This window comes from Bizionia paragorgiae, from assembly GCF_900107625.1.
GTDB lineage: Bacteria > Bacteroidota > Bacteroidia > Flavobacteriales > Flavobacteriaceae > Bizionia > Bizionia paragorgiae.
In genome coordinates, this window is sequence record NZ_FNQK01000004.1 from 57,672 (window position 1) to 115,342 (window position 57,671).

The 57,671-nt window shown below is 34.3% G+C and carries 51 protein-coding genes and 1 tRNA gene (2 of these 52 cut by a window edge); 21 read left to right on the top strand and 31 right to left on the bottom strand.

Features of this window, described 5'->3' with window-relative positions; all coding sequences use genetic code 11:
• Positions 1-698: the 5' portion of an N-acetylmuramoyl-L-alanine amidase family protein gene (locus BLV64_RS03630; protein WP_092132577.1), read on the bottom strand. Its footprint begins 418 nt before the window's first position; 698 of the gene's 1,116 nt are visible here — the first part of the coding sequence; it begins with the start codon at positions 696-698; its stop codon lies off the left edge, out of view.
• A gap of 87 nt (positions 699-785) precedes the next feature.
• On the opposite strand from BLV64_RS03630, the gene BLV64_RS03635 reads away from it, so the two are divergent.
• On the top strand, positions 786-3,560 hold the full coding sequence (locus BLV64_RS03635) for a putative LPS assembly protein LptD (RefSeq protein ID WP_092132580.1): 2,775 nt from the start codon (positions 786-788) through the stop codon (positions 3,558-3,560).
• A gap of 72 nt (positions 3,561-3,632) precedes the next feature.
• A complete protein-coding gene (locus BLV64_RS03640) occupies positions 3,633-4,013 on the top strand; it encodes a RidA family protein (RefSeq protein ID WP_092132582.1) in 381 nt (126 codons plus the stop codon).
• A gap of 7 nt (positions 4,014-4,020) precedes the next feature.
• Here the strand turns inward: BLV64_RS03640 and BLV64_RS03645 are convergent, their stop codons facing one another.
• From BLV64_RS03645 to BLV64_RS03660, 4 genes are all read right to left on the bottom strand, one after another.
• Entirely contained in the window at positions 4,021-4,878 is an 858-nt protein-coding gene (locus tag BLV64_RS03645) for an N-acetylglucosamine kinase (RefSeq protein ID WP_092132585.1), read from the bottom strand.
• A 78-nt stretch (positions 4,879-4,956) separates the two neighbouring features.
• Positions 4,957-5,961, bottom strand: a complete 1,005-nt coding sequence (gap, locus tag BLV64_RS03650; RefSeq protein ID WP_092132588.1) for a type I glyceraldehyde-3-phosphate dehydrogenase — start codon at positions 5,959-5,961, stop codon at positions 4,957-4,959.
• Between the two features lie 14 nt (positions 5,962-5,975).
• Entirely contained in the window at positions 5,976-6,962 is a 987-nt protein-coding gene (pfkA, locus tag BLV64_RS03655; protein WP_092132591.1) for a 6-phosphofructokinase, read from the bottom strand.
• A 152-nt stretch (positions 6,963-7,114) separates the two neighbouring features.
• Complete coding sequence (locus BLV64_RS03660; RefSeq protein WP_245705865.1) at positions 7,115-11,530, bottom strand: translocation/assembly module TamB domain-containing protein; 4,416 nt, start codon at positions 11,528-11,530, stop codon at positions 7,115-7,117.
• A 148-nt stretch (positions 11,531-11,678) separates the two neighbouring features.
• Here BLV64_RS03660 and tsaD point away from each other — a divergent pair, with 148 nt between their 5' ends.
• The 7 genes from tsaD (at position 11,679) to BLV64_RS03695 (ending at position 17,702) form a co-directional block, all read left to right on the top strand.
• Positions 11,679-12,701: a tRNA (adenosine(37)-N6)-threonylcarbamoyltransferase complex transferase subunit TsaD gene (tsaD, locus tag BLV64_RS03665; RefSeq protein ID WP_092132934.1), complete on the top strand. Its 1,023-nt coding sequence runs from the start codon at positions 11,679-11,681 to the stop codon at positions 12,699-12,701.
• 146 nt (positions 12,702-12,847) lie between these two features.
• A complete protein-coding gene (locus tag BLV64_RS03670; protein ID WP_092132594.1) occupies positions 12,848-13,477 on the top strand; it encodes a peptidylprolyl isomerase in 630 nt (209 codons plus the stop codon).
• Positions 13,477-14,184, top strand: coding sequence for a 16S rRNA (uracil(1498)-N(3))-methyltransferase (locus BLV64_RS03675; RefSeq protein WP_092132596.1), 708 nt, complete (start codon positions 13,477-13,479; stop codon positions 14,182-14,184). The genes BLV64_RS03670 and BLV64_RS03675 overlap by 1 nt, the downstream gene beginning before the upstream one ends.
• Positions 14,185-14,222: 38 nt before the next feature.
• Positions 14,223-14,849 carry a DUF4159 domain-containing protein gene (locus BLV64_RS03680; protein WP_245705866.1) on the top strand — a complete coding sequence of 209 codons (627 nt, stop codon included), beginning with the start codon at positions 14,223-14,225 and terminating at the stop codon, positions 14,847-14,849.
• A gap of 17 nt (positions 14,850-14,866) precedes the next feature.
• The gene (locus BLV64_RS03685; protein WP_092132602.1) at positions 14,867-15,367 is read left to right on the top strand and encodes a TrmH family RNA methyltransferase; all 501 of its coding nucleotides are present in this window, start codon (positions 14,867-14,869) and stop codon (positions 15,365-15,367) included.
• 54 nt (positions 15,368-15,421) lie between these two features.
• Positions 15,422-16,510 (top strand): AI-2E family transporter, encoded by a 1,089-nt coding sequence (locus BLV64_RS03690; protein WP_092132604.1) that lies wholly within the window; start codon positions 15,422-15,424, stop codon positions 16,508-16,510.
• Positions 16,511-16,517: 7 nt separating this feature from the next.
• Positions 16,518-17,702 (top strand): class I SAM-dependent methyltransferase, encoded by a 1,185-nt coding sequence (locus BLV64_RS03695; RefSeq protein WP_092132607.1) that lies wholly within the window; start codon positions 16,518-16,520, stop codon positions 17,700-17,702.
• 87 nt (positions 17,703-17,789) lie between these two features.
• Here the strand turns inward: BLV64_RS03695 and BLV64_RS03700 are convergent, their stop codons facing one another.
• From BLV64_RS03700 to BLV64_RS03720, 6 genes are all read right to left on the bottom strand, one after another.
• Positions 17,790-18,596: an META domain-containing protein gene (locus tag BLV64_RS03700; RefSeq protein ID WP_092132610.1), complete on the bottom strand. Its 807-nt coding sequence runs from the start codon at positions 18,594-18,596 to the stop codon at positions 17,790-17,792.
• Between the two features lie 175 nt (positions 18,597-18,771).
• Positions 18,772-18,921, bottom strand: a complete 150-nt coding sequence (locus tag BLV64_RS14515) for a hypothetical protein (protein ID WP_177165290.1) — start codon at positions 18,919-18,921, stop codon at positions 18,772-18,774.
• Positions 18,922-19,011: 90 nt separating this feature from the next.
• Positions 19,012-19,629, bottom strand: coding sequence for a TlpA family protein disulfide reductase (locus tag BLV64_RS03705; protein ID WP_092132613.1), 618 nt, complete (start codon positions 19,627-19,629; stop codon positions 19,012-19,014).
• 40 nt (positions 19,630-19,669) lie between these two features.
• Positions 19,670-20,095 carry a sulfur reduction protein DsrE gene (locus BLV64_RS03710; protein WP_092132616.1) on the bottom strand — a complete coding sequence of 142 codons (426 nt, stop codon included), beginning with the start codon at positions 20,093-20,095 and terminating at the stop codon, positions 19,670-19,672.
• Positions 20,092-20,505, bottom strand: a complete 414-nt coding sequence (locus BLV64_RS03715) for a DoxX family protein (protein ID WP_092132618.1) — start codon at positions 20,503-20,505, stop codon at positions 20,092-20,094. Before BLV64_RS03715 ends, BLV64_RS03710 begins: the two co-directional genes overlap by 4 nt.
• Positions 20,506-20,620: 115 nt before the next feature.
• Positions 20,621-20,983 (bottom strand): hypothetical protein, encoded by a 363-nt coding sequence (locus tag BLV64_RS03720; protein WP_092132621.1) that lies wholly within the window; start codon positions 20,981-20,983, stop codon positions 20,621-20,623.
• Positions 20,984-21,145: 162 nt separating this feature from the next.
• Between BLV64_RS03720 and BLV64_RS03725 the strand changes: the two genes are divergently transcribed.
• The 4 genes from BLV64_RS03725 to BLV64_RS03740 all read left to right on the top strand — a co-directional run bounded on the left by BLV64_RS03725 (position 21,146) and on the right by BLV64_RS03740 (position 23,531).
• Entirely contained in the window at positions 21,146-21,715 is a 570-nt protein-coding gene (locus BLV64_RS03725) for a GNAT family N-acetyltransferase (RefSeq protein ID WP_092132623.1), read from the top strand.
• 274 nt (positions 21,716-21,989) lie between these two features.
• Entirely contained in the window at positions 21,990-22,526 is a 537-nt protein-coding gene (locus tag BLV64_RS03730) for an SRPBCC family protein (protein ID WP_092132626.1), read from the top strand.
• Positions 22,527-22,626: 100 nt separating this feature from the next.
• Positions 22,627-22,989, top strand: coding sequence for a DUF2200 domain-containing protein (locus BLV64_RS03735; protein WP_092132629.1), 363 nt, complete (start codon positions 22,627-22,629; stop codon positions 22,987-22,989).
• Positions 22,990-23,105: 116 nt separating this feature from the next.
• Positions 23,106-23,531 (top strand): DoxX family protein, encoded by a 426-nt coding sequence (locus BLV64_RS03740; protein WP_092132632.1) that lies wholly within the window; start codon positions 23,106-23,108, stop codon positions 23,529-23,531.
• Between the two features lie 256 nt (positions 23,532-23,787).
• Here BLV64_RS03740 and murA read toward each other — a convergent pair whose 3' ends face one another.
• From murA to BLV64_RS03755, 3 genes are all read right to left on the bottom strand, one after another.
• Positions 23,788-25,104 carry a UDP-N-acetylglucosamine 1-carboxyvinyltransferase gene (murA, locus tag BLV64_RS03745; protein WP_092132635.1) on the bottom strand — a complete coding sequence of 439 codons (1,317 nt, stop codon included), beginning with the start codon at positions 25,102-25,104 and terminating at the stop codon, positions 23,788-23,790.
• An 8-nt stretch (positions 25,105-25,112) separates the two neighbouring features.
• The gene (locus tag BLV64_RS03750) at positions 25,113-25,784 is read right to left on the bottom strand and encodes a DUF4290 domain-containing protein (RefSeq protein ID WP_092132638.1); all 672 of its coding nucleotides are present in this window, start codon (positions 25,782-25,784) and stop codon (positions 25,113-25,115) included.
• Positions 25,785-25,906: 122 nt separating this feature from the next.
• Positions 25,907-26,200: a DUF493 family protein gene (locus tag BLV64_RS03755; RefSeq protein WP_092132640.1), complete on the bottom strand. Its 294-nt coding sequence runs from the start codon at positions 26,198-26,200 to the stop codon at positions 25,907-25,909.
• 91 nt (positions 26,201-26,291) lie between these two features.
• On the opposite strand from BLV64_RS03755, the gene BLV64_RS03760 reads away from it, so the two are divergent.
• From BLV64_RS03760 to BLV64_RS03780, 5 genes are all read left to right on the top strand, one after another.
• The gene (locus BLV64_RS03760) at positions 26,292-26,834 is read left to right on the top strand and encodes an AAA family ATPase (protein WP_092132936.1); all 543 of its coding nucleotides are present in this window, start codon (positions 26,292-26,294) and stop codon (positions 26,832-26,834) included.
• A complete protein-coding gene (locus tag BLV64_RS03765; protein WP_092132643.1) occupies positions 26,834-28,735 on the top strand; it encodes a RecQ family ATP-dependent DNA helicase in 1,902 nt (633 codons plus the stop codon). Before BLV64_RS03760 ends, BLV64_RS03765 begins: the two co-directional genes overlap by 1 nt.
• Positions 28,735-29,694 (top strand): methionyl-tRNA formyltransferase, encoded by a 960-nt coding sequence (fmt, locus tag BLV64_RS03770; protein ID WP_092132645.1) that lies wholly within the window; start codon positions 28,735-28,737, stop codon positions 29,692-29,694. Before BLV64_RS03765 ends, fmt begins: the two co-directional genes overlap by 1 nt.
• A gap of 189 nt (positions 29,695-29,883) precedes the next feature.
• Positions 29,884-30,156 carry an HU family DNA-binding protein gene (locus tag BLV64_RS03775; RefSeq protein WP_092132647.1) on the top strand — a complete coding sequence of 91 codons (273 nt, stop codon included), beginning with the start codon at positions 29,884-29,886 and terminating at the stop codon, positions 30,154-30,156.
• A 124-nt stretch (positions 30,157-30,280) separates the two neighbouring features.
• A complete protein-coding gene (locus BLV64_RS03780) occupies positions 30,281-30,841 on the top strand; it encodes a YqgE/AlgH family protein (RefSeq protein ID WP_092132650.1) in 561 nt (186 codons plus the stop codon).
• Here the strand turns inward: BLV64_RS03780 and BLV64_RS03785 are convergent.
• Together BLV64_RS03785 and BLV64_RS03790 are read right to left on the bottom strand one after the other, a co-directional pair.
• Entirely contained in the window at positions 30,838-31,680 is an 843-nt protein-coding gene (locus BLV64_RS03785; RefSeq protein WP_092132652.1) for an aminotransferase class IV, read from the bottom strand. The genes BLV64_RS03780 and BLV64_RS03785 overlap by 4 nt on opposite strands.
• A gap of 56 nt (positions 31,681-31,736) precedes the next feature.
• Positions 31,737-32,123, bottom strand: coding sequence for an START-like domain-containing protein (locus tag BLV64_RS03790; RefSeq protein WP_092132655.1), 387 nt, complete (start codon positions 32,121-32,123; stop codon positions 31,737-31,739).
• Between the two features lie 136 nt (positions 32,124-32,259).
• Between BLV64_RS03790 and BLV64_RS03795 the strand changes: the two genes are divergently transcribed.
• Both BLV64_RS03795 and BLV64_RS03805 read left to right on the top strand, forming a co-directional pair.
• Positions 32,260-32,333: transfer RNA gene (locus BLV64_RS03795), tRNA-Met, on the top strand.
• A 1,763-nt stretch (positions 32,334-34,096) separates the two neighbouring features.
• Positions 34,097-35,251: a saccharopine dehydrogenase family protein gene (locus BLV64_RS03805; RefSeq protein WP_092132660.1), complete on the top strand. Its 1,155-nt coding sequence runs from the start codon at positions 34,097-34,099 to the stop codon at positions 35,249-35,251.
• Between the two features lie 15 nt (positions 35,252-35,266).
• On the opposite strand, the gene BLV64_RS03810 is transcribed toward BLV64_RS03805, so the two are convergent.
• Complete coding sequence (locus tag BLV64_RS03810; RefSeq protein WP_092132663.1) at positions 35,267-36,865, bottom strand: hypothetical protein; 1,599 nt, start codon at positions 36,863-36,865, stop codon at positions 35,267-35,269.
• A 247-nt stretch (positions 36,866-37,112) separates the two neighbouring features.
• On the opposite strand from BLV64_RS03810, the gene BLV64_RS03815 reads away from it, so the two are divergent.
• Entirely contained in the window at positions 37,113-37,859 is a 747-nt protein-coding gene (locus tag BLV64_RS03815; RefSeq protein WP_092132666.1) for a hypothetical protein, read from the top strand.
• Between the two features lie 89 nt (positions 37,860-37,948).
• On the opposite strand, the gene BLV64_RS03820 is transcribed toward BLV64_RS03815, so the two are convergent.
• The 14 genes from BLV64_RS03820 to BLV64_RS03885 form a co-directional block, all read right to left on the bottom strand.
• Positions 37,949-38,869 carry a glycoside hydrolase family 25 protein gene (locus BLV64_RS03820; RefSeq protein ID WP_092132669.1) on the bottom strand — a complete coding sequence of 307 codons (921 nt, stop codon included), beginning with the start codon at positions 38,867-38,869 and terminating at the stop codon, positions 37,949-37,951.
• 75 nt (positions 38,870-38,944) lie between these two features.
• Positions 38,945-39,280: a 7(1) septoil knot domain-containing protein gene (locus tag BLV64_RS03825; RefSeq protein WP_092132672.1), complete on the bottom strand. Its 336-nt coding sequence runs from the start codon at positions 39,278-39,280 to the stop codon at positions 38,945-38,947.
• Between the two features lie 198 nt (positions 39,281-39,478).
• Complete coding sequence (locus BLV64_RS03830) at positions 39,479-40,468, bottom strand: hypothetical protein (protein WP_092132675.1); 990 nt, start codon at positions 40,466-40,468, stop codon at positions 39,479-39,481.
• Between the two features lie 23 nt (positions 40,469-40,491).
• Complete coding sequence (locus tag BLV64_RS03835) at positions 40,492-41,232, bottom strand: HNH endonuclease (RefSeq protein ID WP_092132677.1); 741 nt, start codon at positions 41,230-41,232, stop codon at positions 40,492-40,494.
• A gap of 214 nt (positions 41,233-41,446) precedes the next feature.
• A complete protein-coding gene (locus tag BLV64_RS03840; RefSeq protein ID WP_092132680.1) occupies positions 41,447-42,967 on the bottom strand; it encodes a DUF7017 domain-containing protein in 1,521 nt (506 codons plus the stop codon).
• A complete protein-coding gene (locus BLV64_RS03845; RefSeq protein WP_092132682.1) occupies positions 42,957-45,080 on the bottom strand; it encodes an ATP-dependent DNA helicase in 2,124 nt (707 codons plus the stop codon). The genes BLV64_RS03840 and BLV64_RS03845 overlap by 11 nt, the downstream gene beginning before the upstream one ends.
• 100 nt (positions 45,081-45,180) lie before the next feature.
• Positions 45,181-46,905 carry a response regulator gene (locus tag BLV64_RS03850; RefSeq protein WP_092132685.1) on the bottom strand — a complete coding sequence of 575 codons (1,725 nt, stop codon included), beginning with the start codon at positions 46,903-46,905 and terminating at the stop codon, positions 45,181-45,183.
• A gap of 2 nt (positions 46,906-46,907) precedes the next feature.
• Positions 46,908-47,537: a hypothetical protein gene (locus tag BLV64_RS03855; protein ID WP_092132688.1), complete on the bottom strand. Its 630-nt coding sequence runs from the start codon at positions 47,535-47,537 to the stop codon at positions 46,908-46,910.
• Entirely contained in the window at positions 47,534-48,874 is a 1,341-nt protein-coding gene (locus tag BLV64_RS03860) for a hypothetical protein (protein WP_092132690.1), read from the bottom strand. The genes BLV64_RS03855 and BLV64_RS03860 overlap by 4 nt, the downstream gene beginning before the upstream one ends.
• Positions 48,875-48,877: 3 nt before the next feature.
• Positions 48,878-50,053 carry a reverse transcriptase family protein gene (locus BLV64_RS03865; RefSeq protein ID WP_092132692.1) on the bottom strand — a complete coding sequence of 392 codons (1,176 nt, stop codon included), beginning with the start codon at positions 50,051-50,053 and terminating at the stop codon, positions 48,878-48,880.
• A gap of 355 nt (positions 50,054-50,408) precedes the next feature.
• Complete coding sequence (locus BLV64_RS03870) at positions 50,409-53,384, bottom strand: type I restriction endonuclease subunit R (protein ID WP_092132694.1); 2,976 nt, start codon at positions 53,382-53,384, stop codon at positions 50,409-50,411.
• A gap of 171 nt (positions 53,385-53,555) precedes the next feature.
• Positions 53,556-54,902 (bottom strand): hypothetical protein, encoded by a 1,347-nt coding sequence (locus tag BLV64_RS03875; protein WP_092132696.1) that lies wholly within the window; start codon positions 54,900-54,902, stop codon positions 53,556-53,558.
• 5 nt (positions 54,903-54,907) lie between these two features.
• Positions 54,908-56,212, bottom strand: coding sequence for a restriction endonuclease subunit S (locus tag BLV64_RS03880; RefSeq protein ID WP_092132698.1), 1,305 nt, complete (start codon positions 56,210-56,212; stop codon positions 54,908-54,910).
• Positions 56,212-57,671 carry the 3' portion of a type I restriction-modification system subunit M gene (locus BLV64_RS03885; protein ID WP_092132701.1) on the bottom strand. The gene runs 325 nt beyond the window's last position, so 1,460 of the gene's 1,785 nt are visible here — the last part of the coding sequence; its start codon lies beyond the right edge, outside the window; the stop codon is at positions 56,212-56,214. Before BLV64_RS03885 ends, BLV64_RS03880 begins: the two co-directional genes overlap by 1 nt.

The window sequence follows — 57,671 nt, forward strand, 5'->3', positions numbered from 1 at the left end:
TACTTCCCTTCACTCGTATTAGTAATAAAGCCTGTCTCCACTAGAACACTAGGCATAACGGTTTGGTGTAGCACAATAAAACCGGCCTGCTTAACCCCTCTGTTTTTTCTTTTTAAAGAATAGGTGAAATTATCTTGAATGCGCTTAGCCAACTGGATACTTTGATCTAGGTACTCCTCTTGCATTAATGTTAAGCCTATAAACGACTCTGGGGAATTGGGATCGAAACCTTGGTAGTTTTTTTCGTAGTCGTCCTCTAAAAAAATTACTTCGTTCTCTGCTTTAGCGACATTAAAATTGGTTTCATTTCTATGAGTACCCAAAACAAATGTTTCTGCACCGTAAGCTTGTGATGTGTGGGCATTACAATGCACAGACACGAACAAATCGGCATTAGCCTTATTGGCAATTTTACCACGCTTAAATAAATCGACAAAAATATCAGTCTTACGCGTGTAAACCACTTTGATGTCTTTGTTCTTTTCCAATTCCTTACCTACAGCTAACACAATTTTTAAAGCGATATCTTTCTCTTTAAAACCGTATTTAGAAGGCTTACCAGGATCTTTCCCTCCATGCCCTGCATCTAACACAACAACAAATTTTTCATTATTATGTTGTGCGTGAGTGGTTGAGAACACAAAAAGTGTTAATATTGTTATTAGGGATACGAAAAATGTTTTTCTGTTCGTTTGCATATAAATTGTAACCTATTTTTAAAGCTTTTAGTATCGTTTTTTAAATTTTATTGAATAATAAATAATTCATAAAAAATATATGTAATTTTGGCAATTCAAAAACCGAGCCATACTTTAGCAAAAATACATTTAAAAGCATTGCATACAAATAGATTTCATATACTTTTTGCCTTAAGTTTTACAGTGTTTATTAACACGTTAAGCTATGCACAAGACAGACCCGGTTCCGGAATTCCTATTAGTCCAAACCCTAAAACAACCACTCCACAAATTGAAAAAGATACACTTTCTAGCAAAGAGGAACTCCTTATCATAAACGAAAAAGCATTGGACTCTACATTAACCGATTCTACAAAGCAAAAAAAAGGGCTTTTAGAAGGTATTGTAAGCTATAAAGCAACAGATTACACTTCCTTTAACCGCAAGGAAGAAAAATTATACCTATATAATGAAGCTGAAATCATCTATAAAGATATGCAGATTAATGCGGGAACTATTGTTATTGACTACAGTAAAAATGAGGTTTATGCTGGGCGTTTAAAAGATTCACTAGGAGAATATTCTCAGCGTCCTGTTTTTAAACAAGGTGAAAGTGTTGTGGAACCCGACTCTATCCGGTTTAACATAGATACCGAAAAAGCTTTGATATGGAATTCTAGAACAGAGCAAAATGGAGGAACTATAATCGCTGAAAAAACAAAAAAAGAAAACGATTCTGTATTTTTTATCAGTAATGGAAAATTTACGACCTCGAAAAATTTAGACGATCCCGAGTATTACTTTTTACTTAGAAAAGCTAAAATTGTACCAGATAAAAAGGTCGTTACAGGATTAACAAATTTGTTTATCTACGATGTACCAACGCCCATAGGAATGCCATTTGCTTATTTCCCATTAACAAAAAAACAAACGTCGGGAGTTATATTCCCTAGTTTTGGAGAACAGAATAATCGAGGGTATTTTTTACAAAATGGAGGGTATTATTTTGCCATTAGTGATTACTTTGACCTAGCGACTTTAGGCGATTATTACACCAATGGTAGTTATGGACTGCGTTTAGAATCTAAATATAATGTACGTTATCGTTTTAATGGTAATTTCGGGTTCCGTTACGAAAACATTATTAATAGTGAGCGCGGCTTTCCTGATTATTCAAAAAACACCATTTATAATTTGAGATGGTCGCACACGCAAGACGCGAAATCGAACCCTAGTTCTCGCTTTTCGGCCTCTGTAAACCTTGGAAGTAGTCAGTACTACCGAGAGTCGGTAAATCAGATTAACACGGCGAGTTTTTTAAACAACACCCTATCGTCTTCTGTATCTTACTCTAAGACTTTTAAGGGAGAACCTCAAGTAAACACGAGTTTAACAGCCACACACTCACAAAACACACAGACTCAACAAATTAATATGACCCTTCCAACCTTTCAAGGAAGTGTTGGGCGAATTTATCCTTTTGCTCCCTCTGAAGGCACTAAAAAGGGAATCATTAAAAACATCAACTTTCAGTATAATCTAAGAGGAGAAAACAGAATCTCTACTACCGACTCTTTATTCTTTAAACAAGAAATGTTTGATGATGCCAAAATAGGTTTAAAGCACTCTATTCCTATTAATACGAACTTTAAGGTATTAAAACATTTTAGTATTTCGGCGGGAACCAATTTTGAAGAAAATTGGACTTTTAAAACTTTTGATCGCCATTACGACCAGGTAAATCAAGAGGTTGTGATTACCGAGCAAAATAAATTTGATGCTTACCGAACGTATAATTTTAGCACGAGTATTGGTACCACTATATACGGGTTATTCAACTTTGACAAGAATAGTGAAGGTAAGGCCATCCAAGCGATCCGCCACGTTATGCGGCCCTCGGTGAGTTATAATATCAACCCCGCATTCGACAACTATTACGACACCTACGAAGTCATAGATGCGAACGGCACAACTTTAGAAGAAGTGGAGTACTCCCGTTTTCAGAACACGTTATACGGCGCCCCAAATAAAAATTATGGTAGCAGCATCGGACTTTCCTTAGCTAATAATTTGGAAGCTAAAGTCCGCGATAGAGATACCACACAGGTAGAACCTAAGAAAATTGTCTTATTAAACAATTTAAACTTCTCTACCGCTTATAATTTAGCTGGTGATTCGTTACGTTGGAGTCCTGTTAGAGTAACTGGGGGAACACAGATATTTAACAATAAAATGACTGTTAATTTCGGAGCTACATTAGACCCGTATGCTTTAGATAATAACAATAAAAAAATAGATAAATTTAACGTTAATAACGGTGGTAGTTTATTTAGAATGACGAGCGCTAACTTAACTATGGGCTATAGCTTTAGTAGTGATGGTAAAGGTGATAAAACTAGCGAAAGCAGTAGAAATGAAACCCTACAAAGTGGAGGACGCGACGATGATTTATTTGGGCGTTCTGAAGATTTTGCTGAAGACCAGTTTAATGCTTATGACGACAACGATGAAGAAGAGGAAGATGAAGAACCAAGTAAATTATATAATTTTAATATCCCTTGGAACGTTCGTTTAGCTTATGCCGTTAACTACAATAATGTCGCAAGGCAAAATGAAATCTCTTCACACTCTTTAATGTTTTCTGGAGACTTAGAAATTGCACCACGTTGGACTATTGGAGCGTCTTCGGGTTACGACTTTAAAAATCAAGGTTTCTCTTATACCCAATTGCGTTTTCAACGGGATTTATTAAGTTGGAAAATGAACTTTAGTTGGATTCCTTTTAGTACCAGAACCTCTTGGAACTTTTTTATAGGTATAAAATCTAATATTCTACAAGATGTTAAATATGAAAAAAGAAGGCAACCAGACGAGCGTTTATAATTAACCGCTGCGTTTAAAGTCTAACTTAATAGCTACAGACACCCATTTTATTTAATCTAAATATATTTTAAAATGAAAACAATAATCAATACACCAGATGCTCCTGCGCCTATTGGCCCTTACAGCCAAGCCGTTTTATCAGGAAACACATTATACACTTCTGGTCAAATCGCATTACATCCTAAAACAGGAGAATTAATTACAGGTGATATCACGTCGGAAACGAAGCAAGTTATGGAAAATATGAAAGCTGTTTTAGCTGCTGCCGGCATGACGTTCGAAAACGTTATTAAAGCCTCTATATTTGTTAGCGACATGGGGAATTTTGCAGAAATCAATAGTGTTTACGGATCTTATTTTGATGAAAGTACTGCTCCAGCTCGAGAAACTGTTGAAGTCGCAAACCTACCTAAGTATGTAAATGTTGAAATTAGTATGATTGCCGTTAAATAAATACGCATTAGTTTTTAGTATGAAAACTAACTAATCCATCTATAGGCCGTTTTATAAAGCGGCCTGTTTTAAATCCGTACTCTTTAGCCACACTATTTATCTCGTCTTGACAAAAGAACGCTAAGGAGCCAGCAAAATGTACCGGATGCTTTTTAATTTCTTCTGCATACTGCAAGATCATAGTTTCTGCAAACAAACGCATGCCCTTTAAAATAAGATTCTTTCCATAATCTGTTTCTCTATTGTGGACTAAAAACTCGGCAAACTGCGCTAGATACGCATTGGGGTTGGGTTGTTTGTACAGATTATACTTAATGGTATCGGGCGTTAAATCGTAGGTCTTTTCAAAGCTTATTTTTAAATCTTCAGGCATGCTATTAAAGTAATAATCACGTATTAGTTGCTTGCCAAAATAGTTACCCGAGGCATCATCCATTAAGGTGTACCCTAAAGACACTATTTTTTGGTGTGTGTTTTTACCGTCATAAAAACTACAATTCGATCCCGTTCCTAAAATACAAACTACGCCAGCTTCATTTTGAGAAGGCATGGTCGCGTGTATTGCAGCCATAGTATCTTCTTTAACTGAAACCTCGGCATGAGCAAACACCTGTTTTAATACCACAGTCAGTAAAGCTTTTGGCTTAGCCGTTCCGCATCCTGCGCCGTAAAAATGCACCTCAGAGATTGTGTCTCTAAGCGCCGACAAATCGGTTGAACGGGTTATAATCCCCTGAAGTTCATCGGTGTTTAATATTGCAGGATTAAGACCTTTAGTTCTTATTTTTTGAGAGGGTGAACCAGTACTTTTATCTACTACAATCCAATCACATTTTGTCGATCCGCTATCGGCAATTAAAATCATACGCTCTTATTATATTAAAAAGCAAAATGATCTAGAGCAGCACTCCAGATCATTTAGCACAATATCAAAACTAGTCAATTATTTTAAATTATGAACTTTTACCACTAAATCTATCAGTTTACTTGAGTACCCATATTCGTTATCGTACCAAGCCACTAATTTAAAGAAATTCGGATTTAGTTCGATCGCCGAGTCGGCATCAAAAACTGATGTTCTACTTTCCCCAATAAAATCTTGTGATACTACGCCCTCTTCAGTATAACCCACGATACCTTTTAAAGCCCCTTCAGACGCTTTTTTAAAGACCTCTTTAATTTCCTTCAGCGACGTCGATTTTTTAGTTCTTAGCGTTAAATCCACAACTGACACATCTACCGTTGGCACTCTAAAAGCCATTCCGGTAAGCTTACCGTCTAATGCAGGAATTACTTTCCCTACTGCTATGGCTGCTCCTGTTGATGTCGGTATAATATTATTTAAAGCCGATCTCCCGATTCTGTAATTCTTTTTCGAAGGCGAATCTACAGTAAACTGTGTTGACGTCGTAGAATGAATGGTTGTCATTAAGCCCTCTTCAATTCCGAAATTATCTTCCATCACTTTTGCTAGAGGCGCAAGGCAGTTTGTAGTACATGACGCATTAGAAATAATCGTATCTGTCGCCTTGATCACATTATCATTAACTCCCATTACAAACATAGGCACATCACTACTAGGCGCAGAAACCACTACTTTTTTAGCCCCTGCAATAATATGATAATTGGCAGATTCTTTTGTTTTAAAAATACCTGTACATTCTGCAACCACGTCTACACCGACCTCGTCCCATTTTAAATTTTTAGGATCTCTTTCGGCAGTCACACGAACTGTTTTTCCATTTACTACGAGGTGGCCTTCTTTAACATCGACCGTACCATTAAAACGACCGTGAACCGAATCGAATTTTAATAAATAGGCCAGATGATTTACATCTAATAAATCATTAATAGCTACAACGTCTACATCCTCTCTGTTTATAGTCTCTCTAAAAACAACACGACCTATTCTTCCAAAACCATTAATTCCTAATTTCACTTTTGACATATTTATATTTTATTTTAAGTGGTCATAATATCTGACACACGCATTAATTCTTTATTTATTTTCGATTTTCCTTTCACCGCATTCTCCAAGGGGGTTAATTGAATTTTATCGTTGATTAAACCCACCATAAAATTCGACTGTCCTTCTAAAATAGTTTCTACAGCTTTCACTCCCATTCTACTAGCCAACACCCGATCGAAGCACGACGGTGATCCCCCGCGTTGCATATGACCTAATACAGAAACACGCACTTCATATTCTACCATATGCTCTTCGACATAGTCTTTTAATTCGAATACGGTTTTCCCTATCTTATCCCCTTCGGCAACGATTACGATACTCGAAGATTTACCCGATTTTTTACTGCGTCTTAAAGACTCCAACAAGCGGTCTAAACCCAGGTTTTCTTCAGGAATCAAAATCTCTTCTGCTCCTGCTCCCACACCAACATTTAAGGCGATATGTCCCACGTCACGGCCCATAACTTCGACAAAAAACAAGCGGTTATGAGAACTTGCTGTATCTCGAATTTTATCGACAGCTTCGACTACGGTATTAAGTGCGGTATCATATCCTAGGGTGTGTGTTGTACCAAAGATATCATTATCGATAGTACCGGGAATTCCCATCACAGGGAAGTTAAACTCTTTATTAAATTGGAGCGCACCGGTAAAGCTACCATCACCACCAATCACTACAAGAGCTTCAATACCTTCTTTCTTGAGGGATTCATAGGCTTTCTGTCTACCTTCTGGTGTTCTAAATTCTGTAGAACGCGCTGTTTTTAAGATCGTTCCTCCTTTATTAATAATATCCTTTACACTTCGGGCATTAAAGGCTTTAAAATCCCCCTCTATCATTCCCTGGAATCCGCGATAGACCCCCGCACATTCAATATTATAATAGGCACAGGTTCTTACTACGGAGCGAATTGCAGCATTCATTCCTGGAGCATCTCCCCCAGAAGTTAGGACTGCGATTTTCTTTATTTTATTAGTCATCGATTACATATTGCGAATAGTAAAGCTAATAAAGATAATCTATATAACGCAGTCTTTAGCTAAAATTTATGACTTGAAATAAAAAAATATTGTTTAAAAAACGAAATACAAACCAGTTTCGATTTTAGAAGGTATTACCAAAGATTCAGCGCTTACTCCTCTTTTTCTTTTATGCCCATTCCTTCGGGTAGCGGTGCTACTTTTTCACCTGAATTTTCTTGACGTTCTTCGTCGTCTTCATCGAGGATAGCTTCTTCATTTTTTTTATAAAAAACTTTACGAATCAGTTCCCCAAACGTATCAAAGTCTACAGAATACGACACACCTAATCCCTGGGTGTACCCTATTTCTTCACCAAAATTCCGGATACTATTTTCTCTATTAAAGACCGTAGCGGTAAGTGTTCCATCGGCATTTAAAAGGAAGTCTATTTGCACATCTCCGGCTATTACCGACTCTGAAGCGCCACCAACGGGAACGCCTACTTTTCCGTTAATAAGAACGCGATCGGTAATTTTTGTTTGTAATGTAACCCCCAAGCGATCGTCCGATTGATAATCGGGGCTCGTTTGTCCCACTTCATAATTCAATCCGATGTTTATTTTACTATCTCCATCGGTGAAAAAACCATTTACTAATCCGTTTAATCGTTCGGTTAATGTTCCGGTAACATTAAAATCTTTAAACTGTTTATTAAATCCGCCAGTAGCTAATAAATAGATGGCTTGATTATCTTTATCTTCCTTAGATTCCAAGCGGTAATTCAACTCAGATTTTAAGGTTGAACTTACGTTAGGAAACTCAAATTCGAAATTAGGCTCTGGCTTTTCTAATTGCCCCGTTAGATTTATTTGTAAATCCACTGGAATGGTTTGAGAAATAGGATTATCTAATAACGCCGAAGGGTTAGTTCTTGTTTTATAGATGGCTTTAATATTTATTTCTGCATTTAGCGGATCGCCATTCCACTGTAAGGAACTTTCGTAAGGTTTTACGGTGAACTCTTTCTGAACAAAACCACCAAACAAGAAGTTATAAGCACCTTCCCACACAACGAAATCCCCATACATATTAAATTTACCGTTTGTATTAATATTAAATAGCAAACTCCCTACACCACGACCTTTTATAGAACTCCCCGTTTCGCGGTCCATAACGATTTCTATTAAAGCATCGTTAGTCACATCCAACTCAAAATCTAACTCTAATCCGGTAACTTTTTTGGCTTTAACCTCATTCCCTTTTTGTTTTTCTATTTTCTCTTCGGGCGTTAAAAAATGAATAAACGAATTATCACCAAACGACTCCAGATCGTTAAGCGGAATAAAAAACTCTGTACCTTTTTTAGTTTCAGCGATCGCGTTTATTCTAAGTGCTTCGGTAGGCCCTTTTATCTCGGCATAACCACCAATAAACCCTGTACCGTAATACAGAGACTCGTCGGTGTATTTAGTATTTAGAATCAACAATCTATCGGTGTTAATTGCCAAGTCTAGTTTCCAATTTGAGAAATTCAAATGACTTAAAGTACCGTCTACACTTCCTTTTGTTTGGTATTCGGTATCGGTAAGTTTAACATTATTAAAAATAAATTCTTGATCTTTTAAGGTCACGGAAGCGTTCTTCTGAAAATCAAAATCCACATTCAATTCTGAAATCCCTAAGCCCCCATTATCTACCGTTACATCGCCATTAAAACTCGGTTGTGTTAAACTTCCTATAACACTAGCTTTCCCTGTCATATCTCCTCTTACATTAAATAAAACGGGCTCTAATAGCGGCGACAGAAGATTTAAACTGAATTTATTAAAAAGCAAATCGACATTTATACTCGGATTAGCACCTGTAAAATCGATATCCCCTTTAGCTTCAAAAGAATTAGAAATATCATCCTTAATTTTAGCATTCACCGTATAATGAGTTAGGGAGTTATTCCCTGTGATTTTAGCATCAAAAGACCCTAAATACTGTCTGTTAATCTCTAAATCGTCGATCGTAATTGATGAATTAGGTTGGTAAACCCCATCCTTTTGAAGCAAATCTAACTTACCATTTACCGTACCTGCCAATGACAAACTATCAATTCTAGGCGTGATTTTTTGCAAATCGACATCTTTAAAATTAAGTTTTAAATCCTTGTAAGTCGAATCTCTTAGCACCCCGGCTAGTTTAACTTCCTCATTGAGATGATTCATTACCATCTCTTCGATTTTTATGTTTTTAAAACCGTTGTTAAACTCTATTTTATTTAGGGTGTTACCTTGCTCGTTAATATTCCATTTGTTATCCTTAAAAATAACTTCACTTTTCTTAAAACCTACTACGGAGTTATCATTTTCGTTTATGGTATGATAAAAACTCAAGTCGAATTTATCATTATTTTTATTACCACCTTTAAACTCACTTCTCATAAAAAGGGTATCGTTTAAGGTCACGTTAATTAAATTAAACTTCGAAACTTTATAGAGTTTCGTGTTTAAACTATCTATTTCTATATAGGTATTAAACAATGGGTTTTTGTTATCCACCTGCACTTCAATATCACTAGCAAAATAGTCTAAGATGGAGATTTTAGGCGATTTAAAAGTGAATTTAAACTCCTTTTCATCATTTTCCACACGACCTTTAATAAACGTGTTTGATCCTAAATTTAATTCGGGATAAAACACCTCGACAATTTTATTATAAATTTTAAAATTAAAATCGATGTACTGATCTGTTTTTATAATGTTTGGCGGCTTGCTCGTATAAATACTTTTAATAGAGTTTTCGAATAAATTATCAATATCCCTCAACTTAAAAACACCACTTAAAGCCCCTTCAATAATATCTGGGGAGTTAACGCGAATGAATCGTTTTTCGTTTTCAAAGCGAGAACTAATGGCGAAATCTTCGAAGTAGTAATCTTCAACTTCATTTTTGTACGTGGTCTTATTAAATAAGATATCCCCAACAGCATCTTCTATAGAGGTCCCTTTCATTTTCATGTCTACCGTACCAGAAAAAATAGACTTCTCGTCCTTGGTATATAAATTAAGCGCTCTTAGATTCGCATAATCTACCATAGCAACAAAATCGAAAGTTTTTATTTTTTTCGACATATTAGCCAGTCCGTTAAACTCTAGTTTTAGGTTTTTATCTTTAGAAACCAACTTACCATTAAAAACATTTTTCTCGTAAGCCCCATCGACCGTAATATTTTGGTAGCGGTACTTATTATAATCGAGAGCATACACATCTCCTTTTAAATGGGAGTTTAAGTTGTCTTTCTTAAACCCTACTCCATCAACATCTAGGTTAGATGAGATGTCACCTAGGTTTTTATTATCTAAAAACTGACCTATTTTAAACTCGTCGAATATGATATTCCCCTTGTATTTTGCGGCATCAATATCATTAATATTATGAATATTTAAATTGGATTTTATAAAGCCTAAGTCGGTAGATATATTTAAATCAGCATCTATGTTATTGGGTGTAATGTTGGATTTCCCGGTGATAACAAAAACGCCTAGCTTATCAAAAATTGTTGGAATCGTCGCGCCTAAAACATTAGGTAGTAACGCTCTTAAATCCCCATAGGTAGAGGTTAGATTTGTAAAATTTCCGGTCATAGCGAAATTATTTTCCTCACTATTAAACAGATTTTTAAAATTTAAATCCCCATAAATCTTACTTCTACTACTGGTGTTTAGCTTTAAGTTGGTCGCTGTCAGGTCGTTTAAAGTCCCCGTTATTTTAGTACTAAAAATCGCGTGTTGATTTACTCCAAATTCGTTATAAAAAATATTTAATTCGTCTAGAGCAACATCCGAATCCTTAAAATTGGCCGTAACTTTTACTTTGTCTGTAAACGCTTCAAAATCTTTACGCTCATAATCAAAGCGCAAATTCCCTTTTAACGTCGAGTGTTTGGTTTCGATTTCAAGATTATCGAAAACCATTTCCGTCAAGGTATAGTTAAAGTTGGTTGACATATTTTTCATGACCAACCCACGACTGTCTACAAAGCCCAAGGTATTAATTCGCGCACTAACATCACTCCCATTAATTAAAAAATTAGTGGCGTTAATATCTAGGTTATTAAACTCTAGAATTTTTTCGTTTTCTTTATTTTCATCTAGAAATCGGAAGGTACCGTTATAGATAGAAACGTCGCTTGAAGAGAGTAAAAAACTACTTTCTGTTCTCGGGTTATCATCGTCAAAACGCGCTACAAAAACGTCTAGATTGGTTTTATCTTCCCCCTTATAAGTTTTGATATTAAAAATTAAATCTTCGAGGTCAATATCTCCTAAATTAAGTTTTCCGTTAATAATATTCCTAAAACTTATAATCGAAGTATTTATTTCTGTGGCACTAATTAGGGTGTCTTTTTTATAATCGCGAATTAGAATTTCTTTTAGTTTAACATCACCATTAAACAGAAGCCCAATTTTCCCAATATTAATATTGGTTTTAAAATCATCATTTATGCGTTTGGTCGCGTAGCTACCCAGTTGCGTTTGAACCGCTGGAATAGACAAAAACAACACCAATATGATGAAGATCAGCAATAAGATTGCCAATAATTTCCCTACTATTTTTAGAAATTTTTTGATATTAATTAAAAATTATATAATTCTATAGAATCAATTACCTTTGTATTACGCTTATTCATCTAAAACAGATGATTTAGTTTTCAAAATTAACAATAATTATGCCCAATCTTTTATAATGTCTTCACAAAATATTTTTATCCTAGGAATAGAATCTTCTTGCGACGATACAGCGGCTTCGGTAATATCTAACGGTCGTATTTTAAGTAATGTTGTTGCGAGTCAAAAAATACACGAAGAGTTTGGTGGTGTTGTTCCAGAATTAGCTTCTCGCGCTCACCAGCAAAACATTGTACCGGTGGTACACCAAGCTTTAAAACAGGCAAATATTACTAAGTCCGATTTAAGTGCCATTGCTTTTACTCGCGGTCCAGGTTTAATGGGTTCACTACTAGTAGGAACTTCATTTGCAAAATCTATAGCTTACGGACTAGATATTCCTTTAGTGGATGTTAACCATATGCAAGCCCATATATTAGCGCATTTTATCGAGGAAGAAGGGTTTAAAAAGCCGCCCTTTCCTTTTTTAGCAATGACTATCTCTGGAGGACACACCCAAATTGTTAAGGTGTCTCATTATTTTGACATGGAAGTTATTGGTGAAACTATTGATGATGCTGTTGGGGAAGCTTACGATAAAAGTGGTAAAATTTTAGGATTAGGGTATCCTGCCGGTCCTGAAATAGACCGTCGTGCAAAATTAGGAAACCCAAAAGCATTTGCGTTTACCAAACCCAAAGTTGAAGGGTTAAATTTCAGCTTTTCAGGATTTAAAACCGCCGTTTTATATTTTATCCAACGTGAAGTAAAAAAGAATCCGAATTTTATTAGCGAAAATCTAAATGATATTTGCGCATCGATTCAGTATACTATTATTGGAATATTAATCGACAAACTAAAACTAGCTACAAAACAAACAGGCATTAAACACATCGCTATTGGTGGTGGTGTATCGGCAAACTCGGGTATTCGTGAAGCCTTGAAAAAGGGAGAAGAAAAATTTGGATGGACCACCTATGTCCCTAAATTTGAATACACTACAGACAACGCCGCTATGATTGCTATTGTTGGTTATTTAAAATATTTAGAAAATGATTTTGCCGAGGATAATGTTATGGCATCGGCACGTTTAAAAATTTAAATTTGCGAAAGGACTCGTTTTAATGTGAGTAGAACACACGACGGCCAACAGGTCTAAGCTTATGAGGTGTTAATAACCTTCTAAATAATTTTTTAAAACTACTTTTTTTCGTTTTTTTGTTTAAAATAAACCTTATTATAATTATAATGAAGCACACTTTACTCCTACTATTAATTCTTAGCACCCTATCTATTTCTGCTCAAGACGCTGTTAAAGACATTGAAAACATTTCAAATCTTGAAGACGCCGAATTATATATTGAAAAAAGTGCTTCTAAAAGAAATAAGTTAATTGCTTTTAATGAGGAAAAACACAAGTCTACCTTAGCACAATCCCTATTAGCCATGCCTGTGGGAATGACTAAAACAGTGCCTTCACAATTTAAAAAAACACATTATAAGGTTATTGATAAATCTAACGATCCGCATTACAGAATCAGTTATATTTATTTTGATGAAAGTAAAGTTGACATCAATGACATTTATGAGATGCGTAAAACCATCTTATACAAATACGAAAACGGCGTGCCTTTCGAAGATTTAGCAAAACGTTATTCTATGGATGATAACGCGCTACGCGGTGGTGATTCGGGATGGTTTAAAGACAATGAAATGCCTATAGAAATTGAGAATGAAGCCGCTAACTTAGCACATAGTGTAGGTGATATTTATACGGTTTCTGTAGAAAAAGACCGCGGGTATTACATCATATTAAAAACACATCGTGTGACTACCATTAAAGAAGTTTACGTTTTAAAAATTGAAGAGAAATTATAATGCAATTGTTTTATAACCCAGCGCTTACCGAAACCACTGAACACTTTCTTTTTCCAAAAGAAGAAAGCAAGCATATTGTAAAAGTACTTCGCAAGCAAACGGGAGATATCATGCATATTACCAATGGTAGGGGTTGGCTTTTTACAGCTGAAATCACCATTCCTAATCTTAAAAGTTGTGAAGCGGTCATAATAGGCAAAGAACTTAAACCACAACCAAATTACAATTTACATTTGGCGGTTGCTCCAACAAAAATGAACGATCGTTATGAGTGGTTTTTAGAAAAGGCAACAGAAATAGGTATTCAAAGCATCACTCCTATTATTTGCGATCATAGCGAACGCAAGGTCATTAAAGCAGAACGCTTTGAAAAGATTTTACAATCTGCTATGAAGCAATCTCTAAGTTGTTATTTGCCTAGCCTACACCCAGCAGAATCTTTTAAGTCGTTTGTCGGAAAACAACAGCATGGCGATTTATTTATTGCGCATTGTGAAGAAACTGATAAGAAATCACTAAAAAACGAAATTCAGACTAAAACCGATATTACGGTATTAATAGGCCCTGAAGGCGACTTTAGTACCTCAGAAATAAAATTAGCTATAGAAAATGGTTTTAAACCGGTAGCATTAGGAAACACAAGATTACGCACTGAAACGGCTGCTATTGTAGCATGCCACTCCGTTGCATTTAGTAATGAAATATGAAAAATAAGGCGCTAACATACATAGTAACCCTGGTGGTCATGAGTATAACTTGCTTATTCTCTACCCCTATTATAGCGCAAGACATTGCGGTTTTAAAGTATCAAGGTGGTGGTGATTGGTATAGTAACCCCACGTCATTACCTAATTTAATTTCCTTTTGCAATGCTAATATTGGTACGGCAATACACAGTAAACCTGAAGTTGTTGAAGCGGGAAGCACAGATATTTTTCAGTATCCTTTTTTGCATATGACGGGGCACGGTAATGTTTTTTTTAGCGATGATGATGCCAAAAACCTTAGACACTATTTAATTTCCGGAGGCTTTTTACATATTGATGACAATTATGGTATGGAGCCTTTTATTACCAAAGAATTAAAAAAAGTATTCCCTAACCAAGAATTCGTTGAACTTCCGGCTAGTCACCCGATATTTAACACCTATTATAAGTTCCCAAAAGGTTTACCAAAAATCCATGAGCACGATGGGAAGCGCCCCCAAGCCTTTGGGTTGTTTCACGACTCGCGATTGGTAGTATTATTTACCTACGAGTCCGATTTGGGTAATGGATGGGAAAACCCTGAGGTTCATAACGATCCGGAGTCTGTGCGCGAAAAAGCACTAAAAATGGGCGCCAATATTATTAAATACGTGTTCGAAAATTAATTTAATCCTTTTTTAGTTTGCAACTTAATCACGACACCACCAATTTTGAATCTAAAACATTCCCGATTACCATTGTATGTGAAAATGTAACCAATGCCCCTAACATTGGCAGTCTGTTTAGAATTTCGGATGCTTTTGGAGTAGCGGAACTTATTTTCTGTGGATCTCATATTCCTCTGGGTCGAAAAATGATGAAAACCTCTCGAGCGACAGAAAAAGTCGTTCCGTATAAAGTTTGTGAAAATGCGGCAGAGGTGATTGCCGATTTAAAGGCTAAAAACTATTATATCGTTGCCTTAGAAATCACTAAAGAGAGTACAGCAATAGATCATTTTAAATTCCCGACAAACCAACCCATCGCCCTTATTATTGGCGATGAGAATTTTGGCGTTTCAGAACACAATTTAAAAGCTAGTGATGCTAGTGTCCACATTACCATGTACGGCCAAAACAGCAGTATGAATGTTGTTCAAGCGGCAAATATTGCCTTATACGAGATAACGAAGCAGCTGGTTTAACCGTGTTTTTAAAATAAAAATAAATAATTCTAACACAATATGTATATTTACTAAATGGATTCAAAAACGATATCAAACGGGATACTCAAAGCACTAGCAGTAATTATTGGGGTGACCATCGGACTGTGGTTTATTTACAAGATTCAGTCCGTACTCGTATATATTGCTATTGCAGGTGTTATTTCATTACTTGGGCGCCCTATCGTTAAAGTCCTACGAGAACGCTTTAAGTTCCCCAATTTGGTCGCTGTGATTATCACAATGATTTTATTCTTTGCTACGATTTTAGGGATAGTGAGTTTGTTTATTCCATTAGTTATTGAGCAAGGAAAAAACCTATCCCTTTTAGATATTAATGCGCTGCAACGCAACGTTGAAAGCCTCTATATAGAAGGTATTAATCACTTTGGTTTAAATAGCGAAGAGGTACAAGCCTCTTTTAAGGACTCTACACTAATGTCTAAGCTTAATTTTAGTGCCATTCCCGAGTTTTTAAATTCTATTATTAGTGGACTCGGTAGTTTTGGAATTGGTCTTTTTTCCGTCCTTTTTATCTCATTCTTCTTTTTAAAGGACAGTGATATGTTTGGAAATAGTGTAATAACTCTATTTCCAAAATCAAAAGAAGCACGCTTAAGAAAATCATTATCGCAGATTCGCAATTTATTATCTCGTTATTTTGGTGGTTTACTCTTACAGCTTATCATATTATTCACGATTTACTCTATCGTTCTCCTTATTTTCGGAATTGACAATGCTATAGTAATCGCTTCCCTTTGTGCATTATTAAACGTGATCCCTTATGTAGGCCCTATTATTAGTGCTTTCTTGATTGTTCTTTTAACCATGTCTAGTAATTTAGGTGAAGACTTTAGTACCGTTATATTACCTAAAACGATTTACGTTATGATTGGTTTTATCATTGCGCAATTAGTAGACAACTTTTTCAGTCAGCCCTTTATTTTTTCACAGAGTGTTAAATCACACCCTTTAGAGATCTTTATTGTTATCGTTATAGCAGGATTACTTTCTGGCGTGGTTGGTTTAATTGTTGCTATTCCGGTATATACCGCAATAAAAGTGGTTGCTAAAGAATTTTTATCAGAATATAGAATCGTAAAAAAACTGACAAGAGGTTTATAATATTACTTTGGATTCCGCACTTTTAAATAGAGAACAGCAAGAGTTTATAGACGAGCATCTAGACTCTAATCTTACGGCATTACTGCTTAAAGAATCTAAGCATTCGACCTTTGATATAAAAGCACTGATTGAACAAATTGAAGCTAAAAAGAGGGCTCAAAAGAAATTACCAACTTGGTTTGCGGCTAAAAACATATACTATCCGAATAAGTTAAATATAGAACAGACGTCTTCTGAAGCTACGGCTTTATATAAATCTAATTTGGTCTCTGGAGATTCTTTAATTGATTTAACGGGAGGTTTTGGCATTGATTGTTATTATTTTTCAAAACGCTTTAAACAAGTGACCCATTGTGAGATTAACCCTAGATTATCTCAAATCGTAAAGCATAATTTTGCGGTTTTAAATAGAGAAAATATACGTTGTTTACCACAGGACGGCTTGGCGGTGTTAGAGCAAAACGATAGCAGTTATTCTACGATTTATGTAGACCCCTCACGTCGTAACGACAGTAAAGGAAAAGTGTTTATGCTTAGCGATTGCTTACCAAATATCCCTAAACACCTCGATTTACTTTTTAAACGCAGTAAGACTATATTAATAAAAACATCTCCTTTATTAGATATCAGTATTGGTATTAGCGAATTACAGCATGTTAAAACCATTTATTCTGTAGCACTTAATAACGAGGTTAAAGAATTACTATGGCTCCTAGAAAAAGGCTATAATGACGATATTGAAATCCGCACTGTTAATATTAACAAAGGGAAACAAGATACTTTTAATTTTGAATTAGAAGAGGAAGCTAGTCACGAAGCAGACTATAGCGTCCCTCTTAATTATTTATACGAACCTAATGCTGCCATTTTAAAATCGGGTGCCTTTAATAGCCTAGCTACCCGTTTAAAGTTGAAAAAATTACACAAACACTCGCATCTATATACTAGCGAGGCGTTAATAGATTTCCCTGGGCGCTCCTTTAAAATTGATACTACGAGTGACTATAACGTAAAACACTTTAAAAAAACCTTTAAGCTTACCAAAGCTAATGTCACCACTCGGAATTTTCCCGATACTGTAAGCAGTATTCGCAAGAAGCTTAAGTTAAGTGATGGTGGGGACATTTACTTGTTTTTCACTACGGACCCTAATAACAAAAAGATAATTGTAAGTTGTAAAAAGATCGCATAAAAAAGGTGTTTATCATTATGATAAACACCTTTTTTATTTTCTAAATAATTTATAATGCACCCTTTTTGGGGTGCCTATATTAATACCTTATTTTACAGCTTCAAATACTGCTAATGGAGCACGTCTTCCAACGTTTAAGTTTAACTCATCACCATTAATGGTATAGTTATCTGCCATTTCAAAAACTTTTAAAAACTCAGCTTCATTAAAAGTCATATCAGGACACGCTTTTAAAGTTACTGCAACACCGTTAAAAGAAATTTTATTTCCTCTATTTAGTGTATAAGAACCTGAAATGGTATTGCACCCAGCAAACCCTTCTACTCTATTCTCTACAGCATTTAGCATAAAATAGATATCTTCCTCTTCATTTTCAGCTTTCTCAATCTCTTTACCTTCAAAAGATTTTAATCTCCATTTTATTTGCGTTATTGGCTTACTATCTAATTCCGATTTACTAAAAACTGCTAATGGAGCTCTTTTCGCCTTGTTTAACATAAGTTGCTCACCATCAACCGTATAATTATCGGTCATTTCTAACACACTCAATACATTTCTTTCGTCGATCGTACTATTAGGACATGCCATACGTGTTGTTCCTAAAGCACTAAAAGTTATACGGTTATCGCCATCTAAACTATACTTTCCAGTAAATCTATTACACCCTGCGTAACCACTCACATTATTTCCTTCTGAATGTAAGGTAAAGTGAATTATTTGACCGTTCTGCTCTGCAGTCTCTAGATCATTTCCTTCTAGAGTAACTAAGGTCCACTGTGTGTTTGTAATGTCTACAGTATCTCCTTGCGAAGCTTCGTTTTCTGTTGTTTTGTCCGATTTACAACCCATAATTACAGTTGCTATCAGTGCTAATGTTGCTATTTTAAATTTCATATATTTTTATAGTTAAATAATGTTATGTACAAAATTAACATTTAAATCAGTAGCAATAAAGTAATAAATAGTAAAGTATTGTTAATGTTTATAAGGCGTAATACAAGGATATGACACCACATTCAGGTAGAAAAGACCGACTAGTAAACACCCCTTTATTTCTAGAAGTAAACGCTTACTGCGCCTCTTTTGATTTGGCAACAATAGCTTTTAAGCGCTCTTTACGAAGCTCTTTTTCCGATTTCAGCTTGTTCTTTTTTTGCGTCATTAGCTTGGTGTGCTTAGACTTATTTTTCGTGTTCTTTGGGTGTCCTTTTTTAGACATTCTTCACAGCTTTTAGTCCGCGCAAGATACATAAAAAAAGCTCCACTCGTAAAAGTGGAGCTCGTTTTGCTACCGGTTAAAGCGGTGGTATTATTTTAGTGATTTTAAAAATTCAATAAATTTCGAATCACTATAATCTGCCATTCCACGATGGGTTAAAGCTAAGTTTCCTTGGGCATCAATAACGTAGGTCGACGGAATTGAATTGGTATTATACATGGCAGGAATACCACCTGCTGGCGCATATATTGGGAAATTATATCCTTTGCGCTCGTTAAAGGCTTTTGCGGTTTCAAAATCCCTGTCTAGAGACACCATAACAAACGCGACATCATCACCTACGGTTTTATACAAAGAATCAATACTCGGCATCTCTGCAATACATGGCGGACACCATGTGGCCCAAAGGTTTATAAAAATCACCTTTCCTTTTAATTCTTGTAGTGAGGTAACCTTGCCGTTTACATCTATGAGTTTAAAATTCATATCTGCTTTAGGTCCAATTGGTGTGGGACTAGTTGTGTTATTGGATTTCATATGGGTGATCTCTTCCACATCAGGATTCATTAATCCGGTAGCCAGTAAACCACGTTGAGCGAATCCAATCACTTCGGTATGCAATCCTGTGGCATAAAGGATTACTGCAATCACAGCAAACACGCCATATTGAATCCATGTTTTCTTTTCTTTGTTTTTATCTTTTTTCATAGTTTTTACTATTTTTTATTGTAATGAATTGATTTAGGTATTACAAGCTGATGCTTTTATACCCTTGTTTTTGTAGCTGAAAGTTATAGAGAATCCCATTCTCTACAGTACGTATAGCTTTTGGTAATTTCGTAGTATCCACTTTAAATTTATTCAGTGAGAATCCACAAGCAACGATCTCTACGTCTGCTTTTTCGGCCTTTCTTATAAAGGGATACATCTTGTCTTTATACGTGAGCTCTCCACTATTTTTTCCGCAGATAATAACTATAAAACGACCAAATGCTGGACCGTCCTCCTTTTTAAGAGCCTCTGCCGTTAAAATAATTGGTGAAAGCTGAGGGATTTTAGTGGTCATAACCACATAGTTATTAGTTTTAGATTCGGACTGCTCTTGTCCGTATAAAGTAAAACTCCCAAAGAGAAGTGTTACGATTAATACTGTATTTAAAAGATGTGTTTTCATAATTTAGATTTTATTTTTAAGTGTGTTTCGGTGTCATTCAGAATAAAAAAAAGAAGTCCGCCGAGAAGGGCTAAATTTTTAAATAAAGGTCCTAGTGTATTTATTTGTCCCACCTGAACCGTAAGGGTGATAGGGATTAAAACCGCTACCAGAATAAGTGCCGCCCATTTTGTTTTATAGCCTATTAAAAACAGGATTCCTGCAACACCCATTACGATTCCTGATAGGATGACTAGCCACTCGGGGTCTCCAAAAAAATAAGCGACATTTTTAAAACTAGCGGCTTCTATACGCTGTACTGTTTTATCGGTTTGTAATAGGTGATTTGCTCCTGCAAGAAGGAATATACCACTGACTAAAACACGTAACACTAAAACAGAGCGTCTACTGACTGAAATTGAGGACGTCATTTGATGATATGTTATTAAATTAAAATAAGGATTGAGAACACTATAAATCCGCAAGGAGATGCCTATACAACGTATACCCCCTTGTAAGATTTAAAGTTCCATTTAGATGTTTAGCTTAGGCTAGTCGTGGTGGCGGAGAGTTATTATCATAATACATATACCGTAATTTAGACGTCATATATGTATTGTAATCAACACTAAAAGAAGAAGTGTCTAATGCCCAAGTAAACAGTTCCAATTGATACTGCGGCGTACAATCGCCATTAAAGGCAATCACTTCCTGAGTCTCTAATTGGGAAGATACTGAGGATTTTTGATCACTTTTTTGGTACTGGGCCTGCTCTTTTTTACACTGAAAGTGCAGCAAATTAATTCCTTCCTCGCTAAAGAGTAGGTTTAAAGCCTTAGCATCTACAGCAATAAACTTTGCTATAAATACCGTAACCATAAACACTGCTATGTAACTCTTTATATTCATACTATACAAACATAACCAATCAATTTATAAAGGCGTGTAACCTTTGTTACAGTTTTAACATTTTCACAGTGCTGGAGTTGTGTTAAGCATTGATAGGTACAATTGTTTAACTTAGCCCTACTTATTAGCTTATTTAAACTGCTATTTAGTCCACAAACGCACATGCATAAAAACTATCTATTTACCTCCAAACGACTCGGTTTTCGCAACTGGACGGCAAGCGATTTGACAGAATTTGCGAGTATGAATGCCGATAAAGCTGTAATGAAGTATTTTCCAGAACCATTAACCACAGAGGAAACTGCCGAATTAACTAAGCGCTTGCAAAAGCACTACATTAAAAATGGATATACTTATTACGCTACCGATCGCTTAGAAAACGGAGAGTTTATTGGTTTTATTGGTTTCGCTTTTCAGGAGTACCATTCAAAGTACACGCCAGCAATAGATATGGGATGGCGTTTAAAACCAAGTGCTTGGGGTTACGGCTATGCCACCGAAGGCGCAAAAAGGTGTCTTGAATTCGGGTTTAATGACTTGGGTTTTAAGACTATTATTGCTGTTTGTACGGAAAACAATAGGCCATCGGAAAAGGTGATGCAAAAAACAGGAATGACAAAGTTGGGTGCATTTAATCACCCTAAACTTAAAGACTACCCCGATTACGAACGTTGTTTGTGTTATAAAATAACGAAAGATAAATGGCAACAAAATACTAGTCACATTAAATAAATAATATGGCTTTAAAATAAATAGTGTTATAACATTCTAAACCCTAGTAGGCACAGGTGAAATCAACTACCCTTTTTGATCGTTTGTTAGCTCCCAATTTCATTCATCACAATTCGTGTTTCAAGGGTACACATCTCATAATAATCTGTTTAAAAGCTGTATACCAATCACCTTGCACCTCTTGATTCTACAGTTTTACTCTTCAACTTATATTTACTAAATTGCACACTGAATCTTAGTGTACAAATTGCTAGGTCACAATAAAAATTAAAGTATGAAATACGTAAAATATAGTCTAGGCATTTTAGCAGTTTTAGTGATTGGTTTTTTCCTTTTAGGACTCCTCAAACCTGAAATCACTTATGACTGTGAGATTATGGTCGACAAACCTCTTACAGAAGCTTGGGGGTTAAGTCAAGATCCAGAGAAAATATCGGAATGGCTAATCGGCGTTCAAAAAATGGAGCTGGTAAGTGGTCAACACGCCACGGTAGGTGCCGTCTATGATGTGTATTTTGACAATGAAGGTCAGCAAATGATTATTAGAGAAACCATAACAGAAATTGTTCCAAACGAATCTGTTTCCATGGTATTTACTTCAGATTTTATGGATATGGACTACCAACTATCTATGGAATTTATTGATGGAAAAACAAAAATTAACACCTATACTACGGCAACGGGAAACAGTATGATATCGAAGTCTATAATGGCTTTAATGAGTGGGACATTTGTTACACAGGAAGAAACCAACCTGGCAAATCTTAAAAAAGCGATTGAAAACAACACAAAAAATTACAGTCTAAATTAAAATAAGAATTTTGAAGTCTTAGTATTGACTACTTAATAGTTCTTATTTTAAGATCCAACGCCCCTAACCGTTAGGCTAACATTTACAATATATTTACCCCATGAAAGTGACTCCAGAACATAACGAACGCATAGCTAAAATGACCTTTTCGTCGGTATATCCGCATTATGTCACTAAAGTAGAAAAGAAAGGGCGCACCATAGAAGAGCTACACACAGTAATCACCTGGTTAACTGGTTTTGACAGTGTAAAAATCCAGGAGCTAATTGATGAAAAGGTTACTTTTAAAACCTTTTTTGAGCGTGCCGAAATAAACCCCAATGCACATCTTATAAAGGGTGTTATTTGTGGTTACCGCATTGAAGACATCGATAATACACTCACCCAACAAACCCGTTTTCTAGACAAGTTGGTCGATGAGTTAGCTAAAGGACGTAAAATGGAAAAAATATTACGCCAATAGCAACAGCCTATTACTCCACGACTCCCCCTGCTCTATTCGCACGCCTTTGAGGTAATAATTCAGCCGATGTCAAATGAAAACCCATTTTTAAAAACACAGTATAACCGCTTATAAATATGATAGATTTAAATAAAATTGTTAGTGCCTTTACCCTTCGTATGATTCTAGGCTTTATATTCTTAATGCAAGGCTTTGGAAAAGTGATTACCATGGGTATTGAAAAAGTCTATCAGGCGCATTACTTTATAGGGACTTTCGAAGATATTCTGCCTGATTTTTTAATTTATGCCACTGTATATTACACCTCTTATATTGAGTTGATTGGTGGTTTTTTATTGGTTATCGGATTTAAAACAAACTATGCGCTTTACGCACTAGCTTCGGTATTAATACTAGTTACTTTTGGTCATGGCCTTGCTGAACCGATATGGGATTTATCGCATGTTATGTACCGCACTATGTTACTAATTGCCCTATTACTATTACCAAAAACATGGGACCAATGGTCGGTAGATTACCTTATTAGTCACCGTAAAAAATAGCTGCTTAGAATCCGCAGTCTTATTTGTATTACCCCATAATTGAGTATAGGTAGTAGTATATTAGCGCGATCCTTCCGTAAAGCCAAGGTTTAAAACCCCTATACGTTATTAGTTCACGTCTGTTTATATTAGTCAACGGTCATCCAGCACACAAAATCTAAGTCAAAAAAAATGTTGCGATTTTGCGACTCCTCTTTCCAATAAAAAAGAAGAATTGCAATACCGCAACATGCTGTGTTATGCGTTTACTAGCGTTTTAATTGCCTTCGAAACGTTCTATTTTTGCACCTATCTTTTTAAGACGTTTAACAATATGCTCGTAACCGCGATCAATTTGCTCGATATTATGGATTGTAGACGTTCCTTTAGCAGATAAGGCAGCTATTAGTAAAGAGATTCCCGCTCTAATATCTGGTGATACCATTGTGGTTGCTTTTAATTGGGATTTAAAATCATGACCTATAACGGTTGCCCTATGCGGATCACAAAGTATAATTTTCGCCCCCATATCGATTAATTTATCGACAAAAAACAAGCGGCTTTCAAACATTTTCTGGTGTACTAGCACCTCTCCTCTAGCTTGTGTTGCCACTACTAATACGATACTTAATAAATCGGGTGTAAATCCTGGCCATGGCGCATCGGCGATGGTTAAAATAGAACCGTCTATATAATTTTGAATTTCGTAACCGTTGGTGTGTTCTGGGATAAAAATATCATCACCTCGGCGTTCTAGGGTAATTCCTAGTTTGGCAAACACATTAGGGATTTGCCCTAAATCGTCCCAACTCACATTTTTTATGGTCAGTTCACTTTTGGTCATTGCAGCTAATCCGATCCAACTTCCAATTTCGATCATATCAGGAAGCATTTTGTGCTCGGTTCCACCAAGCGCATCAACACCTTCAATGGTTAATAAATTAGAACCTACACCAGAAATTTTAGCTCCCATTCTATTCAACATCTTACATAATTGCTGTAAATAAGGTTCGCAAGCAGCGTTGTATATTGTTGTTGTTCCTTGAGCTAAAACAGCGGCCATTACAATATTTGCTGTTCCTGTTACCGAGGCTTCGTCTAAAAGCATGTCGGTACCAACGAGGGTATCGGCTTCAACACCGTAAAAATACTCTTCGCGGTTGTATCTAAATTTTGCTCCTAAGTTTATAAAGCCTTCGAAATGCGTATCCAATCGGCGACGTCCAATTTTATCACCTCCTGGTTTAGGAATATATCCTTTACCAAAACGCGCTAATAACGGTCCTACAATCATAATCGACCCGCGTAACCCACGACCTTCTTCTTTAAAGTCGGCTGACTTTAAGTAGTCTAAATTAACGTTATCGGCCTGAAAAGAATACGATCCCGGTCCTAAATGCTTCACTTTTACACCTAAGTTTTTTAATAGGGTAATTAGTTTATTAACATCTATAATGTCGGGGATATTGTTTATGGTAACAACTTCTGGAGTTAACAATACCGCACATAATATTTGTAGTGCTTCATTCTTTGCGCCTTGAGGTTGGATTTCACCTTTTAATTGATGACCTCCTTCAATTTTAAATGTACCCATAAACTTTTTTAGTATCTTTTTTTACCGCGATTGGTATTGCTTGTATGACTTTTTTTGGAGTGTGACTTTTTAGAACTAGCACTTGTAGACGTGTACTTTTTCTTATTACTATTTTGCAATAAACGCGTAGCGTCTGTTAAGTCCTCTTCCGTTTTTTTAAGATTAATCTTACCGTTAGACAGTTCGTATAAGTGATCGTAAATCACTGAATCTTCCACCGTGTCTTTATTCCAATTCAAGAAACATTTTTTCATGTGATTGGCAATGGTAAAAATCAAAGCTTCTTTTAGCTCACCTTCTTCCCAGGTATTAGCAACGTCGATCATGGTCTTAATATTGTTTCCGTAGAAACGATATTTCGGAAAATTTTGCGGGTAAGGTAATGTCTCTGGTCTTTCATTAAGCGCTTCTTCGGAAGGCATTCCGTAAGGCGAATCGACATCCAACTCAAATTTAGACATAATAAAAAGCTGATCCCATAGTTTGTGTTGAAAATCGGGAACATCGCGTAAATGCGGCTGTAGATTTCCCATTACAGAAATAATAGCCTTTGCTAATTTATTACGTTCTTCTTTATCTTCTCGTGATTTCGCGTAGTTAATCATTTTCTGAAGATGTCTTCCATACTCCGGAATAATTAAATGTTCGCGTTCTGTGTTATACTCTATAGCGTCTATCAAAATAAAATTGTGTAGAATTAATATGTTGCACTGTAGTCCTTATGCGGAAGCCAAAATACAAAAAATAGTTTATAGTTTAATACATATAAACGGTTTTATATTCTATTGGTGTGCAGCTCTTATTAAAGGGAAATAATGTCGTCTACCTTTTCTGTAACCTCTAAATACTTTGCGATAACGTGTTCTGGGCTTTCCATTATAAGGTTAATAGAGAGGCTTGTATACTTACCATTACTCGATTCTTTAGTTTTTATAACGGCTCCAGAGTTATCAAAAATAGCTTCTACTTCCGCAATTTTCTGGTTGCTTGTTTTTACAATAAATTTATATAAATACTCTGAAGGCCAACTTGATGTGTCTTCTAATTGTTCTTTTAATTTAGCGTAAAATTCGTCTTGATTTTGTTTTTTACTCATGATTCTTTTTATCTCTTACAAAGATACATTTACTTTATATTTTTTTTATATCTTTTTAATCACGAATTTTACAGCCAAAATCTTGCCAAAATTGAATACGAAAAAAATTGTCATAGCCGGCGGCCCCGGTACTGGAAAAACATCTATTATTAACGAACTCATTAAAAGAGGCTACACCTGTTATGAGGAAATCTCTCGAGAAATCACTCTCGAAGCACGTAAACAGGGCATTGAGCAACTTTTTTTAACCAAGCCATTACTCTTTAGTGAACTTCTATTAAAAGGACGTGTCAAGCAATTTAAAGAAGCAGAATCGAGTGATAGAGACCTTGTTTTTTTAGATCGCGGTATTCCTGACATAGTTGCATATATGAATTATAGTGGGGACGATTACCCTGACTACTTTACCGAAGCCTGCAAAAATCACGAATATGACCAAATTTTCGTACTAGAACCTTGGCAGGAAATATTTGTTAGCGATAGTGAGCGCTATGAAAGTTTTGAACAGGCGATAGAAATTCACAATCACCTTATTGAAGCCTATCAAAATAACAACTACACTTTAAAAAATGTACCTTTTGATACTGTAGAAGCACGTACAGATTATATTTTAAACACGGTTAAAAACTTATAATGCAGCATCCAATACACATATTGGAACGCTACTGGAATTACACCACCTTTAAACCGCTTCAAGAAGATATTATAAATGCCGTCATTGAAGGCGAAGACACCTTTGCGCTTTTACCCACTGGCGGTGGTAAATCATTATGTTTTCAAATTCCCGCATTGGCTAAGGACGGGATTTGCATTGTTATCTCCCCGCTTATCGCACTCATGAAAAATCAGGTGCAGGCCTTACAAGATAAAGGGATTAAAGCGATGGCTTTAACTAGTGGTATCAGTTATAAGGACCTAGATACCATGCTTGATAATTGTATCTACGGAAACTATAAATTTTTATACCTCTCTCCAGAACGCCTTCAGCAAGACCTTGTAAAAGATCGCATCCGACTTATGAATGTGAATTTAATTGCTGTCGACGAAGCGCATTGTATATCGCAATGGGGAAATGATTTTAGACCGTCTTATAAAAACATTGCCGAACTAAGGGCGATACAGCCAACGGCCAACGTTGTTGCTTTAACAGCAAGTGCAACGCCCGAGGTGGTTGAAGATATCATTACCCAATTGGACTTTATCGCTCCCAAAGTATTTAAACAATCGTTTGCTAGACCCAATCTAGCGTATATGGTTTTTACTGAAGAAGATAAGTTTTACCGATTAGAAACCATATTAAGAAAAAACACCGCCTCTTCTATCATTTATGTAAGAAACCGAAAGGCCACCCTCGATATCAGTCGGTTTTTAGAACATAAAGGCTTTACGGCAACACATTATCACGGGGGACTTTCTAATAAGGAGAAAGATGATGCCTTGGACGATTGGATTAACAACCGCAAGCAGGTTATGGTGGCGACCAATGCCTTTGGAATGGGTATTGATAAACCCGATGTAAAGACGGTTATTCATTTAAATTTACCGGATAGTATAGAGAGTTATTTTCAAGAAGCAGGACGTGCCGGTAGAAATGGTGAAAAAGCCTTTGCTGTTATTTTAAAAGATAAAAATGACGAAGCTTTAGTTGAAAAACAATTTTTAAACGTTTTACCATCGGTTGATTTTATAAAAGTCATTTACAAAAAACTGAGTAGCTATTTTCAGGTGGCTTACGGTGAAGGTGATTTTGAAACCTTCGATTTTAATTTCAATGTTTTCTGTAAGACCTATAAATTCAATACCATATTAGCTTATAATGCGCTTTTGGCACTAGACCGTACCAGCATTATTACTTTATCGAAACAATTCAATAAAAAAACACTGATTCAAGTGATTGCTAGTAACGCATCACTATTCAACTATTTAGAAACCCATACCGATTGCGCGCTAGTTGTAAAAACTATACTTCGTACTTACGGTGGTGTTTTCGAACAAGAAACGAAAATTAACACGGTTCTAGTTTCAGAAAAAACGAGGCTTCCGGAATTTAAAGTAATAGGCATTTTAGAGCAATTGGCAAAGGCAGAACTGATCAGCCTTCAAAATTCTAAAACCGATGCACAAATCACCTATCTCCAACCACGAGAAGATGACAAGAGCATCAACCGCATTTCGACGGTTATTAAACAGCAGAATGCGTTAAGGCAACACCAAGTACAATCCGTTTTAAATTATATTTCTAACGATACCCTATGTAAAAGCGTACAGCTCCTCTCCTATTTTGGCGAAAAGGAGGTTGCCGACTGTGGGGTTTGTAATGTCTGTTTAAAAAAGAAGACAACCCCAAAGGCAGATAGTAAATCGGTTAAACACCATATAATTGAGGTATTAGAAAAAGGAGATTTATCATCTAGAGAATTAGCCGAGCAATTGCCTTTTTCTGAGCGTGACATACAAAGCACTTTGACTGAATTATTAGAATATGAGGTTATTACCCTCACAAAAACAAACACCTATAAATTAGCACATATATAATGAAAGAGACACACAGAGATTTACGAATTGTATTTATGGGCACACCCGATTTTGCTGTCACCCAATTACAAGCCCTTTTAGACAACCACTTTAATGTCGTTGGTGTGATTACAGCACCAGACAAACCTGCTGGTCGCGGCCGCAAGTTAAATGAAAGCGCAGTAAAAGTGTATGCTAAAGACAAAGGCTTAACTTTATTACAACCAACAAACTTAAAGGACGACACTTTTTTAGCCGAGCTTAAAGCCTTAAACGCCAATTTACAAATTGTAGTAGCGTTTAGAATGCTCCCTAAGGTGGTTTGGCAAATGCCAGAATATGGTACTTTTAACCTACACGCGTCCTTACTACCGAATTACCGTGGGGCCGCTCCGATAAACTGGGCGATTATAAATGGCGAAACGGAAACTGGGGTGTCGACATTCTTTATCGATGAAAAAATTGATACTGGAGCTATGATACTTCAAGAAGCCCTAGCTATCGATCCCAATGAAAATGCAGGTAGCCTTCATGACAAGTTGATGCATTTAGGGAGTGATTTAATACTAAAAACCGTTAATCTTATCGCACAAGGCGAGGTAAAAACCACACCACAGCCAGAAGATGCCATAAGTAAAACCGCTTACAAGTTAAACAAAGACAATTGCAAGATAGACTGGAATGCGTCTATACACGACATTCACAACCACATTCGTGGCTTGAGTCCGTACCCTGCCGCATGGTGTCTTTTTCAAAATGGCGAGGATAGCTTAGATATAAAGATCTATGATGTAATGAAAGAGATGGAGGCTCATGATTTAAGTGTAGGCCAAATTGTAAGTACTAAAAAAGAACTTAAGGTGGCGGTAAAAGAGGGTTATATATCTATACTTAAAATTAAACTTCCGGGGAAAAAATTAATGGATATCAAATCGCTTTTAAACGGTTATGAAGTTAAATCTGATGCTAAAATGCTCTAAACCCCCATCAGTACTGATATTACAAGAAAACACAGAAAACCAACCTTCTTTATTAACAAAATCGATAAGTTATTAACAATATACTGCATTTCCCCCGTCATTACTTGCATAGTAGCATAATCCGTATAAATTTGTAAAGGATTTAACAATAATGTTTAACCAACTTTTATTAATATTAAAATTAAAATTATGAACAAAACAGATTTAATCGATGCTATGGCAGAACACGCAGGAATCACTAAAGCAGCTTCTAAGAAAGCTTTAGAATGTGCGTTAACTGAAATTGAAGGGGCTTTAAAGAAAGGCGACAGAGTTTCATTAGTAGGTTTCGGATCTTGGTCAGTATCTGAAAGAGCTGCTAGAGACGGAAGAAATCCTCAAACTGGAAAAACAATCAAAATTAAAGCTAAAAAAGTTGTAAAATTTAAAGCTGGTTCTGATTTATCAAATGCTGTAAACTAAGATTTTAGCATCAATAATATAATTAAGCCTTCAGAAATGAAGGCTTTTTTTATGGATTTTATTTTTAAAATATTGCATTTAAATAAAAAAAAAACTACTTTTAGTTAAATTAAATCTTTCTAAAATGATTTTAACTAAGCCAACCAAAGGAGATTTATTAATTGCAGAACCCTCAATAATCGGGGATTTATCTTTTAATCGTTCTATCGTATTACTCACAGATCACACAGATGAAGGTTCTATTGGATTTATTTTAAACAAGCCATTAGGTTATACTATCGACGAGCTTATTCCTGAGATAGAAACCCCTTTTAAAGTGTATAATGGCGGACCTGTAGAACAGGACAACCTTTACTTTATTCATAAGGTACCGGAATTAATACCCAACAGCATAGAAATATCGCTAGGCATTTATTGGGGAGGTGATTTTAGTGAAGTCTCGAAATTGATTATTCAAGGCAAGCTTACTGAAAAAGACATCAAGTTTTTCTTAGGCTATTCGGGATGGGAGATCAATCAGTTAGAGAACGAATTAAAAACCAACGCTTGGGTAGTGACTAAGAATGTGCATAAAAAAGCAATTATCGAAAAGGACTACGAGTTTTTCTGGAGAGAAAAAATGGTAGAACTGGGAGGTAATTACAGCATTTGGTCTAATGCACCAGAAAACCCGAGTTACAATTAACCGAGTCTTACTTTTACATTAAGCTTTTGCAATACACTTTTTGCAACTGTATTCTTATACTCCTTTTTTCTATACTTAGTAATAGGTTGTATTCCTGTGATAACGTTTGTAATAAACAGCTCATCGGCCTTTTGCAATTCGAAAGGTGAAATAGAAGCTTCTTCAATTTCTAATTCAGGCATTAATTCTAAAATCTGAATAATCTGTTTACGCATCACTCCTTTTAGGCAGCCATCGGTTAATGGCGGTGTTTTAACGGTGTTTCCTTTCACTAAAAAGATATTACCATTCAAGGCTTCAACCACACTTTTATCGGTGTTTAAAAGCAAGCAATTATCCAAATCGTTTTCTTTGGCATACACGCTTCCCACCACGTTAATGGCTTTATTATTTGTTTTAAGGGTCGACAACAGACTTGGCGCAATATAAAAGTCCTTAAACAGGTCTACTTCGTAAAGTTCTTCGCTTAACAAATAAAAATCTTGATCTATTTTTTGTGCTGAAATAATAAAGGTGACTTCTTTATTCGTTGGTAAATACAAACCTCCAGTAGCTCTATGCACTTGTAATTTAATACGGGCAGACGCTTGGTTGAGACCTTCACTCTCTAGGGTTTTTAAAATTTCAGCTTCTAAAAACTCCATGGTAAACGCCATAGGAATGTCCATTCTCATAATACGCATTGACGCCATCAGTCGGAAGTAGTGATCTTCCCAAAACAAGAGCTTCCCGTGAGAGGCTTTTATCGTTTCAAAAAGAGCATCGCCGTATGAATACCCTCTATTTGAGGGCGTTAAAACACTATCGTTTTCTTGAATATTACCGTTAAAATTTATCATAAAAAAAGTCCTGAATTTCTTCAGGACAAATATAAGTTTTAATTCTATTTTTTATGCTATGCCGACCCTAATACCTGTTTTAAATCTGAGATTTGATTTTCCCAAAGCATTTTAGATTCTTCCACCTCATCTTCTTCGGCAAAGTCGGTAATCATGATAGACACATCTTTGGTGATTTCATCGACTTGAATTTTAATTTCAAAAAAGTAAGACTCCACTTCGTCCGCCAACCATTTAAATTTAATACGCTCGCCACTTTTTTTAGTAACAAGTTTAGCCTGTTCTTCGGATCCGTCCCAAATGAACTTAAACAATTCTCCTCTAGAGTTCACATTATCGGCAAACCACTCTGATAAACCAGATGGCGTAGAGATGTATTGGTATAATAATGAGGGTGAAGCGTGAATAGGAAATTCTAATTCGTATTTAACTTTTTCTTCCATGTTTTCTTTAAAAAATTATAGCGACAATATATACATTAATTGGGAAGTTTAACACTCATTTTGAAATAAAAATTTTTATTTCATTTTTTATTTGTGTGATTGGAAATAGTTGTTATATTTGCACTCTCAAAATTATGGCGAGGTAGCTCAGTCGGTTAGAGCGTCGGATTCATAACCCGGAGGTCACGAGTTCAATTCTCGTTCTCGCTACAACAGTAAAAGTCCGATACGGGAGTATCGGACTTTTTTTATGCGATACGCTAAAAGCTTGCTTTTAAAGCGTAAACGCATAAAAAAAGTCCGAAATAATGCGCTAGCATTATGGACTTATACTATTGTACAGCTCCCCCAAAAAGAATCAGCGAAGCTAATTCGAAAAAAAAAACATTAAAGCTTACTTTAAAACCTCAACCCAGAAAAAAGTCCGAAATAATGTGCTAGCATTATGAACTTATACTATTGTACAGCTCCCCCAAAAAGAATCAGCGAAGCTAATTCGAAAAAAACAAACCCCTTAACTGAATACGCTAAAGCATACATTAAAACCTAAACGCATAAAAAAAATCCGAAATAAGGCGCTAGCATTATGGACTTATACTATTGTACAGCTCCCCCAAAAAGAATCAGCGCAGCTAATTCGAAAAAAACAAACCCTTAATAGCATATGCTAAAGCATACATTAAAACCTCAACGCATAAAAAAGTCCGAAATAATGCGCTAACATTATGGACTTATACTATTGTACAGCTCCCCCCAAAAAGAATCAGCTCAGCTAATTCGCAAAAAAGAAAAAACATTAAAGCTTACTTTAAAACCTCATAACTAAAATTCATATAAAGATTCTTCAGTCGTTCCTCATTAAAATAGTAATTAGTAGCTAGTAAATAGTAGTTAGTTTTAATCTCCGACTAATTGATGTATAAAATCTCCATGTCACTTCGAGTGGTTTTCGAAGAAGCTAGAGGCTGGAAGTTGGAAACTGAAAGTCCTAGTTACGAATTGATTAACGAATTGTCATTGACTGCGTCGAATCTTCGATTTCTGAATGCAGTGAAGAATCTTGTGCCTCATTTGACCTTGATCAAAATGAACATAAAACTTCAATTTTCGTACAGATTCTTCGGTCGTTACTCATTAAAATAGTAATTAGTAGCTAGTAAATAGTAGTTAGGTTTAATTCCGGTTCTCATCATACATAAAATCACCATGTCACTTTAACGAAAACAAAAGTCCCTATTAGGGATTTAGGGGCGGGATTAGTGGTCAGTAGTTATTGAAAAGCTTGTCGTTTTTAATGGAGTCCTTTTCTTTTTTTCATTGCCAAAAAAAGAAACAAAAAAGTCTAGGCTGATTTTCGTAATCTTGAAAACTGCGCAAAATCCTTATCATGCGGATGGCAACCGCTGCGCTAGGCCATCCTCCGCTGCCTGCCGCTGCGGCTTTTACTTGTTTTGCTACGATGACGAAAAATAGGCCGGGAACCTCCTTAAGTAAGTTTCTATTTAATCGTGAAAAAGTTAGTAATTAGTAGCTAGTAAATAGTAGTTAGTTTTAATCTCCGACTAATTGATGTATAAAATCTCCATGTCACTTCGAGTGGTTTTCGAAGAAGCTAGAGGCTGGAAGTTGAAAACTGGAAGTCATAGTTACACAATGAACTATTATTTGTCATTGACTCCGTCGAAGCTTCGATTTCTGAGTATAGCGATGAATCTTGTGATAATTGTGACCTCGATTAAAATGGGTATAAAACGAAATAATGCGCCAGCATTATGGACTTTCACTAGTGTACAGCTCCCCCAAAAAGAATCAGCGCAGCTAATTCGAAAAAATCTAAAAACAAACACATCATTTCTCCATAACACCAATAGAAAACTAAGATTACAACACACTCCTCGTAATATTAGCCTAGCCCACTTTTCATCACTAAATTTTTCTTAACTTGTTAAGGCATTAATTCTAAACACCTCACTATGAAAACTCACTATAACATTATTATTGCTGGTGCCGGTGGCATTGCGGAAGCGGCTGGTCTTATTTTAGCGGAGTGGAGTGCTGTAACCCCTACCATTTACATTGGAGATCAGCTTTTAGAAAAAGCGCAAAGCGTAGCCCAATGGATACTAGACGGCACCACAAAATCCTGTGAGGTGATTCCCTTTCAAATGGATGCCACCGCTTTAAATACTGAGACGGACGCTATTTTTAAAAAAGGTGATGCCCTACTCGATTGCTTACCGGGGAGCCTAGCGCCACACATGGCATTAATAGCGAAAAACCACGAGCTGCAGTATGCTAATCTTACCGAGTATGTTGCTGAAACCAATCGTATTATTGAACTCGCAAAAGATGCCGACACCGGCTTCGTTTTACAAACGGGATTAGCTCCTGGGTATATTGATGTACTAGCACATTATCTATTCCAAAACTTTTGTGATCAATACGGCGTTAAGCAGGTGGACCGCCTAGAATTAAAGGTGGGTGCCCTAACCAACCACGCCATTGCGCCCCATTATTATGGTTTTACATGGAGTCCTGTCGGTGTGGCTACCGAATATATAAAGAACTGTATTGTGATTCGTAACTATAAAAAAACCACTGTTCCAGCACTCTCTGAACGCGCCTCTATTATTATTAACGGCATTCATTATGAAGAAGATCTGACTTCTGGTGGGGCGGCAGATTTACCTGATGCCCTAAGTGGCTTGGTAAAACACCTCGATTATAAAACCCTAAGACACCCCGGACATTATAATTGGGTGGAACAGCAGCTCGAAAAACTAAAACACAGTGACAATCCGATTTCCGGATTGCAAAAGGTAATGCAGACAGACATTCCGCATATCGAAGATGATCAAATTGTTATTTATGCTGCTGTAGAAGGCAAGGACGCCAGCGGTAAATTACGCCGTCAAGAAATCGCTAAACGCATTTACCCACAGCAGGTCGGTAAACACAAGTTAAGAGCGATTCAAACGACTACAGCAACACCACTACTCCAAGCTATAAGCTGGTTGTTAGAAACAAAACCTAAAGGCGTGATTCTTCAAAGTCAGCTGGAAGCTAACGCTTTTTTAAATGGCGATTTTATAACACGCGTCTACGGACCAATTAAGTCATCGGTTTAGGGCGTCTAGCAGACACTAAAAACATAAGTCCTTTATCTCACTACCATCACGATCTATAAGTCGTTTATCTAAACGCTCACCCGTCTTATCAAAGGTGTACAGGTAGCTTTTTCCTGTCTTACTAACTGACAAGCTATAAGTGTCTCCAGCTTTTAATAGCGTTGTAAAATACGGCACCTTTTTATGATAGTCGTAGTTGTTTAGAATTTCATGTTCATAAAATAACGCCACTTGAATGGTACTGGCTGTTGTATTCTGGTAAGGAAACGTCCCTAGCTCATTACTAGGATCTATTCTTTTATTATTAAGCATAAGATAGTCTACAGCATGCAGTCTCTCATTTTCAAAATGACCACTCGGAATAAGGCTATAGTCGGTGTTGCTTAGTGTTCTATAAGAATTAAGATGGGTCTGACTTATAGTTAGTGGGTCGATATTATACAGGTTTTTAAACTGAGTAGCCATCCATTTTTTTCCACCGGCTGTGGGTTGTTCAAGAATATGATCGATTCCAGCAAGCACTATCACCTTGCGGTCCGGATTCAATTTTAGTGTTTTATTGTACAGGTTCTCCGCTTGCCCCAGCTCTCTGTTTTTATTGGGGTCTGTGTTCTCATAGGCAACAAACTCATAGCCTAGAGCCTTTGCCTTTCGAATAAGGTTAGCAAACTGCTGCTCGCTAGTATAAAACCCCGTTTCCATGGTAGGATATGAATTGTTTTGATTCAACACACTATCTTGACCACTAGCCAAAGCCTCTAACGCTAAATAACGGTACCCGATATCCCTAAGTTGTTCTAAAACATCAGAAACGAGTAATCTATGATTAGGTAAGAAATGGTTTTCATTAATCATTACTACCCTATGGTTTTTCGCTTTGCTTACAATACTATCAATAGCGTTATCCGTCGCGTTTACATGTTTTTTAATACGATTAACAATGGCTTCATTAGGTTTAAATCTAGACTCGAGCGACTTTAAGTACTTTGTATACTCGGTGTTATTCCCAAGAAACGAAGCATAGGTTAATTCCATTTGAAATTTTGTCCATTCTTCTTGTTTGTCATAGGTAGGAAATAGCTGAATTTCATTTAGGACGGCATAAAATTTATTTGAATTTTCATGTTTTTTAACCACGTCCATAACTGTACTTATATCCTTCCTGTAGCCCGGACCTAATTCTACGCTTTTAAACATCTGCTCTAAATCGATAGCTAATGATTTTCTAGCATTTGTAACTCGTGGTCGCCCTATAAACTGCAATCTATTCTTTTGGATTAGGGTATCAAAAACAATCAGATCTTGAGGGTATTGATGCGCTTTATTTTGTGATACCGTTACAAAAACATCGTAAGGCGGATCGTCTGTTTTGCCATAGACTAAGACGGGATCTTTTAGTTTAAACGGCTGCTGACGTATAATCTCCTGTAACTCCTTTTTATCGGTAGTATAGGTTATATCTGCTGGGGATTTAAAATACAACTGCAAATCAGCATTCACGATATGCAAACTGTAATTTCTTACATATCTATTCTGTTCAAAATGCTCGCTTATTTTAGGAGCACAGCCACAGAGAGTAAGTAGTAAAAGGGTGGATAGTATTTGTGTTTTCATTTTTGGGAAGTTCGGTTTGGTATTTGTTACGACTAGTAACTTACTAAATTCGTTTCAAAATCCGTATACGAAGTATTGAATTTTAGAATTGATTGGTATAATGCTTTAAAGTACTTATGTAGTACACCTAACACGCCTCTACTATAAAGTAGGTATTTATTTAATATGCTATACACACGCTATACCTTTAGGTTAAATCGTTTATGTTCATTACTTTAGGATACACAAAACACTTTATAATTATTCTATGGCCGAGCAACGCGGATTATTAAAAATTAGCGGTACGATTGGGGATTTAAACTTTTTTATCGTGAATGGCAAGGGCTATGTGCGCAAGGCAGGTGGCGGTTTTAATGGAGACGCTATTCGGACACAAGACCAGATGAAACCTGTTCGGGATAACGCCTCCGAATTTGGGCATTGTAGCAGGACTAAAAGTCGGTTTCGTCGCGCTTTACTCCCATTCTTTGGCGGAATAAAAGGACGACAGATCCACTCAAGATTAATGACCTTATTTACACAGCTTAAAGATTTGGATTTTGTTTCAGAACGTGGAAAACGTCAAATTAAACTTGGCTTACAAACCGCTAAAGGAAAACGTGTATTAAAGCAGTTTGAATTTATTCCGCAGCAACGGCTAATGACTGATCTCTATGAACATTCTGTGTTTGATTGGAACACCCAGCAGCTAACGGTAAACGATTTCAACCCCAGTTTATACAATACTCCCAAGGCTGCCACACATATAGGTATAATTTTGGGTGTTTTAGATTTTGACTTTGATCATTTTGAGTCCGCCCTAGAACGTTCTCCGACTTATTTTCTAGCCGTTGATTCCCTTGCTAGCTCCTTTAATTTGGAGCTCTCGAATAGTATTGCGCTAAAACACTCCAGAGTTACGGTTATAGGACTCCGCTACTACGAGATTATCGACCAAGAGGTTTATGATTTACAGTCGGGTATTGCGGTTAGGGTGTTGGATTATAGGGAATAAAAGCAATTATTATTGGCTATTTGAATTTTTATAATCTATAGTCCCACATTGTCTTCATTAAAGCTCAGCATTAAACACGAAGAGCACTATTAATTAATTAGTAACTTATTTAAATCTTCAGGACTGCCATTAAAATCGTTAGCATCAACAGTTGTTCGGATGCCTTTAACCACAGCTTTTTCTGTAAACTGATGAAAATCCCAATCCACATTATCAACACGGTGTTTACCAGAGTAAGCCGCTATCCATAGCGGGTAGTCGTCTATATGCCCTTTTAAATTATCTTCATAAAACGTCAACCCTGTATACACCATAGGTTTTACCCCGTATTCCTCTTCAGCTAATTTTAACCAATTAAGCACTCCTGTTCTTAAGTTTTTCATTCCAAACCGACTTTCCTTTTCAATATCTAGAATAGGTATAAAATCGCCTTTTATCAGCTTAACATTATCAGCATAATTTTCAAATTGTTTTGTTGAGTTCTCATTAGGTCGGTAATAATGATAAGCCCCACGAATATAATTATGTTGCTTTGCTTTTTTCCAATTTTCCTCAAAGCGAATATCTTCACCATTTACCCCCATTGTAGCACGAATAAAGACATATTCGATAGGGTGATGGGAAGTCCCCATTTCTACCCAATTAATCGTTCCTTGATAATGCGATACATCGATTCCGAAAATATACATAGAACTAGAAATGGAAGGATCTTCCTCCATTTTAAAATAGGTGTTCTTTTTACTGGTTAATGGCACTATTACCAGGGCTAAAATAATTACTGTCTGACCAATTAGCACCCCAATCAGTATTTTATAATTCTTAAAAAAACCGAGTACTCCACCTTTGTTGGTGTCCTTCTTTTTAGATTGGCTAGTACTTTTTATTATGAGCTTATTTAAAAAATAAATAGCTAATACACACAGTACAAAAACGACAAACGCTAGCACCCAAAACCTAATAGGATGGATTTCTTTAAAATCAATAATGTGATAATAAATCTTTCTAATCATGTAGTGTATTATAATGTATTTTTTTTATGCAAAGTTCTACTGCTTTCAAGGGGATAAACTATCTAAACAGACTAATTAATATAACAGCATTTTTTTAGAAGATTTTCTCCATCCTGCCTGATTTTGATAGTCGACAAAATAAATTTTTAAATCTGCTTGAGCTTCGTAGTCCACGAAATAAATTTTCTTTTTTGCCTGGTTAGCATATTTAGTAAAAAACCATTTACCATCGTTATCACCAGCTTGATTTTGGTACTTTACTTTAAAGACTTTTAAATCGGCTTGCGCTTCATAGTCAACTACAAACACTTTTACATCAGCCTGATTAGTATAATCTACTGAATACACTTTTTGAGCCTGTACAACACCAAACGAAAGGACGATTGTAAGTAAAATCACTAATTTTTTCATAGGTACTTTAATTTTTTAATTTGAGACTTGCCATTGTCCTATTCTGAATATACTGCCACTAGATGTTACATTTCAAGTAAAAGGTCTGGAAGATTTATTGCATATAATAAAGGCTAAATACACTACAAATAATATCAAAACAATATATATTATATTTTCCCGCTTTTATTGTAAAAAATCGTAAATACTAGAAATTAATTAAAGATTATTACTGTTTTTTCTGAACCACTCTACAATATCCAGATACTTGTTATGAAGTTCTAAAAAACGCTCTAAAGAGTCCTCTATCCTTCCTGCTTTATAGTGCTCAGGAAGTGGTTTATACTTTTTCATTAATTCATTATACAAAGCATCTATTTTATAAAAATAGTCTACCACATATTCGTAGCCTGAAATGTCAATATCAATTTTTAAACTGTCTGAACTATAACTTATAATATGTGGCTTTTCCGTTTTAGTAAACCCTATTAGCCTATAAGCGTCACTCTCTTTCTCAAAATACCATAAAACACTATCTCTTTCAGACGCTATTTTTTGATAGTCAATTAAAGCTTCTATGGCATGTTCTGCTTGACTTTTTAAAAGTGCTACTCTTTTTATATCATAAACAGACTCACTAACCTGCTCATATAATTTAACTCCCATCCATGCAAATGGTCCTAAGTCGGTTATAAACTTTTCCAGATAATTATAATCTTCTAAGCACGCTACAAGCTTATCTAAAGGCACACCATCCTCAAAGCGGCTTAAAGCTATCTTAAAGTCCTCAAACAAACTTTTTATTTGTAAGTATTCTTTACTAGGTTTAAAGTTTACTTCTTGATCCTTGCAAAAATGAAAACTGAGATCAAAACTCTTTTTTAAATCTGTAAAATTACTAAGCTGATTACAGATATACATATCTTTTACATCACCCTCAGAATCACTTTCTATAAACAAGTCAAGAAAATAACCCGTATTAGAATAGAAAGTCATGCCTTCACACCCTTTATTACAAGATCCACAAATACCGAAAAATACATCATCAAAAGCAAAGCACCCTTCTTTTTTGGCTTCTTCAAACTCCGATTCTAATGCTCCTATAAATTGCGCCTTCGAAACATTCATATAAGATTTAGTGTCGTCTAAAAGCTGTTTTAGTGCATGTGTATCAAAGTTTTTGATAGCTTCGATGATTTGTTTTTTCATAGGTTGCTTTTTCTATTATTATATCAAGAGACAATGAAATCTTCAAATCGTTTTCCATTACACTTAAAACAAACTCCCGACTGAACATGATTATATTCTGGAAAAACGCCTGCTCCTGCACATCTAGAACACAGAATTAATTGTTGAACAACATTACCACTTGAGTCAAGTTTCGGAATTGAAGCATGTGCATGCAGTTCTTCATGACATTCCCAACATAAAGTAATCAAAGCGTTATCTGAATATTGCCACGCATAGCACCCCTCTTGATAGAATTTATGATGTACATGTAGACCTAAAACCATATCCCATTTCCTTTCTTTTAATTCAACATTATAAACTGCATCATAGGTTTTACTTGAGACCTTTCCTCTAATTCCATTCTCTATAATCAGTAATAAGTTTGAGTTTATTTCTATACAATTATTATCAATCATTTTAAGCCCTAAGATTTGAGCGCTAGTTTCCCCTTCCCTATAAAGAGCTACATAACTTTTATCAGTTGAAAACTCTGATTGATCAGTAAATGCTATTAGAATTTTATTTTTTTTCAAATCCCAAATATGCGTAAGATACTTCTCATTTTTAATAAATTGACTTTTAGCAGCATTAACAGGCAATTGATTACTAAAAATTAATCCGATATTATATTTTTTACTATAGGAAAGATTATTACAATGCTGGCATTCGTAATTATCTCTTTCAAGAATCTGTTTTCTCTTTGCTTTCCAGCGGTTATCTAATAATTGTTCTTGATATGTCATAAATTATAATTTTCATTAAGAATATAGAAGCCCTTAATCGATATTTGACGTAAAACCCTAGGGCTAAGCACCTTTTTAAGCTAGCATTTTTTCAATCTTCTTACACTATCATTATCACCACTCATATCTAACGAAGTCGGTTCTAAGAGATATAGAATAACGTCTTTTACGTTCAGATTTTTAATAGCAACATATATGAATTTATTTAAGTATATTATTTGAGCACATTATATCCTTTCCAACCCCAATCGTTTTTAGATTTATTAAACGATAATATCGATCTAACTTTAATCTTATCATCATTAGATAATTTGTTAAGCTCAACAACATCTGGTGGAATAAAAACACCATCTAAAAATCCAAAATTCTTACCTTCCGGTATCTTTAAAGCTCCAGAAACCTCTTTGATTGCTGGAACATCTTCCATAGATTGGACTTCAATTGTTTTAATTGTTAACGCTCTGTAAAACCCTTCATTGCCAATAGGTTCTATTCGCACTTTTAATACATCGCCAATTTTAGGATTGTTCAGCATCCCTTCGTAGTTAAAAAAGCCATGCAATGACTGATTTTTCACAAAATTCAATATGTTCTTATGCTGATTAACAAATTCTACAGCTACTACGAGTTCTGGTATATTACAATACAGTAATTCTTCCGCTTTTGCTCTATTCTTATTATAAAGTTCTTTGTTATTTGCATGTGCTTTGGTTTTAGCATACCAAGAACTTCCCGTTAAATTTGTTATATCATTTGGTATTCGCCATCCTTTGGACTCGCGAACAGCAATAATATTTTTTAATTCTGTTTTAGCCTCTGCATACAATGCCCGTTCCACTAGAAGTTTTGTAAAAGCCTGTCTCGTTTTAATTAAAAACTCATTAGGTGTTCTAAGACTTAATGCCTTACAGTAGCAAGCAAACTCAAGATCCTTGTCATCAGTAAAAATTTCAGCCATTAGCCCCCAAACCCAAAAATCATTTTGTTTTTGTTTTGCAAATGGTAAGAAAGCATCAAGTACATCTTCTTTATTGCCCAAAGACATCAGCATTTGAGCTTTATAATAGGGTAAGTATTTATATTCTGGGTGTTTTTCTATAATAGCATCCAATTGAGGCAGAAATTGTTGAACTTTCTCTTTGTTTACTTCTCTAATAGCACCAAAGGCATCTTTAGGTTCTCCTTCAATCAATTTCTTACAGTAACTCCCATAAACTTTATCAACTAGTGCAGACAACTGTCTATTATTATATTCCTCTGACTGATAATCTGCAGGCATAAAGTTTTCTAAGCCCCACCAGTCTGCAAAGTCTAAAAATCTAGACCAATTTTGAGCTCCTTTCTGGAAGGCATTCATTAAAACACTATAACTCTCTGAAGGCTTAGTAAAGTGAAATTCTCTAATATTATCGAAAATTTGATTAACCTTTGAAAAGTCAACAGGTTCTGTTTTTTGAATTTTAAAAAGCATACTTCCTATTTGATATGCAGAGGTATCAAAGATCATAACTTCCTCTTCTGGTAAATTTAGGTCTTTGAGTTTGATTAGGTTTTCAATGAATCCATCTACATTGACTTCCCTCACATTTTTCTTTAAAAACTCATAATATACCCAGCTAATATTTCGTTTACACCAAATATTATCCGGTTGGGCATTTAGCTCCTCTTTCGCCATAGCAAGCGCTTCATCTAATCTTCCCGATTGTCTTAATTCTTTGATTTCTTTAGCTGGCATAGTCTTCTAGTTTTTCTGTTAATAATAGCAATTTTTGGTCATTCTCACATTGATATGTTTTAGGCATTACCGTAGAAAAACGACCATTCTCTTTAAAATAAAATTGAATGCTAGCACTAATACTATCTGTAACCAAAAAGTATTGAACAAAATACTTTCCAACTTGCTCATCTATATTTGTTATTGCTATGTCTAATTCTTGACAACATGATCTCATTATAAAATATAAAGACTCCAAAAACTTAGCTCTTGGTTTATAATCTAAACCTAAATCGGTTGAATAATTTTGATTAAAAATAGTTTCCAATAATTCCTCATCTTCTTTACCTGACTTATTTTTAACTTCAAATTGATTAATAAAATGTCCTGAACCTCGATGACTTGCCTCTAAAACAAATTCTCTGTTCGAACTATTTTTAAGAGTATATTTTTCTAGCCAATCATTAGTTTCAACATTTATGATATCAAAATCTGTAGTTTCCAACGCATCTTTTACTTCCCAAAACTTTAAACTTTTTGCTCTGTGATGTTCTTTATTATGATAAGGTGAGCAATTTACATTCTCTAAGTACAAGGCGTTATTTGGTATTTTACCAACATTAATAATATTAGAGATCTTTAATCTACTAAAAGTTGTTAAATGTGGTGGATTAATTGCGAATATCGTATTTACGCCTCTTGTGGTTGCTGTGTAACTCCATTTCAATACATCATTAGACAAACCGGTTCTTCCAGTATAATCTATAAACACTTTGTCCCATTCACCACCTTGTGACTTATGGCAGGTTATTGCATAGCCATATTTAACTTTTAAAGCATTATAAAAAGGATCTTTTACTAATTCGTCTTTAAACTCTTTAGAACCTACTTTGAATTTTTCTAGACCTAATTGTTTTCTTCTGTCCTGTTCGCTATTAAAACGCATTACAAAATTGATATACAACATCCTTGTCATATCCAATGTTAAGTCCCTGTCTATACTATTTAATAAATTATCAATAATATAACAGCTTATTTCTTCATCAAAATGAGGCACTCTAAACTCAATTTTTCTAAATTTTAGTTTAATTATTTCTTGAGAGCGCTTACCATTTTTTTCAACGTATACGGGAGCAGATTGTTCTACAACATGATTTGAAACGTGTACCACCTTTGCCAAATCTCCATTAAACAGTTGTGTTTTGTAAGTATACTGATTGTTGTTGTTAATCATGATGATATCTCCTTCAACAATGTCCTTATTTTCAGAAAATAATTGTTCTCTTATCGCAAAATTATAATGGTAACATTGTGCATTTGAAAAAGATATAATTACACCATCACCAATTTGAGGATTTGGATACAGTTGTGTGTATTTATTAACTATATCATAGGTCTCTAATTTAACAAAACTGCTATTATCATATTTTAATTCAATTGTACTTCTTGATGATTCCTTAAGCAAACCTCTAATAGTATTCGCGTTTTCTAAAATCAGGTTATCATCTTGACGCATAACTTGAGTTAATTGAGCGATTTGGCATACAAACCCTAATTCTTCAAAAAAAGATAATTCTAATGCTTTAGATTGATTGTCTCCAACAGGAGGCAACTGCGCAGGATCACCTACGAATATAATTTTGTTGTTTTTATTGGTTTGAAATGTATGTGATAGCAAATCATCTAAAAGGATGTTTGTACCAAAATCAAAAAGCTCGTTTTTCGATTCTCTACTAGATATCATAGAAGCTTCATCTACAATTAAAACCCTTTCTGCATTATTATCTAAATCGATAGGAAATAGATACTTTATATTATGCTCTGCTAATTCTTTTGAATCTGAATTAATTGACTTTAAATCTTCTAATTTATAGATACTACTGTGAATAGTTTTACCAAAACCAGTTTTATCTCTTAATACTTTAGCTGCTCTACCTGTAGGCGCCATAACGTTAAACTGCTTTTTAGTTTCCTCTAAAAAATTTACAATACCTTTTATTAATGTTGTTTTACCTGTACCTGCGTAACCTTGGAGAATAAAAATATTATCTTCACTTTTTAAAAAATCACTTATTTTATCAATAGCTAGCTGTTGATCTTGGTTAATATTTATATGTCGAAAGTGATTATGCATATTTATTAGTTTCTTATTTAACACAAATGTAATTTAGAGGCATGCATCTTTTCTGCATGGTTAATCTTTAAATATGTTTTCACCTTAAATTCTTGTTAAATTAAGTGATATTTAACAATCCACTATTGATAATTTTATTAAGTAATATAACATCCGTAATTGTAACATCAATAACATTACCCATAGTACTATTTAAATGAATTATATTATTCCTTTTGCGAACTAACTCATTTATTGATTCAAATTTAAATTTGTTATCATTGACAAAATCGAGTGTATTATATATTTTTATATCCCATCTTAAAGCTCTTTTTTGATTCTCATACTCATGATTTGTTTTCCTATAAAAGCCATCATCATTTTGATCTTTATCAAAATACTTTAATCGTTGTAAATTTTTTCGAAACTGAAATTTATAAACACCATTTTCCTTAATAGGATTTTCTATTTCAATAACTCGGTTAGAAATATTCTCAATTATTGAAAAGTATATTAAAAACACTGCGGTTAAATTTTCTTGCCTTAATTTATTTTGCAAAATATTTAAACTCAATTCTGACCATTTTAAGACTTCATCGACAAACTCCTTAGGTAAAGGATTAGATGATTTTTTAAAATTTTTTCTAGGAATTAATACCGTTTTAAGTTTTTCAAGATTATTATAAAAGTCTTTTAAAAAGCTGTTCTCAAAGCAAAAATTCATTGTTTCTACCATATTTTCAATTGATTGCTTTGTAAAACTAGCATCATTACTGTTTTCTGGAGATTCTTTTAATATAAAACCATCTGCACCAGCTACTTGTAAAGCTTTTAAATTCCATACTTTATTGGTTGCAGAAAATATAATTACCTGAATACCTGGGTTTATTTTTTTTATTGCTTTTAATATCTTTAACCCTGACACTTCTGAAATATCATTAACTTGAAAATCTTGAGGTAACAATCTGAAATCCAAAATCACTAAATCGATATCCTCTTCTTTTATTTTAACTAGTGTTCCTTCAATTAAGTTTTCTTGAGTAGTTTCTTTGTAATTTATATCTAAAATTTCAAAGTGTAGATCATTTATATCACCTAATATATATGAAAAGATTTCTTCCCAACCTTTTTCAGCTTCATCATCTATATATAATATCTTTGGCTTTCCTGAATAATTTATTTGAAGCTTATCTGCATTTATTATTGTAGACTTACTTATTGGATATATTGTTTGTAAATATTTGAAATATAAATTATTTTCTATATTTTTTTCTATTCTATTAATACTTTCATCAGAAGCATTGATGGTTTTAGCCCAACGGTAAATTGCCCACTCATTAGCTATACTATGAGAATCCTCATAATTTGTAGGAGGATTTATAGTTACTTTGTCTAAATACTTATTAAAATCAAAAGATAAACCATCAGAAAGTTCTAAATTTTTTACTGATTTTTCTATGGTATCAAAAGCATATTTTGAAAGGTTTACATAAAAAACATTAGGTGTTAATAATATATTAGCTAGAGAAGAAAGTTTTAGTAGTTGTTTCTCATTGAGAGAACCCATAATTATAATAGGAGTTTTACGAAAAGACAAATTTGGGGTTAACCTTATATGATGGGCTAACCTTAAACCTGAAAATTCTAAAAAATTTTCGGTAATACTAATTGGAATTGTAATCGAATTTACTTCAACATTGTTTAATCCTTCAAGAGTTTCATGAATTCGAGTATCAATATCTTTTACATAACCATTATTAGGCACTTCTTGTAATTTAAAAAAACTTGAAGTGTTAAAGTTTTTTATTTCTTTAATCAGACTATTTCTAAATAAAATATTATCCATTTTTATATTGACTTTAATAAGTTATTTTGAATATCTTCTTTTAATAGTTGTAATTCATTTAACTGAATTATTCCATCAAAATTTTTAAAATAATTTTCTTTAATCCATTCAGGAACTTTTAATTCGGCAAGTATTATTGATAAAGGTCTAGGAGTATAATCTATAATATAAAAAATTAATTTATCCAATAAACTTACTTCCAAATTAATTTTCCAGTTTTCGCCAAAAGCTAACAGTAAAATATTTAAATCATCATTTTCTAAATAATTAATGAATGAGTTACTATACAAGTCTTTTGAGTTGATTGTTAATAAAATCCCATTTCCAATATTTTGCAAAGTAACAGAAGAAATACCTCCTGAAAACAAAACCAATGTTTTAGAATTTTTCTTAGCAAAATCAACTAGCCTTAAACGTTCATTTGCAGATAATGCAGATCTATGAACAATTATAACTTGAAAGTCGTCCAGTTGACTCAAGTTACTTGAACTCAATATTTTTTTGTACGTATTAAATTTTTCGAACCCACAAACATTCTCTAAAATCGAAATTTTATTTAGATCTTTATTCAACTTTTTTGTGAAATTTATTTGTCTATTTGGTCTGTCTTCTATTAATATTACTTTTTTCATAAATAAAATTTTAATAAGTATGTAAAACCATCACATAAATAATTCTCGTCCTTTTTATCTAAGTGTTTAAATTCACGATTACTGGTAAGATAATTAACTCTATAAACTTGTTCATCTTTAAATTCTCCTATAACAGAGAAATCTGCTAGATTTTTCAAGTTTTCGATAATAGTTGATAGATCTCCTCCTTTTGGTTTTAATATCTTTGGATCATTTATACTTCTTGTACATTTAGATTCTAACTGTGTAATACTCAATTCGACATAATTCTCTTCAAAATTTTCATCAATACGACAAATAATATTAGGAAACTGAGGACGTTTCTTAAAACTACCAAAAACAATTTTAATAACAGATTTTAAATATGGAACATCCGTAAAGAAAGAAACACCCTCAGTATCTTGTTGAACAAGGTTAAAATCATAACCTAACTCACTTGTCCATAAAAAATTAATCAGATTTACTAAAGCAGAATTATCTTCTCTTATTTCAATCTCATTTTTAAACTCGGATACATATTGATCAAATAACAATAAATTATGCTTAGTGTCTAAAGATTTTATATTTTCAGGAATGCTAAAACTGAATGGATCGTTTTCAGAATTCTTCATATATAATTCTAAAGGTTTAGAAGCCCAACCAAATTTTAATCTTTTTTCCCCCCAAACATGATAATATTTTTCGTCTTTTTTCTCTCCTAGCTTATTGTTAAATAAAAAATTAGAAATTTTTGCAGATAACCTTGGATTAAGCATCGTTAATTCCTTACTTATATCATTCCATTCTTCCTTAATCTTAATTGTAAATTCTTCAAAACTTTGAAATTTCCCATACTCCCAACTATGGGTAGTATATTTCAATGCTTTGGAATTATCTGAAAATTGATTCATCAATTTAACTAACGAAGGCGCATTATTCAATTTTGGAAACTCTAAGGGTATATTATCCTTTGTTTTATTAATCTGAGCTTCCTTATATTGTTCTGCAAAGCTCTTACTTTTTTTAGTCTCCCTCATATCAACCATATACTCACCCAAACTATTTTCTTTACCTGCTTCTGGCCATTTAAGATCAGGAAAAATCGATTTTTTATTGTGTATTTTTTCTTTTCTCTCTTCAACTAAAAGCTCAAAAGCATTCATAGGTTTTTCACCCTCACTTTTTACTTCATCAAACCCTATTTTCTTTTTAATATTTATTATATCAATAATAACCTGATCGTCACGTTTTGAAAAACTCTCCAATTCCTTAGATACTAACTTTAGAAACCTATCTTTTTGAGAAGCACTAAACTTCTCGTTCTCCAACAGCTGTTTTATAAAATTAAATTTGTTCATAAATTAAAACATAGTGGTGTTATTGAATTTATAAATCTCCATAGCTTTCTCTATTCCATTTTCCTCCCAAGCCATAAGTGTTTTTTCAAGCATACTTTCAGTTCGAGTAAGCCGTGTAAATCGAGCATTTAACTTTACATACGTACTATCGCCATGCCCCTTTACCATTTTCAGGTACTCTAATTTACCCATCAGTACATTTTGGAAATTAGGTTTTCCTGTTTTTATATGCCCTTTGTCTTTAGCGTAGTCTCTTAAAAAAATGGATTCTGCTTTATTAAAACCATATTTTTCCCAATAATATAACCACATACGTAATTGCTTAATGTATTTAGAGTTAACATTAACTTTAGTATTCACTGTTAAACCAGTTACTTCTTGTCTAGTACCGGTTTGCTGCAAACGTGTTTTTTTATCGTTTAGGATTAAGTTTTGATCCTCAACAATTATTCTATTTAACTCTTTTAAAAACACTTCATTTTTAAATACATTTACGTGAGATGAAAATGTAATATCATCGGCATAACGCGAATAGTTAACTTTAAAGCGTTTTGCTAAACCATTTAATCGTCTATCTAATTTTACACATAGTATATTGGTAATTGTTGGAGATGTTGGCGCACCTTGAGGTAAGACGGTTTTTAATTTACCTTCAACTTCAAAAGGATGTGTACATAGTGATGCTAATAAAAAAGCTAAGGGCTCTAAATCTCCACTTAGATTAAAAGGTGGATACATAAACCCCAACTTAACTCTGTTTCTATCAAAAGAATGAAAAAAATCTTTTAAATCAATATTGTAAACATAGTGATTACCAACATGTTGTTTAGCATTATCTACAATAGACTTACCCAATACGAAACCTGTAGCTTTCGGGTGAGGCGTTGCTATACAATTTAAAATAACATTTAAAGGTTTTAAAATATGCTTTAATCCATTTACAGGTGAATTAATAATACGCTCTCCTCCGCTTTTCTTTTTAATTGAAAAACTTGAATAGCGCTTATCGCTATAATTTGGGTTAGTATAGTAATTAAGTCCCTTAAGAGTTAATGATTTAAAATCATCACCATACAAAAGCAAATTGACTTTGTTTATTAACACCAGCAAGTCATCCTTAGTCTTTAAGGACCTAAATTGCTTTATTAGTTGCTCTGTATGTTGTTTTTCTAGTTTCATTGTTATAAAATTCTAGAAAACCTAAACGTCTATTCTTTTTGTATGATTTTAAACTTTACATATCTTATTAATATTACATTGAAATAATATATAATAATAATATAAAAAATATAATAAATGCTATAAATAATTAGAACCAATTATGTGTTTTAAACATTGTGGACTAATTAAAAATAACATTCTTATTCCAATCGAATAAACGATTAGAATATATGCCGATCGTTGTTTAATTACTACTAATTAAACCAGCATACGCGATCAATACTTTTGTTTAGGTTTTCAAAGAACTCTGCAAATATGATTTGCTTTTATGCAGTGGAACTGCATAACATTTGTTATTTTTACTATTTATCTACTATATCCCTCTTACTTCTCTATTATAAATTTCATTAAATAACAAAGTCTTGAACAACGTGTTTGATTTATTGTCTGTCATTTTGTTATAAAAATCAAGTTTGGTATTTATAAAGTTTAATAACTCTCCATCTACCTCTTCTTCAAATTTATCTTTAATATTACTTTTAGAATTTTGTTTGTTAAAATAGGCCATTAGTTCATCATTCTCATATAGATTTTTTCTTACTCGGTTAAAGTCAACTTTGTCTTCTTCTGTTAACTCTAAACCAAACGTATCATTCAATACTTTTATAATTTTAGTCAAGAAATCTATTTCTTCTTCTTTTTCTTGTCCAGATCCTCCAGGTGTCATTCCATAATCTTCTCCATCTTCGGAAACTAGGTCTAGACTTGCTGTAAACTTATGTTGAATTTTATAACTATCTAATTCAATATCATTTACTACATCTACAGGTAAATCAGTTTTAACGTACGGTAACTTTTTAAGTAAGGCAGAAAGGAACACGTACTTTTTTTCTAAATCCACATCTGTAAACTGAATAATCTGACTTAAAAAGCGATAGATTTTAGTATAAGACTTTGCTGCTGCTTTAAACGCGTTTTTATCTTCATCCTCAAGCTCATTATCAAAACGTTTAGCAATGTTTCCTAATATAGGCTGGATACCTTCCATATTGTCGTTTGGCTTAAAGAATATCTCTGCAAAAGCCTCTACTTCTGTATTATAAAAGACATTAAAACTATCTACTACATCTAAAATGGTGTATAAACTATTAGGATCGGTTTCATTTTCCTCTTCCATGAAGTTTTTTCCATAGAAATGCTGAAAATCTGCTCGTACTAATTCAGGATCGTTTACAAAATCTAAAACCATAGTAGAGTCCTTACCTCTTCGATTTCTATTTAATCGTGACAAGGTTTGTACTGTACTTGCTCCTCCTAGTTTTTTATCTACAAACATGGTATGTAGTAAAGGTTCGTCGAAACCTGTTTGAAATTTATTAGCAACAATTAACAATCTATTTGCTGGCAATTTTAAAGCTTCAGGAATACTAATTTTACCTTCTAAATTATTCATACTGTTTTCGGTATACTCCTCATTAGTATCAGGATCTTTTACTGTTCCTGAAAATGCTACTAAGGCTCTGTAAGGCAAATTCATTTCTTTTAAAATAGCGTCAAACTTTAGTTTAAAGCGTACTGCATGCAATCGTGATTTAGTGACCAACATCGCTCTGGCTTGTCCTTGTATTTCGTTTTGTGTTTGGCTTGTAAAATGCTCCAACATAATCCTTGCTTTCTTGTCAATAGCATGGTCTTGAAGATCTACATAATTACCTAAAACGCGTACTGTTTTCTTTTTGTCGTACTCTTTATCTTCAATTTCTGTTCGCTTTACTAATTTGTAATAGCGTTTAAAAGACATATAGTTTTGAAGTACGTCTTTTATAAAGCCTTCTTTAATGGCTTCCTCCATCGTGTACTCATCAAAAGCCTCAATCTTCCCGTTTATTTTTGTACCAAACAACTCTATAGTTTTTTGCTTTGGTGTTGCTGTAAAAGCAAATTGCGAAATGTTTGGCTGTTGTCCTTTTTTAGAAATTTCTTCAGCAATAATTTCATCAGCGGTTTTTATATCTGCTTCGTCTTGCTCTGCTTCTTCTAGGCTTAACGCTTTACGCATTTGTCTTGACGATTCTCCCGATTGCGAACTATGTGCCTCATCAATCAAAATAGCATATTTACGATCAGGGTAATTAGTTACATTTTGAGCTATTACTGGAAACTTTTGTATGGTTGTTATTATGATTCGCTTTTTATCTTCAATAGCCTCTTTTAAATCTTGAGATGTTGATCTTTCGTCTATATAAGCAACAACTCCTGGTGTGTTATCTAATTGACGAATATTATCTTGTATTTGCTTGTTTAACACACGTCTATCCGTAACCACAATTACAGAATCGTATAAGGCCTTATCATCTGTATAGTTTTGATAAAAATTGGCTAACCTGTATGCTAGCCAAGTAATGGTGTTTGATTTTCCAGAACCTGCTGAATGTTGTACCAAATAATTTTTACCAGTACCATCTGTTTTTAAAGCTTCTAAAATACGTTTTACAGCTCTACGTTGGTGAAAACGAGGAAACAGTAATTTGGTAGATTTTTTATCTTCTAACTTTTTAGTTTTTGGGTTATATACTTTTTCTTTATCGGTTTGCACACTTATAAAGTTTTGCACTAAATCTAGCAAAGAGTCTTTACGCAATACATCTTGCCAAAGGTATTCTACAGCAAAACCAGTATCTGAATGGTTAGTTAACCCTGTATTAAATGGTAAAAAGTACGTAGATTTCCCTTTTAACTCTGTTGCCATAAATACTTTTTCAGTACCTATTGCAAAATGAACTAAGCAACTTTTAAACTCTAAAAAAGGTTCGCCTTTAGGGTCACGATCTTGCATAAACTGTTTAATGGCGTTGTGATGGTTTTGACCTGTTAAAGCATTTTTAAGTTCTGCGGTAACTACAGGAATACCGTTAATAAATAAGACAAAGTCAATCTCGTTATTATTACGATTAGAGTATTTTAACTGACGTACAATAGATAATCTATTTTTAGCATAAGCTACTTCGTGTTCTGGTGTTTTGTTGTTAGCAGGTTTAAAATAAGCTAAATCTAGTTTTTGACCACGGTCTTTTACACCATTACGTAATACTTCTAATGTTTTATTTTTAGAAATATTTTTAGCAACATTTTCTACTATTTTAGTATCTACTAAAGCGCCGTATTGTTTAGATAACTCTTCATACTTTTTAGGTTGTGTATCTTTTACAAAGGCTATTATTTCTGAAGGAATAACACACAAATCTTTATCATACAAACTAGGTGATACACTATGGTATTCTTTAACCGTATTAACTAAGTAATTTTCTATATGTGCCTCAAAATGTATTTCTTTTGTACCTGTTGCCATTTTAGTTTGTTTTTTACCCAATAGAAACCAATATTATTCCATTATGAGCCCTTTATGTTTTTTACAGCTCTACTTTTTGAGCCCTTAAATTAAATATAAAAAACCTGTATTTACTAGGCTCTCCTTGTGTTTAGTGATTTTTATTCTAAATATTGAGCCCTTATTGAGCCCTTATTGAGCCCTTTGTTTTATTATTTCTTGCTCTAGTTGATCCCATTCTAATAATTGTGTAAACTTTTGATAAACTTCACTTATAAAACTTGCCAAGACACTTAAGTCCTCTGTTTTCTTATCTAACTCTTGTAAGAATGGATATGGAATTAGTATTGACACTTCGTACCCAAAGGAAACATCAAAACGAGATCTATTACTCTCTTTTATTTTTTTTACCCAAAGGGATTCTTTTCTCCAATTATATGTCTTTTGAAAAGATGTATCAAAGAATTGTTCTAAATCAACCCAAGATTTTTTAAGTATTCTACCTGTTCTATTAAAATTTGCTTGTGTACAAATAGGTGTCAATTCTTTGTCCTTGTCAAACCAAAGTCCTGTGATATAACCTTGCCCAGAAAATTTTATATGTGAAGTAAATGAAACATCAAAGATGGTATTATCTATTTCAACTCTTGTTGTATTGCGCCAATTTTGATTATTTGAATTATATAAAGAATAACCTTGTGTTTTTGTATTACCAGGATAAATAGACGCTACTAACGTACCGTCGTCTCTAAAGCTAAATAATACTTCGTCTGCCCATGGTTCTGGAAATTTGAAGCCATTACGACCACCTTTATCAACAAGATTGTAATCTTGCATATTTGATGCTATAGCCGCTTGCAATCGTAAAATGCGTTGATCATTGTATTGCTCACTTATGGGCAGGCTTGCAAAAGGTGTTACAGGTAACCAGTCTGACTTATACTGTCTTATAAGTCCTAAAAAATCTTTAAGAAATGGATTGCGTGTCTTTAAGTATCGTTCAAAATTATGAGCTCTTGAGACTTGTTCCATTACCGATAGCCAATTAACGCTTTTAACAGATACATCTTCTTTCTCGTGAACACTATTTAAGAGTAACTGATGAACCTGATTGTATAATTGCTGTCTGCAATCTTCACCGTGTCTTTTAACCTCTATAATTATTAAAATATCAGTTAGTTCTATAAAAATGTCAGTTTCTGGTCTGTAATCTTTTGAATGAGAATATTGAAAATTTTCAAAAAAATCAATCATATCTAACACCTCAGATGTTAGTGCAACGGCATAGATGTTTTTATAGGCGGCACTATCAACTTTTTGTAAGTTTACCTGAATGTCTATAGACACATCTGCATTTTCATTAAAATTATTAAATACATAGTGATAATCTTCGGTAGATAAAATATCTTTAATAAAGTCATTAAAAAGCACATTGCTATTTTGCAAACAAAGTACAAAAGCTCTACTTATGTTATCTTCTATATTCTCTTTAGATTGATTTTGACTAAAGGATCTAAAAATATTTAAATGTCTATCCATTTATTTTAAAATTCGTTAGGTTGCCAATCTCTTACATCTATTTTACCAGTTACCGCTTCGCTAATTATAGATTGACGATAAGATTTTAGTTTTTTAATACTCTTTTCTGTTTCAACTAAAATTCTATCCATAATCTTAGTTTTCTTGTTAATAAAATCTGCTATTTCTGTTTGTTCTTCAAAAGAAGGAAAAGGAAAAGTCATATTATTAAACTCCTTAGCTTGTAAACGCCATCTCCCTAGTTGTGAGACACCTTGACCGTGTGAATAAAATATTCTCTCTTTATAACATAATTGACAGATGTATAAAAAATACTGTTGGTTACACTTTTTTTCAATTAATTCAAATACTCTATAATCTGGACTGGTTACTCCAATTTGCTTAGATATATCGACATACCCGGTTAATAAATCCATATGATTCATAACAAAATCACCTTCATAAACAATTTGATACTTAGAATAATCCATCGAGAATTGTCCTTTGTAATTAGATATATCTTTAACCTTTAATCCTCTTTGTGTAACAGAGAGAATATCATATCCAAGCTCTCCTGCAATCCTTTTTTGAATATTAAAAATATATTTTAGACGTTTAGCTTCCCAATGCTCAGGAATCCACCCTAACCATTCAATACCAGAATCCTTCATTTTGGTATTAGGGTTTAAACCTTTGGTAACAGCTTCGTTAATGATGGCTTGGCGTTGTGCTTGTAGTTTTTTTATTAATTGCTCTTTTTTTTCTATTAAAGCATCAATAATTTGGGTTTTGTGGTCTAGGTATTTGGCTATTTGGGTTTGTTCTTTTAAAGAAGGAAGATTTAAATACAAATTTTTAACATTCCCATCATTTATTCCAGCTTGTGCTCCACCCGTTTGATGTGTTAAAATTTGCTTTCTCATCATCAGAAACATATAATAAAGAAATCTACTATTTGCTCTGTCTTTAAATTCATCAATAGCAACTACTGATTGATTAGCACATGCTTCAAAATTTAAAAAACCAATATTAGCACATGTCGCTCCAGTAAGAGCGATTAATACAGTACTCTCTTTTATCCATTTTGTTGAACTGTTTTTTAAACCTTCTACAGTAATAAATTTTTCAGCAGTAGTAATTTCTCCATTTTGTAATTTACCAGATGGTAACCAAGGAATTTCTCCATTATCCCAATATTCAGATTTTATTGTTGAAGGTGTTCCCCCTGCATATGTATTTGCAATATGTTTTACTTTGCAAACTTTCCATTCACTAGGAACTTCTGGATACCAACTTATATTAGTTGTTTTATATGACTTATATCTCTTCATTAGGCTAACAAATCATTTAAAAGTTTGGAAATATCTTTTTCAAGGTCTATAATTTCTGCTTTAATTTGAGCAGCAGGTTGCAACCCTTTGTACTCGTAAAAGTATTTGGTAAAGTTAATTTCATAACCAATACGTGTTTTATCGTAATCTATCCAGGCTTCTGGTACGTGTGGTAATACTTCATTAGAGAAATAGGTTTCTATATCGTCTGTTAATGGTACGTTTTCTTTATCTCGTTTTTTAGAGTCTGGTTTTGGGTTGCCTTTACTCATTACTAGTTTACCATCTTTATACAATGGTTGCTCTATAATGAGTTGGTAATAGCCAAAATCGTCGTTATTATAAATTTTACAGTGTTCGCTCTCTTCAAAGTTGGTATATAAGTCTAATAAAGCTTCAATATGGTTTTCGGTAAGTTCGTTACGTTTGTTGCCTAAACTCTTTTTATTAGAGCGTGCAAAAATATGTTCACTTTCTTCTTTACCTTTAGCATTGGTACCAATCACCTTACTAGCATTTCCGTTAATTAACTGTACTTTACCTTTACGGTTTTCGGCTTTTTTATTGGTTAAAAACCAGATATAAGTGTTAATACCTGTGTTGTAAAACAAATCTTTTGGTAAGGCTATGATACACTCTAGCCAATCGTTTTCTATAATCCATTTACGTATGTCGCTTTCGCCACTTCCTGCATCACCAGTAAATAATGGGGAACCGTTGGTAACTACACCAATTCTAGACCCATTGGTTTGGTCCATTTTAGAAATCATATGTTGTAAGAACAATAATTGTCCATCGCTGGTACGTGGTGTTCCTGCATAAAAACGACCTGCTGGGTTAAGCGCTTCGTTTTCTATAAAGTTTTTGTCTTTTTTCCATGTTACTCCATAAGGTGGATTTGCCATCATATAGTGAAACTGCTTGCCTTGAAACTGATCGTCTGTAAACGAGTTACCGTGTTTTACATCTCTAGGGTTTTCACCTGAGATTAAGGCTTCTGACTTTGCTATAGCACAAGACTGCTCATTTAATTCTTGACCATAGGTTAACATGGTTGGTTTGTTGTTGGAATCTTTACAAATTTCATCCAAAACGTAGTTTTTACCCAAGTTCACCATACCACCTGTACCACAAGCAGGATCAAAAATAGTACGTATAATTCCTGGTTTACAAAGCTCCTCTTTTTCTGGTGTAAAGATGATGGCATTCATTAAGGCAATTACATCACGTGGTGTAAAATGCTCTCCTGCTGTTTCGTTGGATTGCTCGTTAGAAATACGAATTAACTCCTCGAACACATAACCCATACTGTGGTTATCTATAGTATCTTGATGCAAGTCTGTTTTACAAATGGCATCAATCATTTCATACAACAAACGGTTTTTTACCAATCGCGCAATAATTTTATCGAACTGAAAACTCTCTAAAATATCGCGTACTTCTGGGTTAAACCCGTTTA

Coding starts and splice junctions, on each gene's coding strand:
- BLV64_RS03640 (WP_092132582.1), top strand. CDS start 3,633: ATGAAAACAATAATCAATACACCAGATGCTCCTGCGCCTATTGGCCCT.
- BLV64_RS03645 (WP_092132585.1), bottom strand. CDS start 4,878: ATGATTTTAATTGCCGATAGCGGATCGACAAAATGTGATTGGATTGTA.
- gap (WP_092132588.1), bottom strand. CDS start 5,961: ATGTCAAAAGTGAAATTAGGAATTAATGGTTTTGGAAGAATAGGTCGT.
- pfkA (WP_092132591.1), bottom strand. CDS start 6,962: ATGACTAATAAAATAAAGAAAATCGCAGTCCTAACTTCTGGGGGAGAT.
- tsaD (WP_092132934.1), top strand. CDS start 11,679: ATGTCTTCACAAAATATTTTTATCCTAGGAATAGAATCTTCTTGCGAC.
- BLV64_RS03670 (WP_092132594.1), top strand. CDS start 12,848: ATGAAGCACACTTTACTCCTACTATTAATTCTTAGCACCCTATCTATT.
- BLV64_RS03675 (WP_092132596.1), top strand. CDS start 13,477: ATGCAATTGTTTTATAACCCAGCGCTTACCGAAACCACTGAACACTTT.
- BLV64_RS03680 (WP_245705866.1), top strand. CDS start 14,223: ATGAGTATAACTTGCTTATTCTCTACCCCTATTATAGCGCAAGACATT.
- BLV64_RS03690 (WP_092132604.1), top strand. CDS start 15,422: ATGGATTCAAAAACGATATCAAACGGGATACTCAAAGCACTAGCAGTA.
- BLV64_RS03700 (WP_092132610.1), bottom strand. CDS start 18,596: ATGAAATTTAAAATAGCAACATTAGCACTGATAGCAACTGTAATTATG.
- BLV64_RS14515 (WP_177165290.1), bottom strand. CDS start 18,921: ATGTCTAAAAAAGGACACCCAAAGAACACGAAAAATAAGTCTAAGCAC.
- BLV64_RS03705 (WP_092132613.1), bottom strand. CDS start 19,629: ATGAAAAAAGATAAAAACAAAGAAAAGAAAACATGGATTCAATATGGC.
- BLV64_RS03710 (WP_092132616.1), bottom strand. CDS start 20,095: ATGAAAACACATCTTTTAAATACAGTATTAATCGTAACACTTCTCTTT.
- BLV64_RS03715 (WP_092132618.1), bottom strand. CDS start 20,505: ATGACGTCCTCAATTTCAGTCAGTAGACGCTCTGTTTTAGTGTTACGT.
- BLV64_RS03720 (WP_092132621.1), bottom strand. CDS start 20,983: ATGAATATAAAGAGTTACATAGCAGTGTTTATGGTTACGGTATTTATA.
- BLV64_RS03725 (WP_092132623.1), top strand. CDS start 21,146: ATGCATAAAAACTATCTATTTACCTCCAAACGACTCGGTTTTCGCAAC.
- BLV64_RS03730 (WP_092132626.1), top strand. CDS start 21,990: ATGAAATACGTAAAATATAGTCTAGGCATTTTAGCAGTTTTAGTGATT.
- BLV64_RS03735 (WP_092132629.1), top strand. CDS start 22,627: ATGAAAGTGACTCCAGAACATAACGAACGCATAGCTAAAATGACCTTT.
- BLV64_RS03740 (WP_092132632.1), top strand. CDS start 23,106: ATGATAGATTTAAATAAAATTGTTAGTGCCTTTACCCTTCGTATGATT.
- murA (WP_092132635.1), bottom strand. CDS start 25,104: ATGGGTACATTTAAAATTGAAGGAGGTCATCAATTAAAAGGTGAAATC.
- BLV64_RS03755 (WP_092132640.1), bottom strand. CDS start 26,200: ATGAGTAAAAAACAAAATCAAGACGAATTTTACGCTAAATTAAAAGAA.
- BLV64_RS03765 (WP_092132643.1), top strand. CDS start 26,834: ATGCAGCATCCAATACACATATTGGAACGCTACTGGAATTACACCACC.
- fmt (WP_092132645.1), top strand. CDS start 28,735: ATGAAAGAGACACACAGAGATTTACGAATTGTATTTATGGGCACACCC.
- BLV64_RS03775 (WP_092132647.1), top strand. CDS start 29,884: ATGAACAAAACAGATTTAATCGATGCTATGGCAGAACACGCAGGAATC.
- BLV64_RS03780 (WP_092132650.1), top strand. CDS start 30,281: ATGATTTTAACTAAGCCAACCAAAGGAGATTTATTAATTGCAGAACCC.
- BLV64_RS03785 (WP_092132652.1), bottom strand. CDS start 31,680: ATGATAAATTTTAACGGTAATATTCAAGAAAACGATAGTGTTTTAACG.
- BLV64_RS03790 (WP_092132655.1), bottom strand. CDS start 32,123: ATGGAAGAAAAAGTTAAATACGAATTAGAATTTCCTATTCACGCTTCA.
- BLV64_RS03805 (WP_092132660.1), top strand. CDS start 34,097: ATGAAAACTCACTATAACATTATTATTGCTGGTGCCGGTGGCATTGCG.
- BLV64_RS03810 (WP_092132663.1), bottom strand. CDS start 36,865: ATGAAAACACAAATACTATCCACCCTTTTACTACTTACTCTCTGTGGC.
- BLV64_RS03815 (WP_092132666.1), top strand. CDS start 37,113: ATGGCCGAGCAACGCGGATTATTAAAAATTAGCGGTACGATTGGGGAT.
- BLV64_RS03820 (WP_092132669.1), bottom strand. CDS start 38,869: ATGATTAGAAAGATTTATTATCACATTATTGATTTTAAAGAAATCCAT.
- BLV64_RS03825 (WP_092132672.1), bottom strand. CDS start 39,280: ATGAAAAAATTAGTGATTTTACTTACAATCGTCCTTTCGTTTGGTGTT.
- BLV64_RS03830 (WP_092132675.1), bottom strand. CDS start 40,468: ATGAAAAAACAAATCATCGAAGCTATCAAAAACTTTGATACACATGCA.
- BLV64_RS03835 (WP_092132677.1), bottom strand. CDS start 41,232: ATGACATATCAAGAACAATTATTAGATAACCGCTGGAAAGCAAAGAGA.
- BLV64_RS03840 (WP_092132680.1), bottom strand. CDS start 42,967: ATGCCAGCTAAAGAAATCAAAGAATTAAGACAATCGGGAAGATTAGAT.
- BLV64_RS03845 (WP_092132682.1), bottom strand. CDS start 45,080: ATGCATAATCACTTTCGACATATAAATATTAACCAAGATCAACAGCTA.
- BLV64_RS03850 (WP_092132685.1), bottom strand. CDS start 46,905: ATGGATAATATTTTATTTAGAAATAGTCTGATTAAAGAAATAAAAAAC.
- BLV64_RS03855 (WP_092132688.1), bottom strand. CDS start 47,537: ATGAAAAAAGTAATATTAATAGAAGACAGACCAAATAGACAAATAAAT.
- BLV64_RS03860 (WP_092132690.1), bottom strand. CDS start 48,874: ATGAACAAATTTAATTTTATAAAACAGCTGTTGGAGAACGAGAAGTTT.
- BLV64_RS03865 (WP_092132692.1), bottom strand. CDS start 50,053: ATGAAACTAGAAAAACAACATACAGAGCAACTAATAAAGCAATTTAGG.
- BLV64_RS03870 (WP_092132694.1), bottom strand. CDS start 53,384: ATGGCAACAGGTACAAAAGAAATACATTTTGAGGCACATATAGAAAAT.
- BLV64_RS03875 (WP_092132696.1), bottom strand. CDS start 54,902: ATGGATAGACATTTAAATATTTTTAGATCCTTTAGTCAAAATCAATCT.
- BLV64_RS03880 (WP_092132698.1), bottom strand. CDS start 56,212: ATGAAGAGATATAAGTCATATAAAACAACTAATATAAGTTGGTATCCA.